Origin of the sequence: Mesorhizobium sp. M0983, from assembly GCF_040318975.1 — a bacterium.
Classification (GTDB): Bacteria; Pseudomonadota; Alphaproteobacteria; order Rhizobiales; family Rhizobiaceae; genus Mesorhizobium.
This window is the reverse complement of record NZ_JAMYNH010000010.1, coordinates 54,515-108,770: the sequence shown is the minus strand read 5'-3', so window position 1 is coordinate 108,770 and position 54,256 is coordinate 54,515. Positions and strand designations below refer to the sequence as shown.

The 54,256-nt window shown below is 62.1% G+C and carries 58 protein-coding genes and 1 tRNA gene (2 of these 59 cut by a window edge); 28 read left to right on the top strand and 31 right to left on the bottom strand.

The genetic code is table 11. The features are described from left to right. Window positions 1-195, bottom strand: partial view of an urease accessory protein UreD gene (locus NKH71_RS19550; RefSeq protein ID WP_502896922.1) — the 5' end (the start) only. 627 nt of this gene lie to the left of the window's left edge; the window shows 195 of its 822 coding nt (coding positions 1-195); the start codon lies at window positions 193-195; its stop codon lies beyond the left edge, outside the window. A 223-nt stretch (window positions 196-418) separates the two neighbouring features. Between NKH71_RS19550 and NKH71_RS19545 the strand changes: the two genes are divergently transcribed. The 3 genes from NKH71_RS19545 to NKH71_RS19535 all read left to right on the top strand — a co-directional run bounded on the left by NKH71_RS19545 (window position 419) and on the right by NKH71_RS19535 (window position 2,727). Further along, window positions 419-673 carry an acyl carrier protein gene (locus NKH71_RS19545; protein ID WP_023677013.1) on the top strand — a complete coding sequence of 85 codons (255 nt, stop codon included), beginning with the start codon at window positions 419-421 and terminating at the stop codon, window positions 671-673. A gap of 4 nt (window positions 674-677) precedes the next feature. Further along, window positions 678-1,886, top strand: coding sequence for a beta-ketoacyl-[acyl-carrier-protein] synthase family protein (locus NKH71_RS19540; RefSeq protein WP_352816691.1), 1,209 nt, complete (start codon window positions 678-680; stop codon window positions 1,884-1,886). A 136-nt stretch (window positions 1,887-2,022) separates the two neighbouring features. Then, window positions 2,023-2,727, top strand: a complete 705-nt coding sequence (locus NKH71_RS19535) for a glutathione S-transferase family protein (RefSeq protein WP_352481499.1) — start codon at window positions 2,023-2,025, stop codon at window positions 2,725-2,727. Window positions 2,728-2,748: 21 nt separating this feature from the next. Here NKH71_RS19535 and NKH71_RS19530 read toward each other — a convergent pair whose 3' ends face one another. Beyond that, on the bottom strand, window positions 2,749-2,874 hold the full coding sequence (locus tag NKH71_RS19530) for a hypothetical protein (RefSeq protein WP_352481498.1): 126 nt from the start codon (window positions 2,872-2,874) through the stop codon (window positions 2,749-2,751). Here NKH71_RS19530 and NKH71_RS19525 point away from each other — a divergent pair. Further along, a complete protein-coding gene (locus tag NKH71_RS19525) occupies window positions 2,867-3,148 on the top strand; it encodes a hypothetical protein (RefSeq protein ID WP_352481497.1) in 282 nt (93 codons plus the stop codon). The two genes, NKH71_RS19530 and NKH71_RS19525, sit on opposite strands and share 8 nt — an antisense overlap. A gap of 43 nt (window positions 3,149-3,191) precedes the next feature. Here NKH71_RS19525 and NKH71_RS19520 read toward each other — a convergent pair whose 3' ends face one another. After that, a complete protein-coding gene (locus NKH71_RS19520; protein ID WP_352495059.1) occupies window positions 3,192-3,812 on the bottom strand; it encodes a nucleoside triphosphate hydrolase in 621 nt (206 codons plus the stop codon). A 345-nt stretch (window positions 3,813-4,157) separates the two neighbouring features. Next, entirely contained in the window at window positions 4,158-5,264 is a 1,107-nt protein-coding gene (locus NKH71_RS19515) for a hypothetical protein (protein ID WP_352895281.1), read from the bottom strand. Between the two features lie 249 nt (window positions 5,265-5,513). Here NKH71_RS19515 and NKH71_RS19510 point away from each other — a divergent pair, with 249 nt between their 5' ends. Further along, window positions 5,514-6,404: a D-alanyl-D-alanine carboxypeptidase family protein gene (locus NKH71_RS19510; protein WP_502900403.1), complete on the top strand. Its 891-nt coding sequence runs from the start codon at window positions 5,514-5,516 to the stop codon at window positions 6,402-6,404. A gap of 104 nt (window positions 6,405-6,508) precedes the next feature. On the opposite strand, the gene NKH71_RS19505 is transcribed toward NKH71_RS19510, so the two are convergent. Further along, on the bottom strand, window positions 6,509-7,318 hold the full coding sequence (locus NKH71_RS19505) for an AraC family transcriptional regulator (RefSeq protein ID WP_352791069.1): 810 nt from the start codon (window positions 7,316-7,318) through the stop codon (window positions 6,509-6,511). A 294-nt stretch (window positions 7,319-7,612) separates the two neighbouring features. Here NKH71_RS19505 and NKH71_RS19500 point away from each other — a divergent pair, with 294 nt between their 5' ends. Further along, window positions 7,613-8,533 carry a zinc-binding dehydrogenase gene (locus tag NKH71_RS19500; RefSeq protein ID WP_352791073.1) on the top strand — a complete coding sequence of 307 codons (921 nt, stop codon included), beginning with the start codon at window positions 7,613-7,615 and terminating at the stop codon, window positions 8,531-8,533. 537 nt (window positions 8,534-9,070) lie between these two features. Here NKH71_RS19500 and NKH71_RS19495 read toward each other — a convergent pair. The 3 genes from NKH71_RS19495 to NKH71_RS19485 all read right to left on the bottom strand — a co-directional run bounded on the left by NKH71_RS19495 (window position 9,071) and on the right by NKH71_RS19485 (window position 13,674). After that, window positions 9,071-11,638, bottom strand: coding sequence for a TIR domain-containing protein (locus NKH71_RS19495; RefSeq protein WP_352791067.1), 2,568 nt, complete (start codon window positions 11,636-11,638; stop codon window positions 9,071-9,073). 795 nt (window positions 11,639-12,433) lie between these two features. Next, window positions 12,434-13,156, bottom strand: a complete 723-nt coding sequence (locus tag NKH71_RS19490; RefSeq protein ID WP_352791066.1) for a hypothetical protein — start codon at window positions 13,154-13,156, stop codon at window positions 12,434-12,436. An 11-nt stretch (window positions 13,157-13,167) separates the two neighbouring features. Then, window positions 13,168-13,674 carry a Panacea domain-containing protein gene (locus tag NKH71_RS19485; protein ID WP_352791064.1) on the bottom strand — a complete coding sequence of 169 codons (507 nt, stop codon included), beginning with the start codon at window positions 13,672-13,674 and terminating at the stop codon, window positions 13,168-13,170. A gap of 282 nt (window positions 13,675-13,956) precedes the next feature. On the opposite strand from NKH71_RS19485, the gene NKH71_RS19480 reads away from it, so the two are divergent. Further along, a tRNA-Arg gene (locus tag NKH71_RS19480) sits at window positions 13,957-14,033 on the top strand. 160 nt (window positions 14,034-14,193) lie between these two features. Beyond that, window positions 14,194-14,427, top strand: a complete 234-nt coding sequence (locus NKH71_RS19475; protein WP_352791062.1) for a hypothetical protein — start codon at window positions 14,194-14,196, stop codon at window positions 14,425-14,427. Window positions 14,428-14,437: 10 nt separating this feature from the next. Here NKH71_RS19475 and NKH71_RS19470 read toward each other — a convergent pair whose 3' ends face one another. Both NKH71_RS19470 and NKH71_RS19465 read right to left on the bottom strand, forming a co-directional pair. Beyond that, window positions 14,438-14,746, bottom strand: a complete 309-nt coding sequence (locus tag NKH71_RS19470) for a hypothetical protein (RefSeq protein ID WP_352791060.1) — start codon at window positions 14,744-14,746, stop codon at window positions 14,438-14,440. Window positions 14,747-14,820: 74 nt separating this feature from the next. Next, window positions 14,821-15,339, bottom strand: coding sequence for a metallophosphoesterase (locus NKH71_RS19465; RefSeq protein WP_352591929.1), 519 nt, complete (start codon window positions 15,337-15,339; stop codon window positions 14,821-14,823). 254 nt (window positions 15,340-15,593) lie between these two features. Here NKH71_RS19465 and NKH71_RS19460 point away from each other — a divergent pair, with 254 nt between their 5' ends. Both NKH71_RS19460 and NKH71_RS19455 read left to right on the top strand, forming a co-directional pair. Continuing rightward, a complete protein-coding gene (locus tag NKH71_RS19460) occupies window positions 15,594-15,923 on the top strand; it encodes a hypothetical protein (protein ID WP_352895280.1) in 330 nt (109 codons plus the stop codon). A 94-nt stretch (window positions 15,924-16,017) separates the two neighbouring features. Continuing rightward, window positions 16,018-16,566, top strand: a complete 549-nt coding sequence (locus NKH71_RS19455) for a DNA-3-methyladenine glycosylase (RefSeq protein ID WP_023720477.1) — start codon at window positions 16,018-16,020, stop codon at window positions 16,564-16,566. A 33-nt stretch (window positions 16,567-16,599) separates the two neighbouring features. On the opposite strand, the gene NKH71_RS19450 is transcribed toward NKH71_RS19455, so the two are convergent. Further along, the gene (locus tag NKH71_RS19450) at window positions 16,600-16,866 is read right to left on the bottom strand and encodes a DUF3606 domain-containing protein (RefSeq protein ID WP_023720478.1); all 267 of its coding nucleotides are present in this window, start codon (window positions 16,864-16,866) and stop codon (window positions 16,600-16,602) included. 169 nt (window positions 16,867-17,035) lie between these two features. Here NKH71_RS19450 and NKH71_RS19445 point away from each other — a divergent pair, with 169 nt between their 5' ends. Both NKH71_RS19445 and NKH71_RS19440 read left to right on the top strand, forming a co-directional pair. After that, on the top strand, window positions 17,036-17,554 hold the full coding sequence (locus NKH71_RS19445) for an EF-hand domain-containing protein (RefSeq protein ID WP_352591932.1): 519 nt from the start codon (window positions 17,036-17,038) through the stop codon (window positions 17,552-17,554). A 179-nt stretch (window positions 17,555-17,733) separates the two neighbouring features. After that, window positions 17,734-18,075, top strand: a complete 342-nt coding sequence (locus NKH71_RS19440) for an antibiotic biosynthesis monooxygenase family protein (protein ID WP_352791057.1) — start codon at window positions 17,734-17,736, stop codon at window positions 18,073-18,075. Window positions 18,076-18,106: 31 nt separating this feature from the next. Here the strand turns inward: NKH71_RS19440 and NKH71_RS19435 are convergent, their stop codons facing one another. From NKH71_RS19435 to NKH71_RS19380, 12 genes are all read right to left on the bottom strand, one after another. Continuing rightward, the gene (locus NKH71_RS19435; protein ID WP_352791056.1) at window positions 18,107-18,940 is read right to left on the bottom strand and encodes an SMP-30/gluconolactonase/LRE family protein; all 834 of its coding nucleotides are present in this window, start codon (window positions 18,938-18,940) and stop codon (window positions 18,107-18,109) included. 13 nt (window positions 18,941-18,953) lie between these two features. Beyond that, entirely contained in the window at window positions 18,954-20,729 is a 1,776-nt protein-coding gene (locus NKH71_RS19430) for a CoA-transferase (RefSeq protein ID WP_352895279.1), read from the bottom strand. Beyond that, a complete protein-coding gene (locus tag NKH71_RS19425) occupies window positions 20,726-21,511 on the bottom strand; it encodes an enoyl-CoA hydratase/isomerase family protein (protein ID WP_352895278.1) in 786 nt (261 codons plus the stop codon). Before NKH71_RS19425 ends, NKH71_RS19430 begins: the two co-directional genes overlap by 4 nt. Window positions 21,512-21,513: 2 nt before the next feature. Next, the gene (locus tag NKH71_RS19420; RefSeq protein WP_352791051.1) at window positions 21,514-22,719 is read right to left on the bottom strand and encodes a CaiB/BaiF CoA transferase family protein; all 1,206 of its coding nucleotides are present in this window, start codon (window positions 22,717-22,719) and stop codon (window positions 21,514-21,516) included. 17 nt (window positions 22,720-22,736) lie between these two features. Beyond that, the gene (locus NKH71_RS19415) at window positions 22,737-23,522 is read right to left on the bottom strand and encodes an SDR family NAD(P)-dependent oxidoreductase (RefSeq protein ID WP_352895277.1); all 786 of its coding nucleotides are present in this window, start codon (window positions 23,520-23,522) and stop codon (window positions 22,737-22,739) included. 1 nt (window position 23,523) lies between these two features. Beyond that, window positions 23,524-24,519 carry an ABC transporter permease gene (locus NKH71_RS19410; protein ID WP_352791047.1) on the bottom strand — a complete coding sequence of 332 codons (996 nt, stop codon included), beginning with the start codon at window positions 24,517-24,519 and terminating at the stop codon, window positions 23,524-23,526. 30 nt (window positions 24,520-24,549) lie between these two features. After that, entirely contained in the window at window positions 24,550-26,082 is a 1,533-nt protein-coding gene (locus NKH71_RS19405) for a sugar ABC transporter ATP-binding protein (RefSeq protein WP_352791045.1), read from the bottom strand. Continuing rightward, entirely contained in the window at window positions 26,072-27,055 is a 984-nt protein-coding gene (locus tag NKH71_RS19400) for an ABC transporter permease (protein WP_352791043.1), read from the bottom strand. The genes NKH71_RS19405 and NKH71_RS19400 overlap by 11 nt, the downstream gene beginning before the upstream one ends. A 138-nt stretch (window positions 27,056-27,193) precedes the next feature. After that, window positions 27,194-28,225, bottom strand: coding sequence for a sugar ABC transporter substrate-binding protein (locus NKH71_RS19395; protein ID WP_352481457.1), 1,032 nt, complete (start codon window positions 28,223-28,225; stop codon window positions 27,194-27,196). A gap of 23 nt (window positions 28,226-28,248) precedes the next feature. Beyond that, window positions 28,249-29,100, bottom strand: a complete 852-nt coding sequence (locus tag NKH71_RS19390; protein ID WP_352548037.1) for an IclR family transcriptional regulator — start codon at window positions 29,098-29,100, stop codon at window positions 28,249-28,251. Continuing rightward, on the bottom strand, window positions 29,100-30,242 hold the full coding sequence (locus tag NKH71_RS19385) for an extracellular solute-binding protein (RefSeq protein WP_352791040.1): 1,143 nt from the start codon (window positions 30,240-30,242) through the stop codon (window positions 29,100-29,102). Before NKH71_RS19385 ends, NKH71_RS19390 begins: the two co-directional genes overlap by 1 nt. Before the next feature lie 32 nt (window positions 30,243-30,274). Continuing rightward, window positions 30,275-30,481, bottom strand: coding sequence for a hypothetical protein (locus tag NKH71_RS19380; protein WP_352791038.1), 207 nt, complete (start codon window positions 30,479-30,481; stop codon window positions 30,275-30,277). A gap of 369 nt (window positions 30,482-30,850) precedes the next feature. On the opposite strand from NKH71_RS19380, the gene cyoA reads away from it, so the two are divergent. From cyoA to NKH71_RS19345, 7 genes are all read left to right on the top strand, one after another. Next, window positions 30,851-31,774 (top strand): ubiquinol oxidase subunit II, encoded by a 924-nt coding sequence (gene cyoA, locus NKH71_RS19375; protein WP_352791037.1) that lies wholly within the window; start codon window positions 30,851-30,853, stop codon window positions 31,772-31,774. A gap of 2 nt (window positions 31,775-31,776) precedes the next feature. After that, window positions 31,777-33,783, top strand: a complete 2,007-nt coding sequence (cyoB, locus tag NKH71_RS19370; protein WP_352481453.1) for a cytochrome o ubiquinol oxidase subunit I — start codon at window positions 31,777-31,779, stop codon at window positions 33,781-33,783. Further along, the gene (gene cyoC, locus NKH71_RS19365) at window positions 33,780-34,433 is read left to right on the top strand and encodes a cytochrome o ubiquinol oxidase subunit III (protein ID WP_023720495.1); all 654 of its coding nucleotides are present in this window, start codon (window positions 33,780-33,782) and stop codon (window positions 34,431-34,433) included. The genes cyoB and cyoC overlap by 4 nt, the downstream gene beginning before the upstream one ends. Beyond that, window positions 34,430-34,858: a cytochrome o ubiquinol oxidase subunit IV gene (gene cyoD / locus NKH71_RS19360; protein WP_023720496.1), complete on the top strand. Its 429-nt coding sequence runs from the start codon at window positions 34,430-34,432 to the stop codon at window positions 34,856-34,858. Before cyoC ends, cyoD begins: the two co-directional genes overlap by 4 nt. Before the next feature lie 273 nt (window positions 34,859-35,131). Beyond that, the gene (locus tag NKH71_RS19355) at window positions 35,132-36,337 is read left to right on the top strand and encodes a DUF3182 family protein (RefSeq protein WP_023720497.1); all 1,206 of its coding nucleotides are present in this window, start codon (window positions 35,132-35,134) and stop codon (window positions 36,335-36,337) included. Between the two features lie 9 nt (window positions 36,338-36,346). After that, the gene (locus NKH71_RS19350; protein WP_352481452.1) at window positions 36,347-36,685 is read left to right on the top strand and encodes a SpoIIAA family protein; all 339 of its coding nucleotides are present in this window, start codon (window positions 36,347-36,349) and stop codon (window positions 36,683-36,685) included. A 23-nt stretch (window positions 36,686-36,708) separates the two neighbouring features. Continuing rightward, on the top strand, window positions 36,709-36,924 hold the full coding sequence (locus tag NKH71_RS19345) for a hypothetical protein (RefSeq protein ID WP_352481451.1): 216 nt from the start codon (window positions 36,709-36,711) through the stop codon (window positions 36,922-36,924). A gap of 42 nt (window positions 36,925-36,966) precedes the next feature. Here the strand turns inward: NKH71_RS19345 and NKH71_RS19340 are convergent, their stop codons facing one another. Continuing rightward, window positions 36,967-37,290 (bottom strand): hypothetical protein, encoded by a 324-nt coding sequence (locus tag NKH71_RS19340; RefSeq protein ID WP_352481450.1) that lies wholly within the window; start codon window positions 37,288-37,290, stop codon window positions 36,967-36,969. A 190-nt stretch (window positions 37,291-37,480) separates the two neighbouring features. Further along, on the bottom strand, window positions 37,481-37,918 hold the full coding sequence (locus NKH71_RS19335) for an Lrp/AsnC family transcriptional regulator (RefSeq protein ID WP_352481449.1): 438 nt from the start codon (window positions 37,916-37,918) through the stop codon (window positions 37,481-37,483). 129 nt (window positions 37,919-38,047) lie between these two features. On the opposite strand from NKH71_RS19335, the gene rocF reads away from it, so the two are divergent. Next, the gene (rocF, locus tag NKH71_RS19330; protein WP_352481448.1) at window positions 38,048-38,968 is read left to right on the top strand and encodes an arginase; all 921 of its coding nucleotides are present in this window, start codon (window positions 38,048-38,050) and stop codon (window positions 38,966-38,968) included. Window positions 38,969-38,971: 3 nt separating this feature from the next. Continuing rightward, window positions 38,972-40,039 (top strand): ornithine cyclodeaminase, encoded by a 1,068-nt coding sequence (gene ocd / locus NKH71_RS19325; RefSeq protein ID WP_023720502.1) that lies wholly within the window; start codon window positions 38,972-38,974, stop codon window positions 40,037-40,039. A gap of 16 nt (window positions 40,040-40,055) precedes the next feature. On the opposite strand, the gene NKH71_RS19320 is transcribed toward ocd, so the two are convergent. Further along, a complete protein-coding gene (locus tag NKH71_RS19320; RefSeq protein ID WP_023720503.1) occupies window positions 40,056-40,217 on the bottom strand; it encodes a hypothetical protein in 162 nt (53 codons plus the stop codon). A 271-nt stretch (window positions 40,218-40,488) separates the two neighbouring features. Here NKH71_RS19320 and NKH71_RS19315 point away from each other — a divergent pair, with 271 nt between their 5' ends. Genes NKH71_RS19315 through NKH71_RS19300 form a run of 4 tightly spaced genes read left to right on the top strand, consistent with a single transcriptional unit; the run spans window position 40,489 to window position 45,887 of the window. Further along, window positions 40,489-42,438, top strand: coding sequence for a PrkA family serine protein kinase (locus tag NKH71_RS19315; RefSeq protein ID WP_023720504.1), 1,950 nt, complete (start codon window positions 40,489-40,491; stop codon window positions 42,436-42,438). A gap of 19 nt (window positions 42,439-42,457) precedes the next feature. Next, the gene (locus tag NKH71_RS19310; protein ID WP_023720505.1) at window positions 42,458-43,780 is read left to right on the top strand and encodes a YeaH/YhbH family protein; all 1,323 of its coding nucleotides are present in this window, start codon (window positions 42,458-42,460) and stop codon (window positions 43,778-43,780) included. Further along, window positions 43,780-45,318 carry a SpoVR family protein gene (locus tag NKH71_RS19305; protein WP_352548030.1) on the top strand — a complete coding sequence of 513 codons (1,539 nt, stop codon included), beginning with the start codon at window positions 43,780-43,782 and terminating at the stop codon, window positions 45,316-45,318. The genes NKH71_RS19310 and NKH71_RS19305 overlap by 1 nt, the downstream gene beginning before the upstream one ends. Beyond that, on the top strand, window positions 45,315-45,887 hold the full coding sequence (locus NKH71_RS19300; protein WP_352548028.1) for a DUF1772 domain-containing protein: 573 nt from the start codon (window positions 45,315-45,317) through the stop codon (window positions 45,885-45,887). The genes NKH71_RS19305 and NKH71_RS19300 overlap by 4 nt, the downstream gene beginning before the upstream one ends. 120 nt (window positions 45,888-46,007) lie before the next feature. Here the strand turns inward: NKH71_RS19300 and NKH71_RS19295 are convergent, their stop codons facing one another. Both NKH71_RS19295 and NKH71_RS19290 read right to left on the bottom strand, forming a co-directional pair. After that, on the bottom strand, window positions 46,008-46,253 hold the full coding sequence (locus NKH71_RS19295) for a hypothetical protein (RefSeq protein WP_023720508.1): 246 nt from the start codon (window positions 46,251-46,253) through the stop codon (window positions 46,008-46,010). Between the two features lie 49 nt (window positions 46,254-46,302). Further along, entirely contained in the window at window positions 46,303-48,303 is a 2,001-nt protein-coding gene (locus NKH71_RS19290; RefSeq protein WP_352791034.1) for a protein-L-isoaspartate(D-aspartate) O-methyltransferase, read from the bottom strand. 300 nt (window positions 48,304-48,603) lie between these two features. Between NKH71_RS19290 and NKH71_RS19285 the strand changes: the two genes are divergently transcribed. Then, a complete protein-coding gene (locus NKH71_RS19285; RefSeq protein ID WP_352481445.1) occupies window positions 48,604-51,015 on the top strand; it encodes a phosphoketolase family protein in 2,412 nt (803 codons plus the stop codon). After that, window positions 51,015-52,196 (top strand): acetate/propionate family kinase, encoded by a 1,182-nt coding sequence (locus NKH71_RS19280; protein WP_023720510.1) that lies wholly within the window; start codon window positions 51,015-51,017, stop codon window positions 52,194-52,196. Before NKH71_RS19285 ends, NKH71_RS19280 begins: the two co-directional genes overlap by 1 nt. Before the next feature lie 48 nt (window positions 52,197-52,244). Here the strand turns inward: NKH71_RS19280 and NKH71_RS19275 are convergent, their stop codons facing one another. Together NKH71_RS19275 and NKH71_RS19270 are read right to left on the bottom strand one after the other, a co-directional pair. After that, a complete protein-coding gene (locus NKH71_RS19275) occupies window positions 52,245-53,027 on the bottom strand; it encodes an ATP-binding protein (protein ID WP_352791032.1) in 783 nt (260 codons plus the stop codon). Between the two features lie 132 nt (window positions 53,028-53,159). Then, window positions 53,160-53,375: a KTSC domain-containing protein gene (locus tag NKH71_RS19270; protein ID WP_352791030.1), complete on the bottom strand. Its 216-nt coding sequence runs from the start codon at window positions 53,373-53,375 to the stop codon at window positions 53,160-53,162. A gap of 129 nt (window positions 53,376-53,504) precedes the next feature. On the opposite strand from NKH71_RS19270, the gene NKH71_RS19265 reads away from it, so the two are divergent. After that, window positions 53,505-54,107 (top strand): alpha-ketoglutarate-dependent dioxygenase AlkB, encoded by a 603-nt coding sequence (locus tag NKH71_RS19265; RefSeq protein ID WP_352791029.1) that lies wholly within the window; start codon window positions 53,505-53,507, stop codon window positions 54,105-54,107. Window positions 54,108-54,162: 55 nt separating this feature from the next. Here the strand turns inward: NKH71_RS19265 and NKH71_RS19260 are convergent, their stop codons facing one another. Then, window positions 54,163-54,256, bottom strand: the 3' portion of a protein-coding gene (locus NKH71_RS19260; RefSeq protein WP_023720514.1) for an NUDIX hydrolase. Its footprint extends 371 nt past the window's final position; 94 of the gene's 465 nt are visible here — the last part of the coding sequence; its start codon lies beyond the right edge, outside the window — the gene reads right to left on this strand; its stop codon occupies window positions 54,163-54,165.

The following is a 54,256-nucleotide window of genomic DNA, read 5'->3' as shown; positions in this document are numbered from 1 at the left end:
GAGACGGTCGCCGCCGGTCAGCCCACCGGCAGTGTTGATCAGGACAGCTTCGAGCGGATCGGCCGAGACTGCCGGCATGCGGATCTTGGCCGAGCCGTCCTGGTACAAGCGCCGAAGACGCGTGCGGCCTCCGTTCCAGTCGCAGCCAAGCCGCGCGACGCCGGCAACGCGCTGGGCCGGCGGCACTGAGCTCAAGCTATATGCGATCGTGTCCACGACACCAACGTTAAGCACTGCGGCGGCTTTGTCGATATATAGCTTGTTGCTTGACAGCGTTTCGGTTTCTATAGAGGGAGCCACCTTGGTACGGTCATCGGCGCCTGGCGGGGGTAAAAGGCGACGATGACGACGTAATCGAGGACAAAAGGGGCGCTGATCAGTTGGCGTCGGGAAACGACAGAGTTGGGGAAGAAACCGAATGGCTGACCAGCTGGCAAACGATATCATCGCCAAGATCAAGGCTCATGCCGAGCCGGGCGGCGAGGAAATCACCACCAGTACCGAACTGACCGCCCTTGGCATCCATTCGCTGGAACTGACGGAAATCATCTTCGATCTCGAGGAAGAGTATGGCATCGAAATCGAGATGAACACGGTCGATGCCTGGAGCAATCTGAAGAATGTCGGCGACATGGTCGAGGCGGTTCGCGCGCTGATCGCGAAAAAAGCCTGACTGAATGCACAAGCGCATCGTCATCACGGGCATCGGCGGGTTATGCGGGCTCGGCACCAATGCACCAGCAATATGGAATGAGATGCGCACCGGCCGTTCGGCAATCGGTGCGATCGTCAATTCCGAGCTGCATGACCTCAAGGTCAGGGTCGGTTGCGAAATCAAAACGCTTCCCGAGCACGGCATCGACCGCAAGCAGGTCGTGTCGATGGACCGCTTCAGCCTTCTGGCGACGATCGCCGCGCGGGAGGCGGCACAGCAGGCGGGATTGAACCCGCACGCGGCCAACACCTATCGGATGGGCACCATCGTCGGCGTCGGCGTCTGCGGCTGGGAGGCAATCGAAGAGAGCTATCGCGCCATCCTGCTCGAAGGCAAGAACCGCGCCGGCATCTTCACCGTGCCGAAAGTAATGCCGGGCGCGGCCGCCGGCCACGTCAGCATGAATCTTGGTCTGCGCGGGCCGGTATTCGGCATCACCTCTGCCTGTTCGTCATCCAACCACGCCATTGCCTCGGCGGTCGACCAGATCAGGCTCGGCCGCGCCGACGTCATGGTCGCCGGCGGCACCGATGCGCCGCTGGTCTGGGGCATCCTCAAGGGCTGGGAGGCCCTGCGGGTCTTGTCGCCGGACACCTGCCGGCCGTTTTCGGCCGATCGCCAAGGCCTTGTGCTCGGCGAGGGTGCGGGCATGGTGGTGCTGGAAACCTATGAGCATGCCATGGCGCGCGGCGCCGCCATCCTTGCCGAAATCGCCGGCGTCGGCCTTTCCGCCGACGCCTCCGACATCGTTGCGCCGACCATCGAAGGGCCGGAGGCGGCGATGCGCTTCTGCCTCGTCGATGCCGGGCTCAATCCGGAAGACGTCGACTATCTCAACGCGCATGGCACCGGCACCAAGGCCAACGACCAGATCGAGACGGCGGCGATCAAGCGTGTCTTCGGCGGCCATGCCTACAAGCTTTCCATCTCCTCGACCAAATCGATGCACGCCCACTGTCTCGGCGCGTCCGGCGCGCTGGAAATGATCGCCTGCGTGATGGCGATCCGCGACGGCATCGTGCCGCCGACCGCCAACTACCGGGAAGCCGACGCCGACTGCGATCTCGACATCACGCCGAACGTGGCGCGTGAGCGCGCGGTGCGCACCGCGATCAGCAACAGCTTCGCCTTCGGCGGCACCAATGCGGTGCTCGCGGTCAAAGCCGTCTGAACCGCACCCCTTGCCGGCTTTCGTCGGGGCCGGTGAAACTTTCCATGCGCATATTGATCGCGCCAGGCGTCGCGCCTAACTCTCTGCGACCCGCCATGACCGCGCCGTTCGGGGCGCCCCCCGACCAGGAGTTTCGATGACCGATCTGTCCGCGTTTCCGATTGCCACGCGCTGGCCGGCAAGCCATCCCGACCGCATCCAGCTTTATTCGTTTCCGACGCCGAACGGGGTGAAGATATCGATCGCGCTGGAGGAACTTGGCCTGCCGTACGAGCCGCATGCTGTCGACATCGGCAAGAACGAAAGTTGGACCCCGGAATTCCTGTCTTTGAACCCGAACGGCAAGATACCGGCGATGATCGATCCGGACGGCCCGGGCGGCAAACCGATCGGCCTGTTCGAATCCGGCGCCATCCTGCTCTACCTCAGCGACAAGACCGGCAAGCTGGTCCCGGCAGACGCAACGCTGCGTTACGAGACGATCCAGTGGGTGTTCTTCCAGATGGCTTCGATCGGGCCGATGTTCGGCCAAGTCGGGTTCTTCCACAAATTCGCCGGGCGCGAAATCGCCGACAAGCGCCCCCTGGAACGTTATCGCGACGAGTCGCGACGGCTGATCGGCGTCCTCGAAACGAGGCTCAAGGGCCGCAGCTGGATCATGGGCGACGATTACACCATCGCCGACATTTCGATGCTTGGATGGGTGCGCAATCTGATCGGCTTTTATGAGGCACGGGAACTCGTCGGTTTCGACGATTTCCCCAGCGTCGGCGCATGGCTGGAGCGCGGCCTTGCCCGGCCGGCGGTGCAGAGGGGCCTCACCATTCCGGCCAGAGCCTGATCGAAAGCCAGACTGGCCCGGCTATTTTGCCTTGGTCCGGGGTTTCGAGCCCTTGCCGACTACGGAAGCGGCAAGCGAGGCCGCACCTTTGGCGGTCGCAAGCACGGCACCGGCGGCGACGTTGGCCGTCGTTTTGACGGTGCGCATTGCGCTGCCTGCGATCGATCCTCTGCTGCTTGCCGGCTTTTTGGGCTTGGGTGCAGCGGCTTTGGCCGCGGCAGGCACCACCTTCTTCGGCGCCGCCTTGCCAAAGCTGGGCTTTGCCGCGTCCTTGGAGCGGGCCGCCACTGCCGGGCCGGCGCTGGTTTTCGCTCGCGTTGCTTTTGATCGTGTTGCCCTACCCTTGGCGGGCGCAGGCTTTCTTGCCATGGTTTCCATCGAACTGTTCCCTCATGCGGCACGATTGCCGTGTCCGGGATAACGGCCTGAAAGTGTTAAGGTTCCGGCCGAACAGTCCTTACAGATCAGGCCTGTTCACCAACCACCAGGTCGGCGGGCCGCCGACGGGCAAGCACGCGATCGATGTTCGGCATGTCGTTGGAAGCAATCCAGGCGCGCGCGTCCTCGTCGGACCGGCCGTGCTCGTGCCATCGCTCCAGCAGTCGGCGCTCGAGGTCGGCGCGCGGCACATCGACAAAGATCGAGAAGTCGAACAGCGGCGCCAGCCGCGTCCATGGCTCTTCGTCGAGCAGCAGATAATTGCCTTCGACCAGGATGAATTTGGTGTCGGCGGCGATGATCGCAGCGGCGGCGCGCGACAGCTCCATGCTGCGGTCGAAGACCGGGATCGCGATATCCGGCTCGCCGGCGCGGATGCGCTTGAGCAGCGTTTCGAAGCCGGCAAAATCAAAGGTTTCCGGGGCACCTTTTCGCTGGCGAAGGCCGCGTCGCTCGAGCACGACATCATCGTAATGGAAGCCATCCATCGGCACGACTTCCGCCGTGCCTTCCGGCAGCAGGTCGTGCAAGCCTGCCGACAATGTCGATTTGCCGGCGCCGGGCGGACCGGCAATGGCAACGATGAAGCGCGGCGCCTTGCCGGCGCGCTTGAAGATGGCAGCAGCAATATGGGCGATCTCGGACATTGGAGCCTTTCTGGCTGAGTGTTTTCGATCTTGGCGACAATTCGCGGGAATTTCAAACCCGAGATTAGTTTCCTCGCTCAGGGATTTTGACCGTCCGTCGGCAAATCGCAAAGCTTTGAGATTGCCCGAAACGATCGTCCCTTTCGTCATCCTGGGGCGGAGCAAGGAGCGAAGCGACGCAGCGCAGACCCCGGGATCCATGCCGTGACATCAGGGCGCCTCAGCGGCGCAGAATTCTGTTCCGCCGCATTCCTCGACGACGGTCGCGGCATGGATCCCAGGGTCTCCGCGACGTCGCTTCGCTCCTGCTCCGCCCTGGGATGACGAAGGTGGGGAGGCGAGCTCTCAAGCTGGGGCCGACCTGCCGATCCGCAGGAAGTCGCTGTCGAAGCCAATGTCGCGCACGGCGCCGTCGGCGGCCAGGATGCGCATGCGGCCCGGTAAGCTCGCGACGTCGCGCGGCGGCTCGCCGGACGGCCACGGCAGTGCGCCGATGACATGGCGGAACGAAAAGCTGCGCCCTTCAGAAAGCGCAAAGGCGGTCGCCACGCCTTCGCGCTTCAGCCAGTTGTCGCCGAGCGATGCGGCGTGGCCGACAGCGGTGCGGCCATCCTCGATGCCGAGCACGCCGCGATGGCGGCCGCTCCATGGCGCATAATCGCGCCCGCCATTGCTGACCCACAGCATGGTCACCGGCAGTTCAGCCGGGTTCTTCAGCACCAGCACGAGATCTGCTTCCGCCTGGCGCGCCAGCGCGGTCCAGCCCGGCCCGCCATGATCGGCCTCGACCAGCGTGACAAAGTCCTCACGCTGCTGGTCCATGCGATAGGCGGTCAGGTCGATCATGCCGCCGTCGGCGGCGGGAAAGCGCGTCAGGTCGGCGGTCCGTGCCGGGTAGGCGAGCAAAGAGCGGCCGCGAGCCGGATCGGGTTCCGGCGCCTCGCTCGGCGTCGCGGCAAGGCGCTTCGGCGAGAAGGCCAGCCTGCCGCCGGCCTTCATCCCCGTCATTGGGTGATGGGCGACGGGAATGGCGCCGGCGCCGCCGGAAAAGACGTGCTCCTGATAGAAAAACGGATGATCGTCGCGCAAGGTCAGGATCTTGTCGACGGTCGCGCCCATGACCGGACGCTGCAGACGGAAGACGGCGCGCCAGCCATCGGCCGTTGCTGCGCTGTCGACGACGTCCCAGCGACTATTGGCCGGCCAGCCATGCAAAGGTGCCGCTTCGACGTCGCTGGTCGAGAACGGCGCGCAGAGGAAATCGCCGGACAGGTGGACCGTCCCTTCAGGCAGATCTTTCGGCAGCGTCTCGCGCGGCTCTTCGACCCAGGGTGCGCGATGCAGCGGCTTCAGCCGACGGCCGTCGATCTCGATCGCCATGTCGGCGAGATGGCCGACGGCAAGATCAACCGATACCGAAATCCCCTTTGCCGTAATCGTGACCGTATCCATGTGCGCACCTACCGATTCTGCCAGCCCGATTCTGGCGGCCCGATTCTGCCGGCGCCAGCAAAGCCCACTCGCCGCCCCTTGCGCAAGCGCGGCGGCCGGCAATTCGCATCGGACGGCTTGGCACAGCCGCCACGTCTGCCTGTGGACAGGGCACCATTCCAGGGCGCGGCGATATTAACCAAATGGACTGTGCCTTTGCGTTAAGATAGCTTCGCCTCGTCTCAGAAACAGCCTGCCTTCGGAACCGACTTGTCCGCCTTCCGCTTCTTTTCGCTCATCCACAATTACGTCGCGGTGCTGATGCTGCTGCTGTTTGCGGCCGGCTGTACGACGGTGACGCCCCCTGACAGCGTGCTGGCGGTGCCGGCGCCGCCGCAGAAATATGCCGCGATGGTCATCGATGCCGGCACCGGCAAGACGCTGTTCGAGGTCAATTCGACGGCGCCGCGTTATCCGGCGTCGCTGACCAAGATGATGACGCTGTACCTTCTGTTCGAGGCGCTGGACCAGGGCCGTATCAGCAAGGAGACGCAAATTCCGGTGTCGGACAACGCCGCCCGGCAGCCGCCGACCAAGCTGCGGTTCAGGCGCGGCGAGACCATCGACGTCGATTCGGTGATCCGCGCCATCGTCGTCAAATCGGCCAATGACGTGGCGGTCGCCGTTGCCGAATATCTCGGCGGCAGCGAAGAGGCATTCGCCGGCATGATGACCGCCAAGGCGCGCCAGATCGGCATGAGCAGCACCGTGTTCCGCAACGCCTCGGGCCTGCCGGACGGCGACCAGCACACGAGCGCGCGCGACATGGCGGTGCTCGGCATGGCGCTGCACGCCCGCTTCCCGCAGCATTTCCACTATTTCTCCGAAAGCGACTTCATGTTTCGCGGCAGGCTGGTGCGCGGCCACAACGACATGCTCGGCCGGGTGCGCGGCGTCGACGGCATCAAGACCGGCTACATCAGAGCTTCCGGCTTCAACATCGTTACCTCCTATAATGCGGACGGACACCGGCTGATCATCGTGGTGATGGGCGCCGACAGCGCGCGCCAGCGCAACGACCATGTCGAGGCGCTGATCCAGCGCAGCCTGTTGCCGACCTCGGAGGCAAAGACGCGGCTGCTGTATGCCGAGGAGCAGTGACGGCTGACGTCCGGCGGGCGGCGGATCGGGGAGTTGCCAACCACGGTCCGGATCGGCGCTCATTCACCGGGATGGACAACTTCAGTCAGTCGTATGCGGGCTTATCAGGAGACAAACGCAGAACCGCCGTTTTGCGCGATACCGCTGAGATACTTTGCCGGCGGCTTGCCAAGCGCTTTCTTGAACATGGTGATGAAGGCGGTGACCGATTCGTAACCGAGATCGGCCGAAACCTGCTGCACGCTGGCGCCGGAGGCCAGCTCGCGCATCGCGACGATCAGGTGCAATTGCTGGCGCCAGCGCCCGAAGGTCAGCCCTGTCTCCTTTACCACAAGACGTGCGAGACTGCTCTCGCTGAGCGCGACGCGATTGGCCCATTCCGCCAGGGTGCTGCGGTCGGCAGCATCTTCCGCCAGCGCCGCGGCGATGCGCCTCAAGCGCGGCTCGGACGAGATCGGCAGGTGTAGCTGCTGGACAGGCATGCGCGGCAGTTCGGATAGCAGTACCCTGGTCAGGAGTTCGCCCCTCGCGTCATAGCCCTCACCGCGATCCGCCAGCTCGATGATGAGCTCGCGCAGCAACGGCGAGATCGAAAGCGTGCAGCATCGGTCCGGCAGGTCGGTGGCTCCCGGCTCGATATAGACGAAAAAAATCCGGGCATTGGCGGTCGCGACGTTGCTGTGTTCCATGTCGCCCGGAATCCACACCGCGCAATGAGGCGGCACCATCCACAGGCCGCTGGGAACACGACATGTGACGCCACCTCCCAGAGCGAAGACGAGTTGCGCTTTGCGGTGGCGATGGTCCGGCACCTCCGCCCTGGTCTCGGGAACGTCGACGCGCACGGCAATTGCCGGTGCGAGGACGTCATCGGGATCGAAATTCGGCCAGGGGTAGCGGAGCGGCTGTCTCATTTTGACTGATTTTAGCGATCAGGTGACATGATAGCTAAATTATTCCGTCGGCAAAGTCGATAGGCTCCGACTTGCGAATGAGTCAGGAGCCTGCAAAGACGATGAGAAAGATTGTTCAGACGCCCGGCGGCCGTGCTGAAAGACCGGGCGTTGGATCGCATCGTCAGCGGCCATGGCCTGTTCGGCCCGCTGCCTCGACGTGCGGCTGGGCTCCGAGACCCTCCGCCCCGCGCCTGTCCCTCCAAGCCGGGCACGTCCGAGGCATGGCACGCCGCAGCAAGGAGGCATGACGCCATGCTCGCCTTGGTCACATCTTCCGATAGCGCCACCGGGCTGAAGCTCGCCGAGCTTGGCGAGCCCGAGCCCGCCCCGCACGAGGCGCTGGTCTCAGTCCGGGCAGTCTCGCTGAATCGCGGCGAACTGCGCCTGCTCAACATCCGCCCGAACGGCTGGGTGCCTGGCCAGGACGTCGCCGGGGTCGTCGAGCGTGCTGCGGCCGACGGCTCCGGGCCGGCCGTCGGCGCCCGGGTTGCGGCGCTGGTCGACGAGGCCGGGTGGGCCGAAAATGTCGCCGTTCCAACCGACCACCTCGCCGTGCTGCCGGACGATGTCAGCTTCGTCGCCGCCGCCACCGTTCCGGTCGCCGGCACGACCGCGCTGCGGACCCTGCGCCACGGCGGCGACCTGGCCGGCCGGCGGGTCCTAATTACCGGCGCAAGCGGCGCGGTCGGCCGTTTCCAGATCCAGATCGCCCGCCAGCAGGGCGCGTCGGTGGTGGCGGTCGCCGCCACCCGGCATGCCGACGATCTCCGCGGCCTCGGAGCCGAGCGCGTCGTCGAAAGGATCGAGCTGGCCGACGGACTGTTCTCGCTGATTACCGAGTCGGTCGGCGGCGACAGCCTCGCCCACGCCATCGAACGCGTCGCGCCCGGCGGAACCGTCGTCATGTTCGGCTCGAGCAGCGGCGAACTCACGCCGATCGGCTTCCGCCAGTTCGTTCCGGGTCACGAAGGCGCGCGGCTGCAGACCTTCGCCTACTACACTTCCGGTCCGGAGGTTGGCGCCGACATCGGCTCGCTGCTCGCGCTGATCGCAGCCGGCCGGCTCGAAACGCGCGTGGTCCTGACCGTGCCGTGGCGGGACGTCGGCCAAGCCCTCGACGCGCTGCGGCAGCGCAGCATCAGCGGCAAGGCAGTGCTCACCATGACGGAATGAGCAGGCGCGGCCGCCGGACGGGACACCGTCTGGGCTGCTACGGCAATCTGAGCCCGTCCGCGATTGCCCGTTGAAGCCGGCGCCTGCTTCCGCTAAGAAGCCGTGGCTGGCCGGTTACCCGGCTGGTTCGTTTTCCGGATCACCGATCCTGAAAGCACCCGTAGCTCAGCTGGATAGAGCGCTGCCCTCCGAAGCGTGCCGGTGGAAATTGCATTCAAAACCGGGGAGCTTTGCCTGGCTTAGGTTTCCGAAAAAGCCTGCGATCTCAGAACGTCAGCGTCGCCGTCAACGGCACGATCCCGCCACTCGCAGGCTACCTGTCCGGATATTGCCATCGTGATCTGAGAGCGTCCTCCTCGCTTGCAGGATCGGCAAGCTACGATTGAGAGTATCTCTGCGGCCAACATGGGCTTGTGCCCAAGCGATCCACTCCTGAATTTCGGCCCCGTGTTCCGACCTCGATCAGCCGGCTCTTAACAGCATCGATATACGTGCAGATGCATGCTGGCGAAGCGAATCCTATCGGAATCGTGCCTCTTAAGCGTCCCGAAAGCCCTCCGGAACCTTGACGCTCAGCACCATGATCTCCAGCAGCCGCCTATCAATGTCCGCTAGCGCGGCTGCATCGCGGGTAACCTCCTCGCTTGCCTTTTTCGAGTTAAGGGCACGTTGTTCCAGTGCTAGATCGAAGTAGTCCTTGCGACTGATCTGGCTTATTAGAGCCAAGGCTGTCTTCCAATCGCCTTCAGACAGGGCCATCCTTGCTTGAAGTTGCCACGCATCAAACTGCCGTCCGGCCGAAATGGCCAGTTCGACGGTTTGGGGCAATGAGGAAGCGTCTCCCCTCTCTATCGATATAGCACACTCGAATAGCGCGATGCTAAGCTGGTTGACGCGAGGAGACTCTCTTGCCTTCTCAAGATGTTTGAGCGCTGTGTCAAAACGCCCCTCTCGAAGCGAGCGCCCCGCCAAATAGAGTGCAACGTTTCCGAACTCGTCGGAAACTTTCTGAAGCTGCGCCTCCAGCTCTTCCGCCTCTTTGTTGAGCCGCATACCCCTGAGAGCTCTTATTTTCAGGACAAGTAAGCTAGAGTCTCTGAACAGCTGGGCTTCAGGAAGCCTCCCCAAAACTTCATAAGCCTCATGAAAACTTTGGCGCCTGATATAAGACTTTGCTAGAAGGCGTGTATTCCTAACCCTGAAGTGTTTTAGTTTCAGAGCCTTCTCCAGATTGACTACCGCCTTGTCATAATTCTTTTCAGAGTAGAACGCGTAGCTGCCAATTAAGTAATATACGGACGGAAGAGCCTTTTTGCTCATAAAATCGATTATGTCATCGGGATATTGTCCGCCGCGTATAGCAGCGTCGCCGCCCGTGAATAGGATTTGCTCTACAGCATCATCTGATGCCTTCATCACAAATGCTAATTTGGAGAGATTATATATCCGAATGTATTTTTCTTGGTTCTTACCTTTCATAGCACGAACTGCCAAAAATTGCTCTTGAACCAGGCTGAGCAGTGACGCGCTAGTCAATATTCCTTTAAGCTCCTTCGGCAAATCGCCTCCGGTCTCAACCACCGATATGATCAGCGCATCAATAAGCTCCGATTCGAGAACGCCTTCTTTGACCTGTTCCTGTATAATGTCACGGACGTTTTTGAATATCTCGGTCGCTCGCAACCCCGGCAATCTCTTAATCCGAGATGACACCACCTCCGGAACGCGATAGTATCCGCCATCACCAAGTATAACCAACGAGTAATCTAGCAGACCCCATATTTCCTGCGTTAAGTTCGATCTATTCGTATCGTTGAACACCTTTTCAAGCACCGAAAAGGGCAATCGAGGGAACCAACCAAGAACCTCAAGTAGCGATTCTTGCAGAACTGTCAAAGATTTACTCTGAAATATGCTTTCCAAGGTTCGATCTTGGAAGGCGTATATTGGAGTCGGGTTAGAGTTTATCGTATCAAAACTCATTCCTCCATTGGTTAGAAATGATACGTAGTGCGCCGTCGCCGGATGGCCTCTGATCTTTGTCGCTATATATGCGGAAAGATTTGCGTCGAAAAATCTTCGATCCGTCTTTTTACTCAGAATATACTGAATATCTTCATCGGTTAACTCGGCAACTTCGAATTGCATCACATTCAGAAACTGAGCTGTTTCTTCTGGTGGAAGGCGCCGCTCAGAGATGTATATGATACGCAGATTTCTAACTGCTTGTGATGATTTGAATAAGGTGGAAATCCACGGTTTCAGCTGTCGAGATCGGTCTCTAAGCCCCCATCTGGTCTTTAGCACCACGACCTGGTTCAAATCCGCCCAATGACTGAGCGCCTTTAAAATCAGCTCAACTTGCCTGTCCACGTCGAGGCCCTGAAAGGCGGCGATCTGCCTTTCGATCTCTTCTTTCGACATTGCACCGTCAAGGTCTTCTTTGAGACGCAGGTAGAGATCAACGGCATCAGCCATATCAGGTAGGTCGAAGGCCGGACCAGCTGGACGCATTGCGGAGAACGAACTCTCGACTACGCTGGTGGCGAATGTCGTTCTTCCCATACCGGGCAGGCCGGACAAGATGATGTGCTGGACAGGGGTTCCTATGCGGGAAGGCGCAGACAACAGCTCAAGCTCGACACGCCTTAACAGGGCTTCTCGACCCACAAAGATCTCGCGAGCATCTTTCTGTTCACGAATAGACATCGTTTGGAGATGGATAATAGTTCTAACAATATCGCTGGCACGGTAAGCCGGCGTTGTCGTCATATACTGCTGCATCCACAGCGGAAGCGTTTTATATGACTCTTCATATAGCGGACAAACGAGAATCTTTACACCGGTTTTTATGATTGAATGTATTCTGGCCAAATCTTGTTCAAAATTAACCCACGGTTTATTTGAATGTGGCGAGTGGAAGAAAACGAAAACCGCGGACTTTTCAATTCCAGATTCCATGGCTTCGATGGTCTTTTCGCCCGCATCGATGCTTCGGACATCATAAAAGACACCAGCCGCATCTAGCCGATCATAAATAGTGCGAACAAATTCTTTGTCCTCAGATGCGTGGGATAGAAATATGTTCCCTCGTATGGCGTTCATAATGCAATCCGTCTCGTTCACCAGCGCACTTTGGACTAGGATTAGGAGATGTCGCGTAAAAGCGGAAGCCCTACGATTCCGATTGGTAGGCGAATTGGATAGCGAGCACGAGCAGTATTAGGATGCCGGAACTGAAGGGAGCTATAAGCGACAGCTGGCTGCCTAATTAATGCAGCGCTCTCTCGCCTCTCCAGCTGTCCGGAAGTCCTTGATCCCACTGGTGGCCCATAGCGCTTGCTAAGGCCCTGCAGAGCGCCCCAGACGATTGCGGCACGCTCTGATCACACTCGACATCGGAAACCTTCTTGGCGGCGTCTGAGGGGCGTCCTACGCGTCAGAGGCACAAACCAAGGAGGTGCTTCATGGCGACGATCAGACGGCTACGCGGCAAATGGCAAGCGCAGGTCAGACGTAAGGGGATTCCGCCACGAGCCAAGTAGCCTGCCCGACCCGCGCTCCGCTGAACAGATGACCGTCCGCTGGCGCACAAGAGCAAGAAAAAGCGCCTCAAAAAGGAGCGTCAGCCGCAGCGGCCAAGAGTTCTGACGTATACTCAAACAATCCGAACTATTGCATCTTTTGACGTGGCACGGATGCAAGGTCAGCTAGCGCAACTCCCGATCACGCAGACCCCGGAAGCTCATTGCACACCGACCAGGTCCGTGCACATCCGAAACCGACCAAGCTACCGCGCTGTCAACGATCTCGCTTACGAGCCTGGGGCGAGTCCATGGTGCCCAAGGCCCGTTAAAGTGATTGATGGTCAAGCCTTCCGAACAATAACTTTCAGCGCATCTAGTCGAAAAGCCCTGGCTGATTTGGATCGGGCGCACGATCGTCCTGCCGTCCGCCGGGAGGGGGCGGGCGGGGCCCCGCAAGCTCTTCAAGCGCCCGGAAGTAGCCTGCGGCAAAGCACTCCAGCATTTCGGTCTTGCGGTGGTTATCCAAGCGGGGAATGTCGCGAGCATCGATAACGCGAAGCTCGCGCGCCTGCTTTGGACTGGGACAACTAAAATCCAAAATCTCGAACCGCGCCGTTTCTAAATCAGGGTCCTGCATCAAAATCTCGTCGACCAGCGTGACGAACAACGAAAGCCGGTCATTCGCAAGGGGGTTCTTACGCCAGAAGCTGAACCAAGGGAAATAGAGTTGGCCTCCGACGCCGTAAATCATTGGCGGCTCGAACGGCACCATAAGTCCGCGCCCAACTGGATAGTAGCGTTTGTCGATAGTCTGAAAGAAATCAGGAGACACGCCTGAGAAATGGTCACGGATAAGCGGCAGCACGCCGAGCAAGTTCTGGCGAACTTTTTCACGTTTGATTTTCTGAATGCCCTTCACAACATCGTCGTAAGGAACACCAAGCACCAACATGTCGCGGACAGCGCCATAGAGCGGGTTGTAATTGAACCGCGGTGGGTTGAGCGCCAGTCGGACCAGCGCGCGTGCGACGACGTTGGGGTCACTGCGCCAATTGCGGGCAAGATGCTGGATAGAGGGAATGCGTAAGTCTGCCATATGGTGTATACCTATTGAACAGAGAAGGGACATGCTACCTTTGAATAAAAATCTTTAATCGAAGCATTATCTATCTTCATTCCCGGATTTACTTGCCCTCCGTGGTTCCATACAGAATACCATGGGCCTCCCTCGGCATGACTAAGTTCTACTAGATCGCCCGCGCGGAGCCTGGAGTAAAATGCAGCAATCGTATGCAACAGCGACTCAGTCTGTGCGTCGACATTATACGGAACAATCTCGTGTTTGCCATTCGCAGGATTGATTTGCGTGGCGCGACTCACAATTGGCAACCTGTCGTAATTTTTGAACTCTCGATAAAGATAGGGTAGAACTGGCCCGTATTCCCAAGCCTCGAATTTATGTCGGATTAGCGGACGATTCAGCTCGATCAACGACCATACGTGGCAAAAATAGACGATCTTCTGCAATGCAAGGTTGGTGACCGTCCGGTCATTCCTGGCGCAGAAGTCGAGTATGAAATTTGCGATCGCGCGTCCGTCGTAGCCATCTGACATATCATGTTCCTTGTCTGTTCTTATAACCAGATTCGCCTGGAGGCAATGGCCGATAGCTCGCGTCCACAAAAGGCTCACGGCAGTAGAAGCGGATATATCGAAACCGAGCCAGTCACCCCCGGCACATTATCGGCGCACCCAACAGGATTCCAACCCCGTGACCTCTCCAGAGGAGGTAGGCGCCATTCCATTTCGCCGTTGAAGCCCGTCGCTGCTTCCGCTAAGAAGCCGGGGCTGGCCGGTTTACCGGCTGGTTTGTTTTCCGGATCGCCGATCCTGAAGGCACCCGTAGCTCAGCTGGATAGAGCGCTGCCCTCCGAAGGCAGAGGTCACAGGTTCGAATCCTGTCGGGTGCGCCAACTTGCGATTTTGCCATCACCATTTCGGCCGTATCTTGTCTCATAAGCGGGAAATCAAATCCAGTACTCCGGTTCCTGACGATCACCGTCGATCTCAACAACCGCCTGGAACTCAATCGGCCTCAAATTTGTTCGTGAGATAGATCGAAGGGAGAGCCCCGTGCCTGCACCGCCCGAAATGGATGTTGTCCTCGAACAGCTGCCTTTGAGGATCGGCGCCTATATCCCCGATGACTTGCTGGAGGACTGGTTTGCGCCGGGAACCGGCATGAACCCGGTCAGCAAGGAGGCGCTTGCCGCCGCGAAGAATTACGGTTGGCTTTTCGAATGCGAGTTCAAGCACTACCCCGACCGCAAGGAGGGCGTGTTCTGGAAGTGGGTGCCGGCGATCTGACCGGCGCTTCTCAGCCTATCGGCGTCATCACCTTGCCGGTTCCGCCGCATTCGGGGCAGGTGCGGCCGTCGATCATGCCTGACCCCGCACAGCGGCGGCAAATATTCTCGCCAGCGCCGGGAATGCCTGCGGGAACTTCGTCCGCGTTGGTTTGGCCGGCTTGCCCGGGGTTGCCCAGCAGCTTGTTTCTCAGCCGGGCGACCCAGCCTTCGTCGACCTCGAGCGGCCTGCTGCTATCGTCCGGCAGGCCTTCGCCGGATTGGCCGATGGTTTCATTGCGCGGCCGGTCATTCATGCCTGTCGTGATCTTCTGAGCCATTGCCGTTGCCTTTACGCCTTGCAATTTTTCGAACGCCTCAGCTCCGCGGAGGTTCCGGTTGCGGCCAGCCGCCTTCAGCCGGGTTTTGTCCGCGCCGGCCGGCGGCCGCGGCTGGCGAGGATGGCGGGAAGCGTGACCGGACGAAAATCCCAGCTGTCGACACCGACGTCATACTGGCGCGTGACCGGGGTGAGCCGGCCGTGCGAATGGCCATGCAGGTCGATCGACCTCCGGCCGATCTGGTTCCAGGTGCGAAAAGGATAGTGGCAAAGGATCAGCAGACTGCCGTCGAGGCTCAGCTCCTTGTAATGTTGCGTGCTCGCCCAACCCGTCGCGTCAATGGTGGTCGCAGCATCGTTGTTGCCGATGATCAAGTGCTTGCTGCCATGAAGAGACGACAGCAGCGACGACACGAAGGACGCCGAGCCCTTGGCAAAATCGCCGAGGTGCCAGACCTCGTCGTCCGGGCCGACAGTCTCGTTCCAGAACGCAATGAGCGCCCGATCATGCTCCGCCAGCGAGCCGAACGGGCGGCGGTCGATGCGCAGAATGCGCGGGTCGCTGAAATGCGTGTCGGCGGTGAAGTAGATCATGCGCGCTCGTTGGGGCCTGTTGTCGAACTGCCGCGCATGTAGGCGCGTGGCGCACCAAGTCCATCTTGCTCTCCCCAATGCTTGCTCAACCCGCTCGATCGTCGGTTGTTCCTGTAAACAGGCCTGGGCGGCTTCCGCTCGTTGGAACATTAAGAAGGGGGAACTTTAAGAAGGGGGAACTTTGAAACGTGGGAACTTTGAAATGAGACGCAGGTTAGAATGCTTGAGGCCGATGCTCTGAAAGGACCTCGACGATGACCGACGCAGCACCTGTTGGGCGAAGCCCGGCTCAAGCGCGGGGCGATATCGACGCCGGGCGCGGAGGGGATAAGACACCGGGGATCGACTCAGCCGCGGCTCCCATGGAGACGGACGCGGAATCGGCCGGCAGCGTTCCGGCAAAGGATCGGTCTGCGCCTCATGAAAAGCCGGAGTTCACCAACCAGGCGAGCTATGCCAATGCGATGCGTCCGCTGAAGGATGAGCCCGACGTCCAACCGAGTAGATATGGGCCAGTCATGGTGATTGCCGCCATCGTCGTGCTGGCCGCGGCGGTTTTCATCGGCGCAGCCCTGCTGCGCTGAATATCGCATATCGGAGAGCAGTGGCTGGACATTTCGTGTCCGGTCCAGGAACGTGCTGCCGCGCCAGGTTGAGGCGCGATCCGTCCGGTGCACTTTGACCACGAACCATCAATTCTTTGCCCGAGACGCCACCATCGTGGCGCGTGACATGATTGGCGCCACGCTGCTTTTGCACGGCGTTGGCGGCATCATCGTCGAGACCGAAGCCTATCGTCCGGATGACCCGGCTTCGCATGCTTTCGGTGGCAGGACGGTGCGCAATGGCGCAATGTTCGGCGCCCCGGGCAGCGCCTATGTCTATCGCTCCTATGGCCTGCATTGGTGCCTCAATGCCGTCTGCCTGCCCGGCAGTGCCGTGCTTATCCGCGCAATCGAACCGCAATCCGGGCTGGAGGTGATGCGGGCCAATCGCGGCCTTGACGATCCCGGGCTGCTTTGTTCGGGACCGGGTCGCCTTTGCCAGGCGCTGGCAATCGACAAATCCCATGACGGGCTGCCGCTGGACGTGCCGCCATTCGAATTCAGGCGGCCGGGCGACGCCAGCGCCATTCTTACAGGCCGCCGGATCGGCATTTCCAAGGCTGTCGATGCGGAGTGGCGGTTCGGCCTTCGTGGCTCGGATTATTTGAGCCGTAAGTTCTGACGCCTGCGGCAGCGGCAGAGCAGCTGCCTGGCATCACTCGTCGGGTTTGCCGAGATGCATAGGCGTTCTCTGTTGGCGGGCTTCGCTGGTCACCTCGTCCGCTCCGGCAGGTGAAATCCCTCGCAACGCCTTCGCGGCTTCGATCAGGCGCCCGCGATCATTGCCGAAGCTCTTGATCAGCTGGCGGACCTGGTCGGCGGTGATGCCGTTCTGTTGGGCAAAATACTCGACTTCACGTTCATCTTCCGCGGAAACGCGATCGCGGTCGCGGAAATCTCGCTTGCTCTTATCGTCAGCCATTTTTTCCTCCTGGTGGAGCTTCGCATCAATGGCAACGTGGGCAAGCCGCTTTCGTTGCCGCGATCGGGCGGACTTTTGTGCGGCCGTGCCGACTGCCCAGGAACCATGAGGCGAGCAGCCGGTTTGGCTTGGATGCAGCAGCCACCAATTCATACCGATGGAGATTACGATGACGCTCGCAAGCAAAACCACAGTAGTTGCCGCGGCGCTGGCTATGTTGGCCGCGCCGGCATTCGGCCAGACGAGCCCACCTGCGCCCGCAACGCCGGCACCGGATCGTGGCGCCGAACAGTCGCCCGGAATGAACGGGCAGAGCAAGGATGCCATGCGCGATATGATGCGCCAGATGATGACCGAGATGCTGGAGGAGAGAATGCAAGAGGATCGCGCGCCCCGGGCGGAACGGCGCGGTCGCGACCGCCGGCATCGCGACTACAGGATGGGCCCGCCTGACCGAGGCTGGGAGACGGGTGGCCGCGGTGGCATGGGACGGGGGATGCATGGCGCGAGGATGCGAATGATGTTCGCCATAGTCGATGCCGACGGCGACGGCGCGCTTTCTCAGAGCGAAGTCCAGGATTTCGTCGGGCGGATATTCAACGCCGTCGATGAGGACGGCGACGACAGCGTCGACATGCAGGAAATCCGATCCTTCTTCCATGGAGGGGGCGCCGAGGATCAGGAGTAAGTCTCCTAGCGGTCGGCAAGGAAGCCCTATCTGGGCAGCCCACCTACGTCGACCGGGAGGATGAAAACCGCCGCTGGCAACCGGATACCGGGTTGCCCAGCAGGGAAGATGCGTTGCTTGGCTGGCCTTGCCAGGCTGAATGCCGGGTCGGAACCATTCGAGACAGCAGGAATTTGGCAATGACGGAGAAAGCTACACAGAAAACCCCCACGATCGCCCGTGTCTGGCGTGGCAGAACCTTGCCTGAGAAGGCCGACGCCTATGAAAGCTACAATTACGAGGCCGGCATCAAGCCGCTGGTCGAGAAGGCGCTGGGCGTGCAGACCTTTCGCGAGGACACGCCGACCCATTCGGAATTCGTGACGATTTCCTATTGGGAAAATGTCGAGGCGATGGCGGCGTTTACCGGTGGCGATCCGACAAAAATCCACCATCTCGAGCGGGACGAAGAGTTCCTGATCGAGCTGCCGTCGCGGGTGCAGGTGTTGCGCATCCGCTCCAGTCACGGCCGCCTGCAATAGCCCTGAGGAGCGCCGCCCTGTTCGGCCCGACCTAATAAATCGCCGTCAGGTCGATTTCGGTAATGTGCCAGCGGCCGAGATTTGAGGTGTAAAGCCTGTCGCCCTTGAAGGCGATGTTGGTGGGATGGGCGAGCGTCGTTGCCGCCGGATCCTCGACCAGCACCTCGAGCCCGCGATCTTTTCGCCAGCGATAGATACGGCTGGGCTCGTAGCATGAGATGAACAGCGAACCGTCCGGCGCGAAGGCGACGCCATCGGGAACATTGTTCACGCCCTCCACAACGAGCTGGCGAGACCCTGCCTTGCCGTCGGCAAGGATCGGTACATAGCTGACGCAGGCTGCATGGCTTTCCACCACATAAAGCCCGCTCCCATCCGGCGCCATCGCCATGCCGTTGGCGAAGGCCATGGCCTCGCTACACCACAGGCCGCCTTCGCCCATCTGCAAATCATAGCGGAAGATGCCGGAGCGGTTGTCTTCGCCGAGGCTGTCGGAAACGTAGAGCCAGCCTCGTGTCTCGTCGACGATCGGATAGTTCGGCACGCGGATGCCAGCCGAGGCGAAGCGCTCCATATGACCCGTTCCGGCATTCCAGCGAAAGATCGCCGAATGTCTCAAATCGCAGGCAAAACAGTTTCCCGCGCTATCGAAGGCGATGCCGAGCAGAAAGCCGTCCGTGCCGCCCATGTGCTCGACGGAGCCGCCATCAGCGGCGAGGCGCAGCAGGTCGCCGGTTTCGGTGCCGCACCAGATCGAGCCGTCGCGATGGATAGCCACGCCTTCCGGATGGGCGACGCGCGGGCTGGTGAAGATGCCGTCGAAGAAGACCTTCGCGGCCGACATTTCGAGCAACGGCTTTGCCATGCGCCACCCCTCTTCAGCCTGTTGCGGTATGCGACCGCTGCACGGCAATACAGCGCTCGACCATCAGCCGGTCGGCCGCCAGGATCTCGGCGATGAGCGCGCCACGCTCCTTGGCGCTGACGAATTCGAGACGGCGCAGGCCGAGCGGGTCGATCCGGTTTCGCAGGATGTCGAGCGTCTCGTTCGAGGGCAGCGGAACCTCGCGGCAATCGGCATCGAATGTCAGGGCAAAGCCGGTGACATCCTGGATCTGCTGGCGCGTCACGCCCGGCATGGTCTCGACGATAACCAATTGCCGGCTCTCCCGGTCGAGCCGAAAGATGCAAAGGTCGGTGAACACCAGCGCCGCCCCGGTCCGATAGCCCATCGGGTCGCGTTCGGCCTCTGTCAGCAAGCCGCGCGCGGAGCTGGCGATCTCGACGGTGTCGACCAGCGACTGCGGGGAGTGGCGCGGGATGTAGAGCAGATAATCGCGATGCATGTTGGCGACATCAGCCATGCCGCCCTGCCCGGGCAGCCGGATGAGGCTGCCGTCGCGCTTGCGCAGCGCAATGGTGTTGACGCGCCCGCGTCGGTCGACCTGCGCGGCACCGACGATCTCATGCGTCACGGCGCCGGCCTGATAATAGGTCGAATAGGTGTCGTCGCCGCCGGCATGGGCCACCGCCGTCCCGCAATCGAGGCTTTCGATCAGCGACAGGATCATCGGGCTCGGCGCTATGTCGAGATGGCCGCAACTCATCGTCGCGATGATCATGTCCGGCGCGTGCGTCGCCTTGGCCAGCCGGTAGGCGACATTGGCCAGCGGCGACACGGCGCCGGCGCTGGCAAAGCTGTCATTGTCGAGCTCGGCGGCGATGCGGGCAGCGATGATCTCGTCGATGGATGCCTTCTTTTCGCCGTGCACGACCCCGGGCATTGCGAGGACTGTTTCAGCGCGGACTTTCGCAGCGTCTTGAACCCGCTCCGGCACACCTTCCGAAGGCACGCTCAGGCTGTCCGCCAAAGGTATCTCCTTGGCCGCCAACGCTCCCGCCAACGCTTGATAATCCGTCACATAGAATGGCAGGCAGGAGGCGGGATAGGCGCCGCCTGGCGCCAGCGCTATGGCCGACACCTGGTTGCGGGTCAAAATGTTTTGGCGACCAGCATGGCGCAGCGCTCCGACCGGGACGATTTCCTCGACCGTGACCAGCACCTGGCGCGCCGCGCCGGCCATGGCGAAATCCAGCGCTCGTGGTCCGATGATCTGGACATTGCCGCTCTCGTCGGCACGCTGGGCATGGACGACGAACGTATCGAGCCGCAAGGCCGGGATCATGCCGGTGACGGTTTTGGCGATCGGATCGGGCGCGGCGATCGCGCCGGGCACGCGCGCCAGCATGTCAGAACCCTGCGGAAGCTGAAACGGCATCGACGGCAGGTTCTGCTGCCCCGCCCGCAGCGCCTGGATCATGGCCAGCGCCGTCCAGTCGCGGACCGGCACGGCATTGGTCTCGGCAGTCGCGCGGAAGCGCGGCGGCAAGCCAAAAATATCGAGGCTGGAAAAGCAGATATCGACCTCCGCCACGGCATTCGCTTCGAGAAGCAGCTCGAGCGGCAGGCCGCCGGCCCAGCAGACATAGCGAAGATCCTTGACGCCCAAGCTGGCGATGGCCCGCAACAAGGCGATCGGCAGCCGGGCAAAATGATGGCCACCGACACCGAAGACGTCGCCGCCGCCGACCATCGCGGCCAGGCCCTCGACATCGGTGAAGCGCGGCCGGTTTTGCTTGACCAGGGACGTCATTTCGCAGCCTTCGGCCGCGTCGCGCTCTTTTCAGCAAATTCCTTGACGCGCCGCTGGCCGGTCTCGCTGCGGTACAGGCCACCCAGGACATCGCGCTCCATGGCAAGGCCGTCGGCCAGATCGCCCGACACGGCATGCGCGGTCAGCGCTTTCAGCCCTTCGATCGCTGCGGCCGGTTCGGCGGCGATCATCTCGGCGAGCTCCAGCACCCGCGGCATCAGCCTTTCGGCATCGACGATCTCGTTGACCAGGCCGGCGCCGACGAACTCGGAAGCCGGCACGATGGCGCCGGTCATCAGCAGAAAATTGGCGCGGTTGCGGCCGAGCTTCTGGACACTGCGCTGGGTGCCGCCGCCGCCGGGGACCAGCCCGAGCTTGATCTCGGGCAGGCCGAGCTTCGCGAACTGGTTGGCGATGACGATGTCGCAGCACAGCACCAGCTCCATGCCGCCGCCGAGCGCAAAACCGTTGACCGCGGCGATGACCGGCTTGCGGTTCTGCTCGACCGCCGCATACATGCGTGTGCCGGCGGCCTGGAAGGCGTCGAACTCTGCAGCTGTCTGGGCAGCATATTCTTTGGTGTCGGCGCCGGCCATAAAGCCGCGCCCCTCGCCGGTCACCACGATCGCGCCGACGCCGTCATTCTTCGACAACGCCTCGAAAACTTCGGTGATCTCGCTTTGCATCAGCCGGTTCATCGCGTTGAGCTGATCGGCGCGCCGGAAGGTGACGACCGCGACGCGCCCGGATATTTCCAAACTGAGTGTCTGGTAAACGCTCATCGTCAGGCAGCATCCACGGTCATGTCGCCGGACGCCTCAAGTGCTGCAATCTCGCCGCTGGAGAGGCCGAACTCGGCCAGTATCTCGCGGCCATGCTGGCCGACCAGCGGCGCCGGCCGCTCTATGGTAGCCGGCGTCTCGCTCATCTTGACGGCCGGTGCGACCACCCTGACCTTGCCACCGCGCGGATGATCGTAGCTGGTGATCATGCCCAGGTGCTTGACCTGCGGGTCCTCGGCCGCGCGCCTTATGTCCTTCACCTCGGCACACCAGATGTCGGCTGCCAGCAGCCGCGCCAGCAGATCCTGCGTCGCAAACTTCCTGGTCTCGGCGTTGACCTTGTCGAACACTTCGTCGCGTTTGTCGAACAAGATCTTGAGATCGTCGTAGACGGCCAGCTGCGGCGCCTCCAGCACTTCATACAGCGTCTTGAACGGGCTCATGGCGATCGACACGTAGCCGCCGTCCTTTGCTTCGTAGATGCCGAACGGCGCCTGCATGCCGGGATGGCCGATGCCGGAATTCGGGCGCACGAAATCCTCGCCGAGATTGAGCACGGCGACATATTCCTGGTTGAGATGCGCCAGCATGCCGGCCAGCAGATTGACCTCGATCTTCTGGCCCTTGCCGGTCTTCTCGCGATAGTAGAGCGCCGACAGGATCCCGTAGACCATGTTCATCGCGCCGATCTGGTCGGCGAGCCCGGCACCCGCCGGGACCGGAGCCTGGTCGCCGCGGCCTGTGTTGGAGATCAGCCCAGACAGCCCCTGGATCAGCATGTCCTGGCCGGGACGCTCGACATAGGGGCCTTCCTCGCCATAGCCGGAGCCCGAGCAATAGATGATGCCGGGATTGACCGTCTTGAAGTCCTCGTAGCCGTAGCCGAGCCTGGCGAGCACGCCGGGGCGGAAATTCTGCACCACCACATCGGCCTTCTTCGCCATATCCATGATGATGGCATGTACCTTGCGGCTCTTCAGGTTGAGCGCGATGGAGCGCTTGTTGCGGTTCCAGGCGAGGAAATTCGGGCTTTCGGAGCCGCCGACCCATTTGGCGAAGAAGGTCATGCCGCGGAACATGTCGCCGGCGCCGGCACGCTCGATCTTGATGACGTCGGCGCCCATGTCGCCGAGCAGCTGCGTGGCGAACGGCCCTTGCAGCAGATGGCTGAAATCGAGAATGCGGACGCCTTCGAGGGCCTTGTTCATTTTTGTCTCGTTGGTTGTCAAAGCAGGTCGGGTACGTAGCGGGGTGCTGCGGTGAGGCCGCCGTCGACGCGCAGGTCGGTGCCGGTGGTGAAGCCGGCGGCGTCGGAGGCCAGATAGACAGCGGCTTCGGCCACTTCGGACGGTTTGCCGATGCGGCCGAGCGGATGCATCTTGACCCAGGCCTTGGCGAGGTTGCCGCCGATCTCTTTGACCAGTTTATCGTTCATTGGCGTGTTGATGGTGCCGGGCGAGATCGAGTTGACGCGAATGTTGAGCGGGCCGAACTCGACCGCCATCTGGCGCGTCATCGCCATCACCGCACCCTTGGCGCCGGCATAGGCGGTCCAGCCGTCGAGCCCGATATGACCTTGCGCCGAGGCCATGTTGATGATCGAGCCGGATTTCTGCGCGATCATGTGCGGCAGCGCATATTTGCAGCCGCGGAACACGCTGGTCAGGTTGACCGCGATCAGCCGGTGCCATTGCTCGTCGCTCATTTCGTGAACCGGCATGCCGCCGATGGCGATGGCGGCATTGTTGACCAGAATGTCGAGATGGCCGGTCTTGGCGACGGCTGCGTCGATGAGGGCGGCGATATCGGCCTCCTCCGCCACGTCGCAATGGACGTAGTCGGCGCGATGGCCGGCGGCGCGCAGTTCCGCGGCGAATTTTTCACCCTTCTCGTCGGCGATGTCGCCGAGGAAGACGTGCGCGCCTTCCCTTGCCATCGCCTCGCTGATCGCATGGCCGATGCCGTCGGCGGCGCCGGTAACGATTGCGGTTTTCCCTTTGAGACGATCCATATCAGCCTCCAATGGCGCGCCGGCGCTTTGCTTCGTCGAAGGCGACGGCGGCAATGATGATCATGCCGGTGATGACCAGTTGCCACTCGGTCGGCAGGCCGAGACCGCGCAGCCCGTTGGACAGGAATTGCAGGATCAGCACGCCAAGCGCCATGCCGGTCAGGCTGCCGATGCCGCCGGCAAGGCTCACGCCGCCGAGCACGGTGGCAGCGACGACCTGGAACTCGAAATTCAGCCCGGCCGTATGCTGGGCAGAGCCGACGCGGGCGGCCAGGATGATGCCGGCAACCGTTGCCAGCAGTGCGCTGATGATGAAGCAGATGAACTTGACGCGGCGCACGTCGTAGCCTGCCAGCCGTGCCACTTCCGGATTGCCGCCGACGGCATAGATCTGCCGTCCGAACGGCCGGTGCTGCATGATGTAGGCGAAGACGGCGAGCAGGACGATGGCGATGACCGCCGAATAGGGAATGACATTGAACAGGCGGCCGTCCGACAGCGCAATGAAGCTGTCGAGCGCGGCATCGTCGGGGATGGCGCGCTGGCCGGTGTAGAGATAGACGCCGCCGCGCATGATGAACATCGTGCCCAGCGTCACGATCAGCGAGTTGATGCCGGCATAGGCCGTCAGATAGCCGTTCACCACGCCGATGATCAGCCCGAACAGCAGCGCACCACTGATGCCGAGCAGCAGCGAGTTGGTTTCGTTCATGATGATGATCAGCGGCAGGGCGATGGTCGCCAGCAGCGACCCTATCGAGATGTCGACCTCGCCGGACATGAAGACGATGGCGCAGCCGATGCCGGCGGTGAGCGCCAGCGACGCCTGTCCGAGCACATTGGTGATGTTGCGCACCGAGAAGAAGTTCTCTGCCGTCAGGGAAAAGAACGCAATCACCAGGATCAGGCAAAGCAGCAGGGCGAGCTCCTGCCGCGCCAGGAATCGTGCCAGCATGGATGGCCCGGCTTTGATGGACTGGGTGCCTGCAAGACTCATCGCTTGCTCCCTTTGCGAAGCGTCATCATCTTATCCGATCGCCGCATTGAGGATTTTCTCCTGCGTGGCCTCGTCGCGAGGCATGATCGCGGTGAGGCGGCCTTCGCACATCACCGCGATGCGGTCTGCAAGGCCCAGCAGTTCGGGCATTTCGGACGTCATCATGACGACCGCCAAGCCTTCGCCGGCGAGCCGGTCGATGAGCGCGAAAATCTCCGACTTGGCGCCGACGTCGATGCCGCGGGTCGGTTCGTCGACGACGATCACCTTGAGACCGCGCATCAGCCAGCGCGAGATCAGCACTTTCTGCTGATTGCCGCCGGACAGATTCTTGACCTGCTGGAACAGGCTGGGCGTCCTGATGCGAAAACGGTCGACATAGTCCTGCACCGCCTTGCGTTCCCTGGCCTTGTCGACGAAGCCCATTCTGGCGAAGGCACCGAGCGAGGCGAGGCTGGCATTCTGGTAGACCGGCAGCTCGCCCATCAGCCCTTCGCTCTTGCGATCCTCGGTGAGCAGTCCGATGCCGAGCCGGACGCCGGTGTGGGTGTCGTGCGGCAGCAGCCGGCTGCCATCGACCGAAATGGCGCCGGAAGTGATCGGGTCGTAACCGACGATGGCCTTGGCGAGCTCCGTCCGGCCGGCCCCCATGAGGCCGAAGAAGCCGAGGACCTCGCCGGCATGCGCCTCGAACGATACGTCCTTCAGCTTCCTGGCGGTGCTGAGCCCTTCAACGGAAAGCGCGACCTTGCTGCCCGGCGCGCCGCGTTTGCGCGGGAACAGGTTTTCGATGCGCCGGCCGATCATGTCCTGGATCAGCGTATCGTTGGTGTGCTCGCCGATCGGCCTGGTCGAGACGTGACGGCCATCGCGCAGCACGGTCACGGTGTCGGCGATCTCGAAGACCTCGTCGAGCTTGTGGCTGACATAGAGCACCGCGATGCCGAGAGCGGCCAACCGGCGGATGACGGTGAACAGCAGCGAGACCTCGTTCGGCGTCAGCGAGGAGGTAGGCTCGTCCATCACCACGACGCGGGCTTCATGGGCGAGCGCGCGGGCGATCTCGACCATCTGCTGCTGGCTGACCGGCAGCGATCCCGTGCGCGCCGCCGGGTCGACGTTGAAGCCGATGCGCTTGAACAGAGCGGCCGCATCGGCACGGATCTTCTTCCAGTCGATCGAGCCGCCCTTGCCGGTCGGATAGCCCTCGAGGAAGATGTTTTCGGCGACGCTGAACTCGGCGATCAGCGCGATCTCCTGGAACACCACCTTGATGCCGTCTTTCAGGCTGTCGCGCGGCGACTTGATGTCGGCCTCACGGCCGCGCAGGCGGATGGTGCCGGCATCCTTGCCGTAGACCCCGGCCATGATCTTGATCAGCGTCGACTTGCCGGCGCCGTTCTCGCCCATCAGGGCGTGGATCTTGCCGGGTTCCAGGGTGAGGTCGACATTGTCCAGCGCCACCACGCCGGGAAAGCGCTTGCCGATGCCGCGCATCTCGAGCGCCGGCACGCTTTTATCGACGGCCGCGGTTTTGCCGGGGTGGAGGAAATCAACCGACATTGGCTCTGTTCCGGACGATGTCGAGATAGGTCGCCAGGATGATGACGATGCCAGGCACCACCATCTGCAGGTCCTGGTTCCAGCCGAGGATGATGATGCCGTTGTCGATGACCTTCAGCACCAGCACGCCCAGCAATGTGCCGAGCAGCGAGCCGCGGCCGCCAAGCAGGCTGGTGCCGCCGAGGATGACGGCGGCAATCACAGTCAGCTCGAAGCCGCGGCCGGCGGTCGGCTGGCCGGCATTCATCAGCGACGACAGGATCATGCCGGCAATGCCGACGCAAAGGCCGGTGACGACGAAGGCGAACAGTTTCAGGCGTTGCGAGCGCACGCCGGAGAGGCGAACCGCCCGCTCATTGGCGCCGACCGCGTAAAGATAGCGGCCGAGCGTGGTGATGCGCAGCGTTGCCGCGGCCAGCGCGAAAATCAGCGCGGCAATCACCACCGGCAGCGGGATCGCGCCGATATAGCCGGCGCCGAGATCGGTAAAGCTTGCAAGCCGGTGGTGGTTCTGCACCGCTTCGCGGGTGAACAGATAGACGCCGCCCTGCAGCATCATCATGGTGCCGATGGTGGCGATCAGCGAGTTCACCTTGAGCCTGGTGACAACCAGCCCGTTGAACAGGCCGACCGCACCGGAAAAGGCGAGCGCCGCCAGCAGGCCGAGCGTCAGGCTGTGCGTTGAATTGAGTACGGCCATGCCGATGCAGCCGACAAAGGCCAGCGACGCACCGACCGACAGGTCGACTTCAGCGGTGATGATCAGCATCGTCATGCCGGAGGCGACGATCAGCACCAGCGCGCATTGGCGCAGGATGGCGATGATGTTGGCCTCGGAATAGAATTGCGGCGCCGCAATCGAGATGGCGATGCAGAGCACGGCCAGGATCACGCCGAGCACCAGCTGGCTGCTGCCCAGCAGCTGGCCGCCGATGAAACGCCTTGGCGCGGAGGATTGCGTAAGCTCGCTCATGTCCATTTCATTTCCGGGCCGCATCGGGTGCCGTCGCCGTTTGGAAACTGCCGGCCAAAACAGGGCGGTTGACCTGTTTTGCCGCCTGCATCCGATCCGATGCCCTTCCCGCGGCGCGGGAAGGGCTACCCGGAATCCTTACTTCTTCAGGTCGGCGGAAGTTTTCATGCATTTTTCCGGTGGCTGAAGCGCATTGACGGCATCCCATTTGATCGTTCGTGTGGTGCCGTCGTAGTCGTAGAACTTCTTCCAGTCGTCGCCGTTCATCGGCGCGGTCGGGCTGACGATGTGTTCCGGCACCTCTTCGCCGTTGAAGAGCTTAACCGCTGCATCGATGGCGGTGTAGCCTTCCTTTTCCGGGAACATCGCGGCTTCGATGCGATAGGACGGCTCGTTCTGCATGGCATTGATGAAGGCAAGGCCTTCGCCGCCGGTGCCGACCGTCAACAGGCCATCCTGCGACTTGCCGGCCGCTTTCCAGGCCTGAAGGCCGCCGAGCGACGAGGAATCGTTGATGCCGTAGATGATGTTGATGTCGGCGTTCTTGGCAAGTGCCGCCGAAGAGACTTCGAGCGCGCGGTCCGGATTGCCGCCGCCGTCGAGGTCGTGGACCATGACCGCGTCGGGGACGATGGTCTTCAGGCCGTCCATGAAACCCTGCGAACGCAGCACCGTGGCGGACAGCAGCGGCAGGCCGACATTCATCACCTTGGCTTTGCCTTCGAGCTTTTCCTTGGCGTATTTGCCGGCTTCAACGCCGGCGGTGTAGCCGGTGTCGTAGTCGCAGATCGCGACCATGGTGGTCATGCCCTTGACCGGATTGCCTTCGAGCACGACCGGAACGTTGTTGGATTTCGCCTGGCGCAGTAGCGGCACGACGCCTTCCTCGTTGACGGGCGTGACAATCAGCACGTCGACGCCTTTGGCCATGAAGTCTTCGGCGGCGGAAACCTCCTTGGCGATGTCGAGATTGGCGTCCTGCACCTCGAGTTCGATGCCGAGTTCCTTGGCGCGGGCCTGCATGCCCTTGATGACGTTCTGATACCACTCATGCGTGGCGTAATTGGTGACGTAGCCGATGCGCTTCGGCATGTTTTCGGCCTGTGCCGCGGCGGCGCTCAGAGCCAGCGCGGCCGCCGATGCAAACAGCATTGATTTGGACCAGTTCATGTTTCTTCTCCCTGTATTTCTTGTCAGTTGCTGAACGGATAGTCCCGCCGTTCCGGGTCGGCACGTGAAGGGTAGGCAGCTTCACCCGCGCCCAGCGCCGCCGATATCGTCTCGGCGGCCGCCTTAGTCCGTTCAAAGACGGTCTTGCGATCGAAGCGGGCGGCCTTTTGCGGCAGGAACGGGACTGTGAGCGCGGCAATGACCGCGCCGGTATGGTCGCGCACCGGCATCGAGATGTTGGTGCAGCCCTCGACAGCCAGCGAGGCGCGCATTTCATAGCCGAGCCTTGCGACGTCGTTCAGCCGCGCTTCGATTTCCGCCCGGCTGCCTTGGCCTTCGCCCGCAGCGACGATCCGTTCGACGATGCGGTCGCGCTCGGCGCGGCTCGAATGCGCCAGCAGCACCGCGCCGGAGCTCGTTTCGAGGATCGGGAAATGTGAGCCGAGGGCAACCGAATAACGCATCGGCAAAGGCGAATCGATCTGCAGCACGACCAGCGCGCTCTCGCCTTCGCGCACGACCAGATGGCAGCTCTGATCGGCATTGGCGGCGAGGCCACGCATTACCGGCAGCGCGCATTCAACCAGGCGGTTTACCGGCGGATGCATATGCGCCAGCTCGAATAGCTTCAGCGACAGGCGGAAGCGGTCCGATTGCGTCCGGAAAATGTAGCCGCGCTTCTCCAGCAGCAGCAGGATGCGGTAGATCTCGTGAATGGAGCGCCCCATTCCGGTGGCGATCTCTGTCTGGGTCAGCGGCTCGCCGCTGGCAGCCATGAATTCCAGGATATCGAGCGCCTTCTCCACAGCGGGCACGCGGTAGCCGTTGCGGCCGCTTTCGCCTTCGTCGACGATCTGGGCAATATCGGCGGCCATTACGCGACGCTCCGTTGCGGCTGGCCATGCCTGGTCTCGCGATAGAGCCGGTTCAGCCGGTCCGCGAGCTCCGCCGCCGGCAATTCGCCGGCGATGGCCGCCGCGGCATGAGGGGCGCATTGGCGGAAGAAGCTGATGAAGCCCGCATGGGTCGGGCGTAGATAGGAGGCTTCGATGGTCGCCAGCGTCGAGGCGAAGAAGCCGCCCGAGAGCGCGTTGACCTCGGTATCCTGCCACGCCGCCAGCGACCCCGGCTGTCCGCCGGATTTCACATAGTCGCCGCGCTGATAGCCGGGCGAGCACAGAAACAGCGCGTAGTCGATGGCTGCCTGTTTGTGTTGCGATTGCGTGCTGACGCCGATGCCGGCGCCGCCGAGCAAGGCGCCGGCGGATCGCGGCGTCGGCACATCGGCGAAGCGCAGATACGGCCTGTCTGCCTTGAAGGCATAGTTCACATAGCCGAAGGCGAACGGCACGTAGACCACATCGTCATGCGCGATCATATGATCGTAGCAGCGGATCGGGTTCCATTTCGCCGAGTCCGGATGCGACAGCGCCGCAAGCTGGCGCAATTGCCCAACGGCCTGCTCGATTTTTTCCCTGGCAATGAACTCGTCGCCGTCTTCCCGCGGTTCGCCCAGCGTCAAAAGCAGGCACATGGCGTCAGTCGGCACCAACGGCAGCCCAAGCCATTTGCCGTCCTTCAAGGCGCGCCGGCCGAGCTCCAGCACCTCGTCATGGCTGCGCGGCAGCGGCCCGTAGCGCTCCAGGAGATCGGGGCGATACGAGGCAACCTGGCAGGCAGCATCGATCGGCAACGCCCATTGGCGCCCGTCCCTTGCGTAGGATTGCCAGGATGCGCCGACCGAATCCCGTTCGAAGCCGCGGCGCTGCTCAGCCGACAAATCGAACGGCACCATCAGCCCGCCTTCGGCAATATCGCCGATGAACGGATGGTCGAACACGACAAGATCATAGGCGCCGAGCACCGGACCAAGCGCGCCCTCGCCGAACTCGTAGAGGCTGCGGCGGTCCCATTCGATCTCAAGACCGGGATTGGCGGCACAATACGGCCCGATGCTGGCGTCGAGCGGACCCCAGCAGCGTCGGTGATCCCACGCGAGACCGCGCAGTCTTGTCATGCCCGAAATTCCTCCCTGAACTGCCCAGCCGATTAGTAGCAACTATTTTCACCTAGACAAGTAATTTTTACATACGCAAAACCAGTCTCGGCTCCGTTTGGCAGGGAAACCGCCCAACCGCCGCTGGTGCGCATCGCATTGTCGCCGGCCTTCAACCAAAGGCTGCGACGGGTCTGGCTTTTTGGAACTTTCGCGACGAACATACGTTCGGTTGGCGCAACCATCTTGAGCAGCATCATTGGGCAGCGTCACTGGATTCAGCGCCGAGTCGTAGGGAGCGGACGAAATGGCCCAACTGTGGGCGCGGCCATGAACCGGTTTGCCGCCTTGGCATTCGCCACGTTTCTGGCGATAACTTCGATCTGGGTACTGTTTCTGGTTTCTTAAGATTTGGCTTTGGTTGCGTGGGATTTGCCGCTGGTTTGTTAGGATTTGGAGGGGTTCTCGACAGGTTGACCGCTTAACGACATCCACGGCATGTGGTTCTGCCAGCCGGAGCCGCGTGCGTGAAGAAACTGTCGCCAGGAGCACACCGGCGCGCACATTCGGGGTTGGCAGCCACGCTGCCTGCAACGTTCCAATCGGTTTTCAGGAAACGGCGAGATCTCATGTTGCCGAGGGCGATCGTTCGAAACTGTGCCGCCATCCGTCCCGGCCGCATCGGCGCGTCGATGCTTCTTGCCGGGCTGCTTGTCGGCTGCCAGGGCGGCGTGCTCGACCCACAAGGGCCGGTGGGGGCGGCGCAGCGGACGATCCTGCTCAATTCGGTTGCCATCATGCTGGCCATCGTCATCCCGACGATCGTGGCGACGCTCGGCTTTGCCTGGTGGTTCCGGGAAACCAACACAAGAGCGCGGTATCTGCCGGAATGGGCCTATTCCGGACGCATCGAACTGGTGGTCTGGTCGATCCCTATCCTCGTCATCCTATTTCTGAGCGGCATCATCTGGATCGGGTCGCATGACCTCGATCCAATGAAGCCGCTGGATTCCCAGCAAAAGCCGCTTGAGGTGCAGGTCGTCTCGCTCGACTGGAAATGGCTGTTCATCTACCCTGAGCAGAACGTCGCGAGCATCAACCAGCTCGTGGTGCCGGCGGGCAGGCCGGTGCATTTCTCGCTTACCTCGGCAAGTGTCATGAACGCGTTCTTCGTGCCTCAGCTCGGCGGCATGATCTACACGATGAACGGCATGACGACGCAGCTTCACCTGCAGGCGGACCAGCAGGGCGAATTCTATGGGCGGTCGGCCCATTTCAGCGGCGACGGCTTTCCAGGCATGCAATTCGTGCTGCATGCTGTCGCGGTGGACGACTTCGACGCGTTCGTCAATTCGGCGCGAAGCCAGGGACAGGCACTCGACAAGGCCAGCTACCAGGAACTGGCCCGACAGAGCCTGGACGTGCCGCCTTCGACCTATCGCTCGGTCGAGCCGGATCTTTTCCATGAAATCGCGACGCAGGGCGTTCCGCCCGCGCCCGGCCCCCAGGCCGGTCGCCCCGAGCCGAGCGTATCGCCCAAGACAGGAGGCTGACAATGCTCGGAAAATTGAGCTGGGACGTCATTCCGTTCGATCAGCCTCTGCCGATGATCGCCTCGGCGGTCGTCGCCCTGGCAATCCTCGGCGTGCTGGCCTGGGTCTTCCTGGCCGGCCATTTCCCCTATCTGTGGCGCGAATGGATCACAAGCGTCGATCACAAGCGGATCGGCGTCATGTACACGCTGCTGGCGCTGCTGATGCTGCTGCGCGGCTTCAGCGACGCCATCATGATGCGGTCCCAGCAGGCCCTCGCCTTCCAGGCGCCCGGCTATCTGCCGCCCGACCACTTCAACCAGGTCTTTTCCGCCCACGGCACCATCATGATCTTTTTCGGGGCGATGCCGTTCGTCATCGGCCTGATGAACCTGGTCGTGCCGCTGCAGCTCGGCGTCCGCGACGTTGCCTTTCCAACGCTCAACTCGGTGAGTTTCTGGCTCACCGCCACCGGTGCGCTGCTGGTCAACATCTCGCTGGTGATCGGCGAATTCGCGCGCACCGGATGGCTGCCCTATCCGCCGCTCAGCGAGACCGCCTACTCGCCGGGCGTCGGCGTCGATTATTATCTGTGGGCAGTGCAGATAGCGGGCGTCGGAACGCTGCTCACCGGCATCAATTTCGTCACCACGATCCTGAAGATGCGGGCGCCCGGCATGAGTTACCTCAGGATGTCGATGTTCTGCTGGACCTCACTCGCCGCCAGCTTGCTCATCGTCGCCGCGTTCCCGGTCCTCACCGCGACGCTCGCGATGCTGACGCTCGACCGCTATTTCGGCTTTCATTTCTTCACCAATGAAGCCGGCGGCAACATGCTGATGTTCGTGAACCTGATCTGGGCCTGGGGCCATCCCGAGGTCTACATCCTCGTCCTGCCGGCGTTCGGCATCTTCTCGGAGGTTATCTCCACGTTCTCCAGCAAGCCGCTGTTCGGCTACCGCTCGATGGTGGCCGCGACGCTCTTCATCTGCATCGTCTCCTTCATGGTGTGGCTGCACCACTTCTTCACCATGGGAGCCGGCGCCGACGTCAACGCCGCGTTCGGCATCGCCACCAGCATTATCGCTGTCGGTACCGGCGTGAAGATCTACAACTGGATGTTCACCATGTATGGCGGCCGCATCCGCTTCGCGACGCCAATGCTGTGGTCGCTGGGCTTCATGGTGACGTTCGTCATCGGCGGCATGACGGGCGTGTTGCTGGCCGTGCCGCCGGCCGATTTCCTGCTCCACAACAGCCTGTTCCTGGTGGCGCATTTCCATAACGTCATCATCGGCGGTGTGCTGTTCGGCGCCTTCGCGGGATATACCTACTGGTTTCCCAAGGCATTCGGATTCCGGCTGCACGAGGGCTGGGGCAAGCTGGCCTTCTGGCTGACGCTGATCGGCTTCTACGCCACCTTCGTGCCGCTCTACACCGTCGGCCTGCTCGGCATGACCCGCCGCATGCAGCATTTCGACGTGCCGGCCTGGTATCCCTGGGTGCTGGTTGCCGGCGCCGGCATGTTAATCACCACCGCCGGCGTGGTCGCCCAGATCATTCAGCTCGTCGTCAGCATCCGACAGCGCGCGGCGCTTCGCGATGTCACCGGGGATCCCTGGGACGGCCGTTCGTTGGAATGGGCCACACCCTCGCCGCCGCCGGTCTTCAACTTCGCCGCGCTTCCGCATGTCGAGGGCGAAGAGCCCTACTGGAGCATCAAGCAGCGGGCACGCGAGCAAAACCGGCTGCGCGACGAGCCTGAATACGAGCCGATCGAGATGCCGCGCAACAGTCCCACCGGGTTCATCTGCGCCTTCTTTGCGACCGTGATGGGTTTCGCCCTCATCTGGCACATCTGGTGGATGGTGGCGCTCGGCGCGCTCGGTGCTTTCGCCACCTTCGTCGTATTCGCGTGGCGCGACATACCCGAATACGTCATTCCTGCCGCCGAAGTCGCCCGGATCGACCGCGCCAACCGAAGTGCCCGCCGCGAGGCGCTGGCCACGTATACGGGGCCAAGGCCATGACCGCGATCGACGTTCGAGAGCGTGACCCCTACCACCTCGGCCATCGCGGGCACGGCCATGCCCCCGGCCATGGCGACGGCGGACCGGCACCGATCCGGATCGTCGTCGGCTACGGCTTCTGGATCTTCCTTCTGAGCGACATCGTGATGTTCTCGGCCTTCTTTGCGGCCTACGCTGTGCTGGCGGGCAAGACGGCGGGCGGACCAAGCGGAGCCGAGCTGTTCGACCTGCGCAACGTCGCGATCGAGACGGCGGCCCTGCTGTTGTCGAGCTTTACCTGCGGTCTCGCCAGCCTCGCCGTGACCGCGCGGCGAAGCTCCTGGTTCTATGTTGCGATGGCTCTCACTTTCGTGCTCGGCGCCAGCTTCATCCTGCTCGAGCTGCGCGAGTTCGCGCATATGATTGCCCGCGATGCCGGACCGACGCGCAGTGCTTTCCTGTCGGCGTTCTTCACGCTGGTGGGATGCCATGGCCTGCACGTGACGGCGGGGCTGCTGTGGCTGCTCACGATGATGGCGCAGATCTTCGCCAAGGGATTCCGCGACGATATTCTTCGGCGTTTCATGTGCTTCAGCCTGTTCTGGCACGCCCTCGACATCATCTGGGTCGCCCTGTTCACGGTGGTCTATCTCCTGGGAGCAAGTCGATGAGCAATGCTGACGACCGCCATGCGCAAAGGCGCGACACCGATGGCCTGGAGCGCTACGACATCGATACGGCGCCGGGTGACGAATACCTCGGCGACGCCGAGGTCGGATCCGGGTTACGCGGCTATGTGATCGGCCTCGGGCTGGCAACGCTGTTGACCATCGCCTCGTTCTGGTTGCTCGGAACCAACCTTATATGGGCACCGGGCATCCCGGTGGCGCTGATTGTGCTGGCGATCGCGCAGATGGGCGTGCATCTCGTCTTCTTCCTGCATATCACGACGGGGCCGGACAACACCAACAACGCCCTGGCGCTTGCCTTCGGCGTGCTGATCGTCGTCCTGGTGATCGGCGGCTCGATCTGGATCATGGCCAACCTCGACCACAATTTGATGCCGACGAATGCGATCATGAACATGAACCGCTAGTGACAGTTCCGGCCGTTGGCCGCAGTTCATGCGACAGCCAGCTCGGTCTCAAGCCCGTTCGAATGTGTCGACGACCTCGGCCGCTCCCAGGGCGCGGGGCGCGGCCTCCTTGAGCACATCCATCACCCTGTCTGAGGCTCCCGCATAAAAACCATGAGCCGCCGATGTTCCGATCGCCGCAACTCGGTCAAACCGGATAGCGCGCCGTTGCCCGGAACATTCGCCGAGGAAGCGGGTTTTTCGGTTCGGACGCATCGCCGCGGAATAACGGCAATGGGCCCGGCAATGGACGAAGGGCGGCGCGACATGACCGGGCTAAGCGGCACACAATCGGGCGGAGCAAAAGGTGTTGTGGTCGCGTTCTCCGCGCCGGGCGGCGAGACCATCTATGCCCACGAATGGGAGACCGTCGCTGCCGTCGCGCGCACGATTGCGGCGTTGAAGGGATTTTCCTTCCGCCAGGGCCTGCGTGACTGGGGCGGTGACAACGGCGGGCTGTATTTCGTGCCGGACGACAGCCTGCTTGCCGCCGATGCGGTCCAACTGGGCATCAACGGGCCCGACGACCTCTTCGGCGGTGTGGTGCCCTGGCGCCTCGCAACCACCAAGGCCATAACCCACGAGCTGGTGGACGGGTCGGCGGCACGGCCAAAAGATTGGCCAACCGGCTTCGGCAGCGCCGTCGGCGCGGCCGTACTGCCAGGCTACACCGCATTTTCACGCGATGACGCGCTGCGCGCAGCGGAACGTCTGCTGCAGCTCGGGCTGGTCCGGTTCAAGCCACCGCGCGCTTCGCGGGGCCGCGACCAGCACACCGCCGCGACGGTCGCCGATATCGAAAGGCTGCTGGAACGATATCCATCCTCCGACCTAAGCGAATACGGGCTTGTTCTCGAAACGGAGCTTCGCGACATTGTCACGCTGAGCATTGGCAGAACCGCGATCGACGGAACATCGGTCAGCTATTACGGCGTGCAGCGGATGACCGCCGACAATGCCGGACAGCCCGTTTACGGCGGATCCGATCTGGTCGTCGTGCGCGGCGGATGGGAAGCGCTCGACAGGCTGCAGCTGTCTCCGGCGCTGACTTTGGCTGTGGCGCAGGCGAGGACCTACGACGCGGCGATGCTTGGCCATCCCGGATTCTTCGCCTCGAGGCGCAACTACGACATCGGCCAAGGTGTCGATTCCTCGGGCATCTGGCGATCGGGTGTGCTGGAAGCCAGCTGGCGGATCGGCGGCAGCAGCACGGCAGAGCTTGCGGCAATGGAGGCCATGACGCGTGACCCCGACGTACAGCTCGTGCATGCGTGCGCGGTCAAGCAATTCGGCAACACCGCGCAGATGCCGCTGAATGCAGAAATCCACTTCCACGGAGAGGACCCCGTGGAGGGCCAAATCACGCGTTATACCGTCGTCACGCAGGCGATCCGAGGACCGGTCAGGAAGCCAGCCGATCGTCATTTTAGGTCGAAGTGAAACACGCTTTTGGCAGGGAACATCCGCGAATGGCCCGAGTTTGTTTCAGGCAGCCAGCCAATCCCGGCCATCGAAGCGAAACTGAGCGACCACAAGGACATCGGCGTCCTGACTGACCTTACCGATTTCGAAGACATGACGGCTGGCGCCTTACGGCGCGACCTGCAGTATGGGCTGAGCAAACTCCGCGAGCTCCACCGCTTCAAACGTGCCGCCGTGATTTCCGACAAGCAGTGGATCAAGGCAGCCACGGAAATGACGGACGCGCTGTTTCCGCAACTCGAGGCGCGGGTGTTCCCGGAAGACGAAAAGGCTCAGGCCCTGAAATGGGTAGCGGCCGTACAATAGCGGCGTTGCCTGGAGGAGTGGCCATGCCCTACGACAAACGACAGGATCCGGAAGGCCTCTGGGAGGTCTATGACAGCGAGAGCGACGAAGCCGTCGTGGTCGGCGGGTTGCCGCTTTCCGGTCTCGACGAGAGCGAAGCCGGTGAAGCGATTGAAAAGCTCAATCGGGGCGAGCTGACGTCGGACAACATCCCCGAGACGGTTCGGTCAGGGTGGCCTCCGACCAAGGACGGATTGTGATGACAACCGGACGGACGTCACCGAGGACGACCGGTCGCGGATCTACGGCGAGGCCTTGACGCCTAACGCGCGGGCCTTGTCCTCGAAGTCGTCGCGAATGTCCTCGATCGTCGGCAGATGCAGGCGTCGCAGCTGGGCGTGCAACTTTTTGGCAGCGTCGGAATTCAGGTCGCGCTTGAAATTGGTCGCGACCTCCTCAGCCGAGCCGTAACGGCGATAGCGCTCGATCTCGGTCTTCGTGGCCTGCTGAACATGTTCGAGCATCTTGCGCTCGGCATCGGATTTTCCGTCGGGTTTGGCCCGCATGACCGGATTGAAGGCTTTGCTGATAACGAATTCGACGAGTTCTTGCTGGGCGTGAGCCATGCTTGTTCTCCCTCGAAGAAGGCCTGTGTGGGCTTGGAACGGTTTCGCGGAAACGCCGAACCGCTCAATCTTTTTGTTTTGACGCAATTCCGAACGGAAAATCGTTCCACGCTTTTCCTGGAATTGCTCTAACCGCGGCAGCAATTGAAGGTTCCGTAGCTTCGTTACCGCTACAGGTCACGGGCGAAGGTCACAGCCGCGCTTTGGTGGTGCGCGGCGTTGCCAGGAGCAGGCTTGTTTCGCTGCCGGTAATTCCGGGGATCAGGCGGATACGTCTCAGCACCGCATCGAACTCGCTCAGCGTCTGGGTTCCGAGTTCTATCACCAGATCCCAACGGCCATTGGTGGTGTGGATCGTCGAGACCTCGGAGAAGCCGCCCAGCGCCCGGATGACGCGATCTGCGGCATGGCCTTCGATTTCGATCATCATGATGCCACGCACCCGCTGATCGACCGCGTCGGCGCGTAGAATGACGGTGTAGCCGACGATGACGCCTCCTCTTTCAAGTCGCTCGATCCGGGACCTTACCGTTGCCCGGGAGACACCCAGGCTAACGGCAAGGTCGGAAATGCTGCGCCGGGCGTCATGCCGCAAAGAGGTGATGATCTGCTCGTCGAGCTGGTCCATGATTGCTCACAACGGAAGTAGATGCTGCCACTATGGTAAGGCACTTCGACAAATTTGCCAATTTGATATGTTCATTCTGCCAGCGATGCGGGGTTCACTAAAGGCATCGTAATTTGGTGGGGTACGAGAATGCACTGCGTGATCGTGGGAGCACCGATCCAGGCCGGCTCTGGCCGGATGGGCTGCGAGATGGGGCCGAGCGCGCTGCGCACGGCCGGTCTGGCCGGCGCGCTGACCGAGCTTGGCCATACGCTGACCGACCTCGGAACGATTGTCCCTGCCGACATGCGCCCTGTCGTACACGGCAACGCGGTGGTGAAGGCGCTGCCGGAAATCGCCGCCTGGACGGCAGCGATCAGCGAAACCGCCTATGCTGCGAGCGCCGACGCAATGCCGATCTTTCTCGGCGGCGACCACAGCATTTCGGCCGGCACGCTCGCCGGCATTGCCCGCCGGGCAGCGAATGCCGGCCGGCCGCTCTTCGTGCTGTGGCTCGACGCCCACCCCGATTTTCATACGCTCGACACGACGACCAGCGGCAATCTGCATGGCGTGCCGCTGGCCTATGCCAGCGGGCAGCCCGGCTTCGAGGGCTATTTCCCCCGCCTCGCGGCGCAGGTGGACCCGGCTCGCATATGCGCGCTGGGAATCCGCAGCGTGGACCTGGCGGAACGGGATGCGTTGCGCAGAGCCGGCGTGACGGTCCACGACATGCGTTCGATCGACGAGCACGGCATCGCGCAACTGCTTCGCGCCTTTCTCGAACGGGTGAGCGCCGCCAACGGCATGCTCCATGTCAGCCTCGATGTCGATTTTCTCGACCCGTCGATCGCGCCGGCGGTGGGCACCACCGTTCCCGGCGGCGCCACCTTCCGCGAGGCGCATCTGGCGATGGAAATGCTGCATGACAGCGGGCTCGTCACCAGTCTCGACCTGGTCGAACTCAACCCCTTTCTCGACGAGCGCGGCCGCACCGCCACGCTTTTGGTCGACCTGACCGCAAGCCTGATGGGCCGGCGGATCATGGATCGCCCGACGAGGGGGTTCTGAGCCATGACCGTCAATTTGAACATCGTTCCGTTCGTCAGCGTCGACCGCATGATGAAGCTGGTGCTTGCCATCGGCATCGAGCGCTTCCTGGTCGAGCTTGCCGCCTATATCGAAGAGGATTTCAGGCGTTGGGAGCTGTTCGACAAGACGCCGCGCGTCGCCTCGCACAGCATTGACGGCGTCATCGAGCTGATGCCGACCAGCGACGGGCAGCTTTACGGCTTCAAATACGTCAACGGGCATCCGAAGAACACGCGTGACGGCCGCCAGACCGTGACCGCTTTCGGCGTGCTTGCCGATGTCGGCAACGGCTATCCGATGCTGCTTTCGGAAATGACCATCCTGACTGCCCTGCGAACGGCGGCCAGCTCGGCGGTCGCGGCGAAATACCTCGCTCCCGGGGCCGCCAGATGCATGGCGATCATCGGCAACGGCGCGCAATCGGAATTTCAGGCTATTGCGTTCAAGGCGCTGCTTGGCGTCGACAGGCTGCGCCTCTACGATATCGACCCGGCGGCCTCGACCAAATGCATGAAGAACCTTGCCGGCATGGGTTTCGACATCAAGCTCTGCGCGTCGGCGCAGGAGGCCGTTGAAGGTGCACAGATCATCACCACGGTAACCGCCGACAAGCGATCGGCAACAATCCTGACCGACAACATGGTCGGGTCCGGCGTGCACATCAACGCGGTCGGCGGCGACTGCCCGGGCAAGACCGAGCTGCATCGCGACATTCTGCTGCGCTCGGATATTTTCGTCGAATATCCGCCGCAGACGCGCATCGAAGGCGAGAGCCAGCAGCTCGATGCGGACCATCCGATCACCGAATTGTGGCAGGTGATGACAGGAAAGGCAGCAGGCCGGACGGACGCCGGACAGATCACGCTGTTTGATTCCGTCGGCTTTGCGATCGAGGATTTTTCCGCGCTACGCTACGTCCGCGATCAGCTTCAGCGGACCGGCCTTTACGAGGAACTAGACCTTCTGGCCGATCCCGATGAGCCGCGTGACCTGTTCGGCATGCTGCTGCGCGCCGAAAAAGTGGCCGGGCTGGCGGTTGCCCGCAGCTGAGCTGCGATCCCGTCGGTCAGTCCTTCTTTTCCTGGTACAGGCGCTCGGTCGCGCGCTCGCTTTCCCTGCGCTCCGCCGGGCCGCGACGGCGCTGGGTGAGCAGGGCGTAGGCGATCAGGATTGCCAGCAGCAGTGGACCGCCTGCAACAACGAGCAACCACAAACTAGTCTCAAACATCGAACCGTCTCCTTTCCCTCACAACCGGGAAGGACCAGAACCGTTCCTCCGTCTTGTCGGAGGTCGCCCGCACCGCGTGGCGTGATTCAGGATTTTGTGCCTCGAGCAGGACGTTCCACGCCTTGTCGGCATGCAGGATGCTCTTATCTAGAGTCTTATCATTCGGTCACAGGCACTCTCTGCAAAGTGAAGGGAACCACAAGGGCTTTCCGACATTTGGTTGTTCAAGAGACAAACGTGCAGCCACACCGGCTCCGGGGCTAGGAATACCATGCGTGAGAATCAATCCGACGTCTTCGATCTGTTTTCCGAGGTTTACAAGAATGCGGCGCAGGAGGAGATAAGCCTCCAGCAATATCTGCTTGCCTGCCGCGAGGACAAGTCGATGTACGCCTCGGCGCCCGAGCGGATGGTCGAGGCGATCGGCGAGCCGACCTTTGTCGATACCAGCAAGGACGAGCGGCTCGGCCGTATTTTTTCGAACCGGACGATCAAGATCTATCCGACCTTCGCCGACTTTTACGGCATGGAGGATACGATCGAGCGTATCGCCGGTTATTTCCGCTATGCCTCGCAAGGGCTCGAGGAACGCAAGCAGATCCTGTATCTCCTCGGCCCGGTCGGCGGCGGCAAGTCCTCGCTTGCGGAGCAGTTGAAAAGGCTGATGGAGCAGCGTCCGATCTATACGCTGAAGGTCGGCGGCCAGGTCAGCCCGGTCTTCGAATCGCCGCTCGGGCTGTTCGACCCCGACCGCATGGGCGACCTTTTGGAGGACAAATACGGCATCGCCCGGCGGCGGCTGAACGGCCTGATCTCGCCCTGGGCGGCCAAGCGCCTCGACGAATTGTCCGGCGACATCTCCAAATTCAGCGTCGTCAAGCTGATGCCGTCCAGGCTTCGCCAGATCGGCATCGCCAAGACCGAGCCGGGCGACGAGAACAACCAGGACGTTTCGGCCCTGGTCGGCAAGGTCGACATCAGGCAGCTGGAAAACTTCAGCCAGTCCGATCCGGATGCCTATTCCTATAGCGGCGGCCTGAACCGGACGACGCAAGGACTGCTCGAATTCGTCGAGATGTTCAAGGCGCCGATCAAGGTGCTGCATCCGCTGCTGACCGCGACCCAGGAAGGCAGCTACAACGGCACCGAGAATTTCGGCGCTTTCCCCTATCAGGGCATCATCGTTGCCCATTCCAACGAATCGGAATGGCTGCAGTTCAAGAACAACAAGAACAACGAGGCGTTCCTCGACCGCATCCTGGTGGTCAAGGTGCCGTATTGCCTGCGGGTCACGGAAGAGCGGCAGATCTACGAGAAGCTGTTGCGCGAAAGCGAATTGGCCTCCAGCCCCTGCGCTCCGGAAGTGCTCGATATCCTCAGCCGGTTCACCGTTTCGACCCGCCTGGCCGAACACGACAATTCGCCGCTCTACACCAAGATGCGCGTCTATGACGGCGAGAACCTCAAGGAAACCGATCCCAAGGCGAAGTCGGTCCAGGAGTACCGAAACGCGGCCGGTGTCGATGAAGGCATGACCGGCGTCAGCACCCGCTTCGCCTTCAAAATCCTGTCGCAGACCTTCAACTACGACACCGAAGAGGTCGCCGCCGATCCGGTGCATCTGATGTACATCCTGGAAGAGGCGATCAAGCGCGAGCAGTTCCCGAAGGAAACCGAGGCGGACTATCTCGATTTCATAAAGTCGGAGCTCGCCACCCGTTATGCCGAGTTCATCGGCCACGAGATCCAGAAGGCCTATCTGGAATCCTACAGCGAATACGGCCAGAACCTGTTCGACCGCTACATCGCCTATGCCGATGCCTGGATCGAGGATCAGGACTTCAAGGATACCGATACCGGCCAGATCCTCAATCGCGAGGTTTTGGACAACGAACTGTCGCAGGTCGAAAAGCCGGCCGGCATCGCCAATCCCAAGGACTTCCGCAACGAAGTGGTGAAGTTCACGCTGCGCGCGCGGGCCAGAAACCACGGCCGTAACCCGTCATGGACAAGCTATGAAAAGCTGCGCGAAGTCATCGAGAAGCGGATGTTCGGGCAGGTCGAAGATCTGCTGCCGGTGATCAGCTTCGGCTCCAAGCAGGACAGCGTGACGGAGAAGCGGCATACCGAATTCGTGCAGCGGATGATCCAGCGCGGTTACACCGAGCGCCAGGTCCGCCGGCTGGTGGACTGGTACATGCGGGTGAACAAGGCGGGTTGAAGCCAGCCCGGGGTAACATATGCCGATCTTCATCGATCGCCGACTGAACCCGAAGGACAAAAGCCTCGGCAACCGGCAGCGTTTCCTGCGGCGGGCGCGCGAAGAGTTGAAGCGCACCATCCGCGATCAGATCCGCACCGGCAAGATCGCCGACGTGGACGCCGAGCATGCCGTTTCGATGCCGGCGCGAGGCACCGGCGAGCCGAGCTTCAACGATGCCCGGAACAGCGGCAGCCGCCAGCACGTCCTGCCCGGCAACAAGCATTTTGCCCCAGGCGACCGGCTGCCCAAGCCGGGCCAGGGCGGCGGCATGGGATCCGCCCCGGGGAGAACCGAATCGGAGGACGATTTCCGTTTCGTGCTGTCGCGCGAAGAGGTGCTCGACCTCTTCTTCGAAGACCTCGAACTGCCTGATATGGTCAAGCTCAACCTCAAGGAGATCCTCGCCTTCAAGCCGCGCCGGGCCGGCTTCGCCGCGACCGGCTCGCCGACCAACATCAATGTCGGACGCACGATGCGCAACAGCCATGGCCGCCGCATAGCGCTCAGGCGTCCCAAGCAGGAGGCGGTCGACGCTGTCGCGCAGGAGATCGCGACGCTGGAGGCCAAGCCGCAAAACGCCGAGATGCGGCAGCGCATCGTGGCGCTGCAGGAAGAGCTTGAGCGGCTGGAGCGCCGCCGCAAGCGGATCGCCTTTGTCGATCCGGTCGATATCCGCTTCAACCGCTTCGACGCCCAGCCGGTGCCGAACGCCAATGCGGTGATGTTCTGCCTGATGGACGTGTCCGGTTCGATGGGCGAACGCGAGAAGGATCTGGCCAAGCGCTTCTTCGTGCTGCTGCACCTGTTCCTGAAGCGGCGCTATGACCGGACCGAGGTCGTCTTCATCCGCCACACGCACGAGGCGCAGGAGGTGGACGAGGAAACCTTCTTCTACAACACCCAGAGCGGCGGCACGGTGGTTTCCACGGCGCTCGAGGAGATGCACCGCATCGTCGAGCAACGCTATCCCAGCCGCGAATGGAATATCTATGTCGCCCAGGCCTCGGACGGCGACAATTTCGTCACCGATTCCGAGCGCTGCATCGCCCTTCTCGACGAACAGATCATGCGGCTTTGCCAGTATTTTGCCTATGTCGAGATCCTCGACGAGCGTGAGAGCCACATCTTCGGCGCTACCGACAACGGCACGTCGCTGTGGCGTGCCTACAGTGCGGTCAAGCTGAGATGGTCGAACTTCCAGATGAGCCGCATCGCCACGGCGGCCGACATCTACCCGGTTTTCCGCCAACTCTTCGCCAGACAGCCGGGTTATCAAAAGAGCGGTGAAAGAGGGGGCTGATGGCGAGCAAATCCGGGTTGCTGTTTTCCGGTTCCGACTGGGATTTCAGGACGCTGTCGCGCGCCTACGAGACCATCGAGGCGGTCGCCACCGAAGAGCTCCACCTCGACGTTTATCCGGTGCAGATGGAGATCATCTCGTCCGAACAGATGCTCGACGCCTATTCCTCTGTCGGCATGCCGCTGATGTACCGGCATTGGTCGTTCGGCAAGCACTACCTCTACCAGGAATTGCTCTACCGCAAAGGTGGGCGAGGGCTGGCCTACGAACTCGTCATCAATTCCAATCCCTGCATCGTCTATCTGATGGAGGAAAACACCATGGCCCTGCAGGCGCTGGTGACGGCGCACGCGGCGCTCGGCCATAACCATTTCTTCAAGAACAATTATCTTTTCCGGCAGTGGACGGACGCCGGCGCCATCCTCAGCTATCTCGACTTTGCCAAGGGCTATATTGCCCGCTGCGAAGAGCGGCACGGCGTCGATGCGGTGGAAGAGATCCTCGATGCCGCACATGCGCTGATGGAACAGGGCGTGTTCAGATATCACCGGCCGCCGAAGCTGTCGTCGGAAAAGCAGCGCGAGGGGATTCGCGAGCGCCTGGAATACGAGGAACGTTCCTACAACGATCTGTGGCGCACGCTGCCGCCTTCCAAGGACGGCACCAAGGTCCGCGAAACGGATACCATGACGGAGCGCAAGAAATCGCTCAAGCTGCCCGAGGAGAACCTGCTTTATTTCCTGGAGAAGAACAGCCTGATCCTGGAACCGTGGCAGCGTGAGGTCATCCGGATCGTCCGCGTGATCGCGCAGTATTTCTATCCCCAGCGGCAAACGCAGGTGATGAACGAGGGCTGCGCCACCTTCGTGCATTACACGCTGATGAACCTTTTGTTCGACCGCGGCCTGATCGGCGAAGGTGCCATGCTGGAAATCCTGCGCAACCATTCGAACGTGATCTTCCAGCCAGGGTTCGACGATACGCGCTTTTCCGGTATCAATCCTTACGCGCTGGGTCTCGACATGATGCAGGACATCCAGCGCATCTCGACCGCGCCGACGGCTGAGGACCGCGACTGGTTTCCCGATATCGCCGGCAATGGCGACTGGCGCCAGACCTTGCTGGACGCCTGGGCCAACCATCGCGACGAGTCCTTCATCCGCCAGTATCTGAGCCCTACCCTGATACGGAAATGGCGGTTCTTTGTCCTTGCCGATGCCGCCAACGACCCGCATTACGAAGTCGCCTCGATACACAATGAGCGCGGCTACGAGAGCGTCCGCGCCGCACTCGCCCACAGCTACGACATCGGCGCCAGCCGGCCGGACATCCAGGTGGTGGACGTGGACCTGCTCGGCGACCGGCATCTGCGCCTGCAGCACAAGGTCAAGGACGGCATCGTGCTGGAAGGCGGCAGCCGTGACGCCACGCTGCGCCATATCCGCAAGCTCTGGGGCTACGAGGTCAGCATGGTCGCGGTCGACGCGCAGACCGGCGCCACACTCCACGAACGGTCGACCAGCCAGATCGGGGAATGACCGAACCGGCCTGCAGGGAAGTCGGGTGGCGTCGCCTTTACCGGATCACCAACCACGCTGTGGTCAGGGAGCAGGAACATGCGCGTATTGATGATCGCCGCCTTCTTCTGGTCGCTGTCACGATGGCGCTGTCGCTTGCGCACGCTTTGGAGTTGCCGGGCAAGTTGCGCCTCAAGGAGGCTACCTACAAATCAGTGCAGGCGATCTACTATCCCGGCTTCACGATCGGCGGGTTTGCCGAGATCGGCGGCATCATTGCACTCGCCATCCTGCTCTACCTGACGCCTTATCCAAGCGCTCGATTCTGGTGGACCTTGGCGGCGCTTGTCTTCCTGCTGGCGGAACATGCGACCTATTGGTTGGTCACGCATCCCGTCAATAATTTCTGGGTGCAAGACGTTGCCATGCCGCAATCAGCCGCGACGTTTTTTTCAATGTTTTCTCGAAAGCAGACCGGCGACTGGAGAGATTTGCGCAACGTCTGGGAGACTTCGCATGTCGCCAGGGCAGGCCTGGCGATGCTGAGCCTCGTCTCAATTGCTGTCGCCGCGACATTTTTTGCTGAATAGCGCCGAGGGGATCAAGACGGCGCCCTCGTCCGCCAATTTGCGGCCACGAACGCTGCATCCGTCAGATCGGGGAACGGGAACCGGCGCCATACTGTCTTAACGTTAAGCGATCCCGCCGTTTCAGCGGTCGGCGCGATGCTTGTTGTGGGCGCTTTCCTGGTGCTCGCCGCGGATGATGTTGCGGTCGTCGGGATCGGCAATGTCCTTGGGGTCCGATCTGAGCTCGGCACCGCGCCGGAACGCCTCGCGCTCTTGCCTGGTCTTTTTCAAATCCGCTTCCGCGTCGAAATCCTTGCCAGCGTTTTTCGTGTTCTCGCGCTCTTCGATGATGCGCAATTGCTGCTCATGAGTCTTCTTTCCGGCCATTGGTGACGTCCTTCTTTCGATTTTCCGCTTCCCCCAGGGTCCAAATTCGCTACAGCCCGAAAGGATAGGTCTCGGGAAGGCCTGTCCCCGCATATTCCGGCCCAAGCGGCGTCACGGCACTGGTTTCATCGAACCAGACGAAAGCATCGAACTGGCGGGCGAGCGAGGCATCCGCATAGTGGCTGTGCAACTCGGTCTCCGGCCGGTAGATAACGCCGATAAAGCGTTCCAGCCGGCGCTCCAGAAGCCGTTGGCGCAGCGTGTCGTCGCGCTCGAAATCGAGCAGGAAAGGCGAGACGCCGCTGTCATGGCAAAGCCGCTCATAGCTGTCGTTGTGGGAAGGACGAACCGGTTTCACTTCCATGTCGCCGTCCCAGTCGGTGGCGGCGGCCACCGTCCCGGAATGCGTGCTGAGCCCAATCAAGGCAACCTCGTCGCCAAAACGCTGGCGGCAGAGCTGGCCGATGTTCACTTCGTCCCTGACGATCCCCATCTCGGTATAGCGGGCATCGCCGATATGGGAATTATGTGCCCACACCACCGCCTTGGCGGCCGGGCCGCGGGCCTGCAGCAGGTGCTCCAGTGTTTCGAACATGTGGGTGTCGCGCAGGTTCCAGGACTGCGCGCCGCCGTAATACATGGTGCGGTAATAGCGTTCGGCGGAGGCGACCAGGCGGGCGTTTTGGGTGGCGTCGAGGAAATCGATGCCGTCCTGCTGCGCATAGTCGAGCTCTCTGGAAAGCAGTTCCCGGCATTGCTCGAGCACGGCCTTCTCGCATTTCTGGTAGCCGGAGGTGAGTGCGACACGGCCATAGGTGGCCGGGTCGTTCTGCCACGGCGTCAGGCAGCCATAGCGCTCGCGTGCGATCCTTGCCGCCTGCGGATCGATCCGGTCGAGATATTGCAAGACCGCCGCGATCGACCCGCCCATATTGTAGATGTCGAGGCCATAGAACCCGGCCCGCCGGGAGGATATCCTGATCCGCTCATTATGCTCTCGCATCCAGTCGACGAACGCCGCGACGTCGGTGTTGCGCCACATCCAGGTGGGAAAGCGCTGGAACGGCGGATCGGCGCCCGGCCGCGGTGGCCGGTGACGGACGTAGCGGTCGATCGCCGCGGCATCGGGCCAGTCGGCCTCGACCGCGACGATGGTGAAGCCATGCTTCTCGATCAGCCTGCGAGTGATCGCGGCGCGCGCGCGGTAGAACTCCGACGTGCCGTGGCTGGCTTCGCCGAGCAAGACGACGCGGCGGTCGGCAAACCGGTCGAACAGCGCACCGAAGGCGGGATCGTCGAAATCCGGAAGCGGTTCGGCGGCGGTCGCTATCATCTGCGGCAGGCTGCTTCTGCGCTGATGCCGGTGCGGAAGATCGGCCGCTATTTGGCTGTCGCTGCCTGGCTCGCCCCAGCCTTGCTCGCCGATCAGTGGAACAAACCGCACGCCGCCGAAATCCTCCTCGGTGTAAGTTGCTGCGCCAGTCCGGGTGACTTTGAGCAGGCGCTGCGAGTCGAATTCGTCGCCGACCGGGATGATAAGCCGGCCGGCGACGTCGAGCTGTTCTTGCAGGGCGAGCGGTGCGCCGGGCCCGGCGGCCGCAACCAGGATCGCATCGAAGGGTGCCGCCTCGGGCCAGCCCTTGGTGCCGTCGCCGGTGCGGACTTCGATATTGTCGTAGCCAAGCTTTTTAAACCGCTGCCTTGCCGTTTCAGCCAACGCGGCGTGGCGCTCGATCGTGTAGACGCGTTCGACGATCCGGCTCATTACGGCAGCCGCATAGCCCGAGCCGGTGCCAACCTCGAGGACGTGGTCACCGGCTCCGATCTCCGCCATTTCGATCATCAACGCAACGATGTAGGGCTGCGATATCGTCTGACCTTCGGCGATCGGCAGCGGCCCGTCCTCATAGGCAAATTCTTCAAAACCAGGCTCGACGAAAGCCTCGCGCGGCACCTCGCGCATCGCCTGAAGGACATTGCGGTCGCGAATGCCACGGCGGCTTAAGTGAATGTCGACCATTTGGTTGCGGGCATGGGAGAGATCGAGCATTTTTCTGCTCCTCCTATGGGCCTCCGCCACAATCGCCCAAGCTGCTCAAACGGCACTTTTGGCCGGTCCATGTCCCAAGGCCTCGGCAGTCCGCCTGGATTCATACAATGCGGTGCACCTTCCTAACCGTTGGCAAGCCCCGAAGTTCCCCAAAGACCGACCCGCTTTTGTCGGGCTCGCCAGGTTGCAGGATCGGCAAGCGGCGCTGGCGGCCGCCCAAACTTATTTCGAGGCAAATCCTTTCTCCGGCGCGACGCCACCCCAGATAACGACGGACGAGGGTATTCCGGAGGCATTTCCATGAACGACGAGGCCCGCACCACTGCGCAAACAACCGGCCTTGACCAGATCGATGTGATGGACCGCTACTGGCGCGCCGCGAACTACATTTCGGTTGGCCAGATCTATCTGCTCGACAATCCGCTCTTGCGCGAGCCTTTGCTGCCCGAGCACATCAAGCCGCGGCTGCTCGGCCATTGGGGCACGACACCCGGCCTCAATTTCATCTATGTGCATCTGAACCGGATCATCCGTGAACGTGGTCTCGATGTTCTGTTCATCTGCGGTCCGGGTCACGGCGGCCCGGCAATGGTCGCGAACACCTGGCTCGAGGGGACCTACAGCGAGATCTATCCCGAGGTCGGCAAGGACGAAGACGGCTTGCGAAAGCTGTTCCGGCAGTTCTCGTTTCCCGGCGGAGTGCCGAGCCACGCGGCTCCGGAGACGCCCGGCTCGATCCACGAAGGCGGAGAGCTCGGTTATGCACTGGTCCATGCCTTCGGCGCCGCCTTCGACAATCCGAACCTTGTGGTCGCCTGCGTCGTCGGCGACGGCGAAGCCGAGACCGGTCCGCTCGCCGCGGCCTGGCATTCCAACAAGTTCCTGAACCCGGCATCCGACGGCGCCGTCCTGCCGATCCTGCATCTCAATGGCTACAAGATCGCCAGCCCGACGATCCTCGGCCGCATGGAAGACGAGGCGTTGCGCAGCCTGTTCCTCGGCTATGGCTACGAAACCTTCTTCGTCGAAGGTCATGAACCTGCTGCGATGCATCGGGAGATGGCCCGCACGCTCGATACCGTGCTCGACCGGATCCACTCCATCCAGGAGCCTGCACGAGCCGCGGGCTGGAAGGGAGAGCGGCCGCTGTGGCCGATGATCGTGCTGCGCAGCCCAAAGGGCTGGACTGGGCCGAAAGAGGTCGACGGTAAGAAGGTCGAGGATTTCTGGCGTTCGCACCAGGTACCGGTATCGAACGCACGCGGCGATGCGGCGCACCGCCAGATCCTCGAAGACTGGATGCGCAGTTACGAGCCGGAAAAACTGTTCGATAAAGGCGGCCATCTCCTGGCGGAGCTCGCGGCGCTGGCACCTACGGGGTCACGACGCATGGGCGCAATCCCCTACGCCAATGGCGGCCTGCTGAAACAGGACCTCGTGCTTCCCGACTGGAAAGGCCTGGCGCTCGACGTACCGCGTCCGGGCGGCACTGTGGGAGAGGCGACGCGCACGGTCGGAAGCTATCTTCGCGACGTGGTCCGCTTGAACGCCGAGGCCAGGAATTTCCGGCTGATGGGACCGGACGAGACATCCTCCAACCGCCTCGACGACGTGTTCGAGGTTACGGACCGCGTCTGGATGGAGCGGATCGAGCCCTACGACGTCCATCTTTCCCGTGACGGCCGCGTCATGGAAGTGCTCAGTGAACATCTTTGCCAAGGCTGGCTGGAGGGCTATCTGCTGACCGGCCGCCATGGCCTGTTCTCGTGCTACGAGGCGTTCGTCCACATTGTCGATTCCATGGTCAACCAGCACGCCAAATGGCTGAAGACCTCCGGCGAACTTGCCTGGCGCAAGCCGGTCGCCTCGCTCAACTACCTGCTGACCTCGCATGTCTGGCGGCAGGATCACAATGGTTTCAGCCATCAGGACCCGGGCTTTGCCGATTTCGTCGCCAACAAGAAGGCCGACACGGTCAGGCTCTATTTCCCGCCCGACGCCAACACGCTGCTGTGGATCACCGACCATTGCCTGAAAACCTACAACCGCATCAACGTCATCGTCGCCGGCAAGCAGCCGGCGCCGCAATGGCTGTCCGCCGAAGACGCGGAAGCGCACTGCAAGGCCGGTGCCGGCATCTGGGAATGGGCCGGGACGGTTGCCAAGGGCGAAGATCCGGATGTGGTTCTCGCTTGCGCCGGCGACGTGCCGACGCTGGAGACGCTTGCCGCAGCCGACATCCTGCGCTCAGGCATTCCGGACCTGCAGATCCGCGTCGTCAATGTCGTCGACCTGATGATTTTGCAGTCGAATTCCGAGCATCCGCATGGCTTTGCCGACGACAGATTCGACGCGCTGTTCACCAAGGCCAAGCCGGTCATCTTCGCCTATCACGGCTACCCCTATCTCATTCACCGCCTGACCTACCGGCGCGCCAACCACGACAACATGCATGTGCATGGCTTTCGCGAGGAAGGCACGACGACGACGCCGTTCGATATGGTGGTGCTCAACCAGCTCGACCGCTATCATCTGGCGCTCGCCGCGATCGCGCGCGTGCCGGGGCTGGCCGAGCGGGCGAAGGATCTTGCCGCGGCGCTGCATGGGAAATTGGCTGAGCACACGGCCTATGTCCGCGAACATGGCGAGGACATGCCCGAGATCCAGAAATGGTCCTGGCCACAGGACAGCGCGACGAGGGCCGGCGATTGATGCGACGATCGATCCTTGCGTTGAATGCCGGCTCGTCGAGCATCAAGTTCCGACTTTACGATCTTGCAGCGTCCGCCGAGCTGGATCTTGCCTCGCGCGGTTCACTGGATCTGGGCGATGCGCCAAGGCTGACCGCGAAAGCCGCCGATGGGGAGCTGCAGTGCGATCGGCCACTTGCCGCAGACGCATCACGCGACATGGGCATCGGCCAGATGCTGCAATGGATCGAGAACGAACTTGGCGGAAGGAAACTGATCGCCGCCGGACATCGCATCGTCCATGGCGGACGCGAGTTCGTCGAACCTGTCCGCCTGATGCCGACAATTATCGAGGCTCTCGACAGGCTGACGCCGCTTGCGCCACTGCACCAGCCGCGCAGCCTCGCGCCGATCCGGGCGCTTGCCGCGTTGCGGCCCGACCTGCCGCAGGTCGGATGCTTCGACACGGCCTTCCATCGGACCATCGAGCCTCTGGTCAGCCGTTTCGCGCTGCCGCGCCACTATGAGGCAGACGGCATCCACCGCTACGGCTTTCACGGGCTTTCCTACGAATATGTCGCCGGCCGGCTCAAGCAGATATCGCCCGATCTGGCGGCGAAAAGAACCATCGTCGCCCATCTCGGCAACGGGGCGAGCCTGTGCGCCATGCGCGACGGGCGAAGCGTCGATACGACGATGGGCTTTTCGGCGCTTGACGGCCTGGTCATGGGCACACGCTGCGGCGCCATCGATCCGGGCGTGCTTTTGTACCTGCTATTGGAAAGAGGGATTTCGGGAGAGGCGCTGCAAGACATGCTCTACGAGGAATCCGGCCTGCTCGGCGTGTCCGGCATTTCCGGCGACATGCGCACGCTGGAAGCCAGCGACGACCGCCGGGCGCGCGAAGCGGTGGAGCTTTTCGCCTTCCGCGCCGCCAGGGAGATTGCCGCCCTCGCCAACACGCTGGGCGGGTTCGAATGCCTGGTGTTCACCGGCGGCATCGGCGAGCACTCGGCTCCGGCCCGCAAAGCGATTTGCGACAGGCTTGGCTGGCTCGGCGTGGCGATCGACGAGGCGGCCAACAGCTCCCATGCCGCGCTGATGAGCCAGGCGGAGAGCAAGGTCGAAGTCCGCGTCGTGGCGACCGACGAAGAAGGTGTCATCGCCCGCCACACGCGCAAGGTAATGGAGGGGCCCGGCTGATGCGGATGGCCTCGAATGACCCCGCTTGCGGCAGCCCTGCTCGTGCGGCTACGAAGCGAGCGCGGCCGATCTGTTGAAGACGATGGTCACTCGCGTTCCTTTGCCGGGGGTCGAGTCCACCTCGAACCGGGCTTTGGCGTTCTCGGTCAGCGATTGCGCGATCAACGCTCCGAGCTTGCCGGGTTTCGGCCAGGTCTCGCCTTCGGGCAGGCCGATGCCGTCATCGGCGACAACGATGCGAAAGCCGTCGCCGTCGACAACACTGCGCAGCGTGATTGTCCCGCCTTCGCGACCCAGAAAGGCGTGTTTCAGCGCGTTCGTCAAAAGCTCGTTGACCACCAGGCCGGTTGGCATCGCCACGTTGATCGACACGGGATAGGTGTCGACCTTCATATCCAGCCGGATGCCTTGCACGGCGTGCGACGTCATCACTGCGGAAGCGATCTGGCTGAGATAGACGCCGAGGTCCACTTCGGCCTTCTGTTCGTCGGCCGACAGCGCCTGATAAAGAATTGCGAGTGCATCGACGCGGCCGGCGAGACGCTCGACGATGGCCCGGGCCAGCGGCCGGTCCTTGTATTCGCCCAAGCCTTGTCCGCTCAGCGCAGCCCAGTTGCGGCGCTCCAGCTCTGCGACGGAAACGCCTGACAGTTTCTGGAACTCGGAATTGACGTAAACAACACGTTCATCGCCGCCCAAATCGGAAATTGCGATCGCAATCGGCAGCTGGTCGAGGAACCTTTTATAACTGTCACTGTCCAGGGCGCCCGCCAGGTCGAGGTTGTCGAGCAATTGCTGGAGCTGCTCGGTTTTTTCGGCTTCGGCGGACATTCCAGGCTTTCGATGTTTCGGGTAGGACCATGGTCAATATCAGGTCGCTCGCCAACTGCGAAGTCCGCTCATTGCCACCGCGCGGCAGGCATGGCGGAGAACCGAGACCGTGGTTGAGAAGCGCCTGAAGGCTCACTTCGAATGGCTCTGCTCGACCAGATGGTATCTGTACCGGTCACGAATATGCTCGTTGAAGAACCGGCCCTTTGACGAGGCTTTGCGGAATGCCGCGTGGACCTGCGGCGGCACGTCCTCGTAATCATAGCGGTTTCCGCTCGGGACGAACCATACGGAGAGTACCCTCGTCGCCGGCTGGTAATCGATGTTCCTGATTGCAGTTGAAGGCATCCTCGACAGGTCCAATGCTCGGCAGTGCTCCATTCCATGCCGTCGTGTGAATAACCCTGCACGGAGAGCGAGGTTCCTTGCTGCCGAAGCAGCCTTGCCGCTACGGGGCGGCTTCACCAAATACGGTTGATGCCATCGCCCAAGACATCGGCTGCAGCCCGCCAGGGCGATCTCTTTGCCGCCACCGACGACCGGCCGGAAGGATTCCGCTACCGGCCCGAACTGATCACGCCGGACGAAGAAGCAGCGTTGGCGAGCCAGCTCGCAAGCCAGCCATTTCAGGCTTTCGACTTTCATGGCCATCTGGCAAACCGGCGGATAGTCGGCTTCGGGCTGCGCTACGACTACGACCGGCGCGCAGTCGTCGAGGCACCGCCGATACCCGGCTTTCTGCTGCCGCTCAGGGAAAAGGTTGCAGCCTTTGCCCGCCTGCCCGCCGAGACCTTCGTGCAGGTGCTGATCAACGAGTACCGACCGGGCGCCGGTATCGGCTGGCACCGCGACAAGCCTCACTTCGAGGCGGTCGCCGGCGTTTCCCTGCTGGCCGCGTGCAGCTTTCGCCTGCGCCGGAAAAACGGCACGCGATGGAACCGCAAGACGGTCACCGTCGAGCCAAGATCGGCCTATCTGATGACGGGCGCCGCGCGCAGTGAATGGGAGCACAGCATCCCGCCGGTTGCCGAGCACCGCTATTCGATCACGTTGCGCACGCTGCGGCCGCAACGCGCTTAAAGCAGAGCGGTGAGGAAGCCCAAGCACTGCCCTTAAGAACTGGGCTGAAACAAATTCATCCGTCGCCATGCCGACTGGCAAAGTCCGCCAACATGGCGCGCTGGCCTTTCAGGATCTTATGGTTGGCTTCAGGCAGGGAGAACCAGCCC

What these genes read in the sequence shown, in the direction of transcription:
- NKH71_RS19545 (WP_023677013.1), top strand. Translation starts at nt 419, where the DNA reads ATGGCTGACCAGCTGGCAAACGATATCATCGCCAAGATCAAGGCTCAT.
- NKH71_RS19540 (WP_352816691.1), top strand. Translation starts at nt 678, where the DNA reads ATGCACAAGCGCATCGTCATCACGGGCATCGGCGGGTTATGCGGGCTC.
- NKH71_RS19535 (WP_352481499.1), top strand. Translation starts at nt 2,023, where the DNA reads ATGACCGATCTGTCCGCGTTTCCGATTGCCACGCGCTGGCCGGCAAGC.
- NKH71_RS19530 (WP_352481498.1), bottom strand. Translation starts at nt 2,874, where the DNA reads ATGCGCACCGTCAAAACGACGGCCAACGTCGCCGCCGGTGCCGTGCTT.
- NKH71_RS19520 (WP_352495059.1), bottom strand. Translation starts at nt 3,812, where the DNA reads ATGTCCGAGATCGCCCATATTGCTGCTGCCATCTTCAAGCGCGCCGGC.
- NKH71_RS19515 (WP_352895281.1), bottom strand. Translation starts at nt 5,264, where the DNA reads ATGGATACGGTCACGATTACGGCAAAGGGGATTTCGGTATCGGTTGAT.
- NKH71_RS19505 (WP_352791069.1), bottom strand. Translation starts at nt 7,318, where the DNA reads ATGAGACAGCCGCTCCGCTACCCCTGGCCGAATTTCGATCCCGATGAC.
- NKH71_RS19500 (WP_352791073.1), top strand. Translation starts at nt 7,613, where the DNA reads ATGCTCGCCTTGGTCACATCTTCCGATAGCGCCACCGGGCTGAAGCTC.
- NKH71_RS19495 (WP_352791067.1), bottom strand. Translation starts at nt 11,638, where the DNA reads ATGAACGCCATACGAGGGAACATATTTCTATCCCACGCATCTGAGGAC.
- NKH71_RS19490 (WP_352791066.1), bottom strand. Translation starts at nt 13,156, where the DNA reads ATGGCAGACTTACGCATTCCCTCTATCCAGCATCTTGCCCGCAATTGG.
- NKH71_RS19485 (WP_352791064.1), bottom strand. Translation starts at nt 13,674, where the DNA reads ATGTCAGATGGCTACGACGGACGCGCGATCGCAAATTTCATACTCGAC.
- NKH71_RS19470 (WP_352791060.1), bottom strand. Translation starts at nt 14,746, where the DNA reads ATGGCTCAGAAGATCACGACAGGCATGAATGACCGGCCGCGCAATGAA.
- NKH71_RS19465 (WP_352591929.1), bottom strand. Translation starts at nt 15,339, where the DNA reads ATGATCTACTTCACCGCCGACACGCATTTCAGCGACCCGCGCATTCTG.
- NKH71_RS19460 (WP_352895280.1), top strand. Translation starts at nt 15,594, where the DNA reads ATGACCGACGCAGCACCTGTTGGGCGAAGCCCGGCTCAAGCGCGGGGC.
- NKH71_RS19450 (WP_023720478.1), bottom strand. Translation starts at nt 16,866, where the DNA reads ATGGCTGACGATAAGAGCAAGCGAGATTTCCGCGACCGCGATCGCGTT.
- NKH71_RS19445 (WP_352591932.1), top strand. Translation starts at nt 17,036, where the DNA reads ATGACGCTCGCAAGCAAAACCACAGTAGTTGCCGCGGCGCTGGCTATG.
- NKH71_RS19440 (WP_352791057.1), top strand. Translation starts at nt 17,734, where the DNA reads ATGACGGAGAAAGCTACACAGAAAACCCCCACGATCGCCCGTGTCTGG.
- NKH71_RS19435 (WP_352791056.1), bottom strand. Translation starts at nt 18,940, where the DNA reads ATGGCAAAGCCGTTGCTCGAAATGTCGGCCGCGAAGGTCTTCTTCGAC.
- NKH71_RS19430 (WP_352895279.1), bottom strand. Translation starts at nt 20,729, where the DNA reads ATGACGTCCCTGGTCAAGCAAAACCGGCCGCGCTTCACCGATGTCGAG.
- NKH71_RS19425 (WP_352895278.1), bottom strand. Translation starts at nt 21,511, where the DNA reads ATGAGCGTTTACCAGACACTCAGTTTGGAAATATCCGGGCGCGTCGCG.
- NKH71_RS19420 (WP_352791051.1), bottom strand. Translation starts at nt 22,719, where the DNA reads ATGAACAAGGCCCTCGAAGGCGTCCGCATTCTCGATTTCAGCCATCTG.
- NKH71_RS19415 (WP_352895277.1), bottom strand. Translation starts at nt 23,522, where the DNA reads ATGGATCGTCTCAAAGGGAAAACCGCAATCGTTACCGGCGCCGCCGAC.
- NKH71_RS19410 (WP_352791047.1), bottom strand. Translation starts at nt 24,519, where the DNA reads ATGAGTCTTGCAGGCACCCAGTCCATCAAAGCCGGGCCATCCATGCTG.
- NKH71_RS19405 (WP_352791045.1), bottom strand. Translation starts at nt 26,082, where the DNA reads ATGTCGGTTGATTTCCTCCACCCCGGCAAAACCGCGGCCGTCGATAAA.
- NKH71_RS19400 (WP_352791043.1), bottom strand. Translation starts at nt 27,055, where the DNA reads ATGAGCGAGCTTACGCAATCCTCCGCGCCAAGGCGTTTCATCGGCGGC.
- NKH71_RS19395 (WP_352481457.1), bottom strand. Translation starts at nt 28,225, where the DNA reads ATGAACTGGTCCAAATCAATGCTGTTTGCATCGGCGGCCGCGCTGGCT.
- NKH71_RS19390 (WP_352548037.1), bottom strand. Translation starts at nt 29,100, where the DNA reads ATGGCCGCCGATATTGCCCAGATCGTCGACGAAGGCGAAAGCGGCCGC.
- NKH71_RS19385 (WP_352791040.1), bottom strand. Translation starts at nt 30,242, where the DNA reads ATGACAAGACTGCGCGGTCTCGCGTGGGATCACCGACGCTGCTGGGGT.
- NKH71_RS19380 (WP_352791038.1), bottom strand. Translation starts at nt 30,481, where the DNA reads ATGATGCTGCTCAAGATGGTTGCGCCAACCGAACGTATGTTCGTCGCG.
- cyoA (WP_352791037.1), top strand. Translation starts at nt 30,851, where the DNA reads ATGTTGCCGAGGGCGATCGTTCGAAACTGTGCCGCCATCCGTCCCGGC.
- cyoB (WP_352481453.1), top strand. Translation starts at nt 31,777, where the DNA reads ATGCTCGGAAAATTGAGCTGGGACGTCATTCCGTTCGATCAGCCTCTG.
- cyoC (WP_023720495.1), top strand. Translation starts at nt 33,780, where the DNA reads ATGACCGCGATCGACGTTCGAGAGCGTGACCCCTACCACCTCGGCCAT.
- cyoD (WP_023720496.1), top strand. Translation starts at nt 34,430, where the DNA reads ATGAGCAATGCTGACGACCGCCATGCGCAAAGGCGCGACACCGATGGC.
- NKH71_RS19355 (WP_023720497.1), top strand. Translation starts at nt 35,132, where the DNA reads ATGGGCCCGGCAATGGACGAAGGGCGGCGCGACATGACCGGGCTAAGC.
- NKH71_RS19345 (WP_352481451.1), top strand. Translation starts at nt 36,709, where the DNA reads ATGCCCTACGACAAACGACAGGATCCGGAAGGCCTCTGGGAGGTCTAT.
- NKH71_RS19340 (WP_352481450.1), bottom strand. Translation starts at nt 37,290, where the DNA reads ATGGCTCACGCCCAGCAAGAACTCGTCGAATTCGTTATCAGCAAAGCC.
- NKH71_RS19335 (WP_352481449.1), bottom strand. Translation starts at nt 37,918, where the DNA reads ATGGACCAGCTCGACGAGCAGATCATCACCTCTTTGCGGCATGACGCC.
- rocF (WP_352481448.1), top strand. Translation starts at nt 38,048, where the DNA reads ATGCACTGCGTGATCGTGGGAGCACCGATCCAGGCCGGCTCTGGCCGG.
- ocd (WP_023720502.1), top strand. Translation starts at nt 38,972, where the DNA reads ATGACCGTCAATTTGAACATCGTTCCGTTCGTCAGCGTCGACCGCATG.
- NKH71_RS19320 (WP_023720503.1), bottom strand. Translation starts at nt 40,217, where the DNA reads ATGTTTGAGACTAGTTTGTGGTTGCTCGTTGTTGCAGGCGGTCCACTG.
- NKH71_RS19315 (WP_023720504.1), top strand. Translation starts at nt 40,489, where the DNA reads ATGCGTGAGAATCAATCCGACGTCTTCGATCTGTTTTCCGAGGTTTAC.
- NKH71_RS19310 (WP_023720505.1), top strand. Translation starts at nt 42,458, where the DNA reads ATGCCGATCTTCATCGATCGCCGACTGAACCCGAAGGACAAAAGCCTC.
- NKH71_RS19305 (WP_352548030.1), top strand. Translation starts at nt 43,780, where the DNA reads ATGGCGAGCAAATCCGGGTTGCTGTTTTCCGGTTCCGACTGGGATTTC.
- NKH71_RS19300 (WP_352548028.1), top strand. Translation starts at nt 45,315, where the DNA reads ATGACCGAACCGGCCTGCAGGGAAGTCGGGTGGCGTCGCCTTTACCGG.
- NKH71_RS19295 (WP_023720508.1), bottom strand. Translation starts at nt 46,253, where the DNA reads ATGGCCGGAAAGAAGACTCATGAGCAGCAATTGCGCATCATCGAAGAG.
- NKH71_RS19290 (WP_352791034.1), bottom strand. Translation starts at nt 48,303, where the DNA reads ATGCTCGATCTCTCCCATGCCCGCAACCAAATGGTCGACATTCACTTA.
- NKH71_RS19285 (WP_352481445.1), top strand. Translation starts at nt 48,604, where the DNA reads ATGAACGACGAGGCCCGCACCACTGCGCAAACAACCGGCCTTGACCAG.
- NKH71_RS19280 (WP_023720510.1), top strand. Translation starts at nt 51,015, where the DNA reads ATGCGACGATCGATCCTTGCGTTGAATGCCGGCTCGTCGAGCATCAAG.
- NKH71_RS19275 (WP_352791032.1), bottom strand. Translation starts at nt 53,027, where the DNA reads ATGTCCGCCGAAGCCGAAAAAACCGAGCAGCTCCAGCAATTGCTCGAC.
- NKH71_RS19270 (WP_352791030.1), bottom strand. Translation starts at nt 53,375, where the DNA reads ATGCCTTCAACTGCAATCAGGAACATCGATTACCAGCCGGCGACGAGG.
- NKH71_RS19265 (WP_352791029.1), top strand. Translation starts at nt 53,505, where the DNA reads ATGCCATCGCCCAAGACATCGGCTGCAGCCCGCCAGGGCGATCTCTTT.